Raw genomic sequence first — 57671 nt, 5'->3', positions numbered from 1 at the left:
AATGCCCTGACACCATCTTTTAAATCATTAATTTCTTTGTTGACGGAGATTTTTTTTTTATGCAGATGGATTTTATTTTTTAACGGGTGCTTTTTTAAGAATGCTCTCTTCAATTGCTTTGATCCTTTCTGCTGCATTTTTATTTTTAGGATTTAAAGCTAGCGACTTCTTATAATTCAGCAGTGCTTCTGCTTGGTGATCCGTTATTTCATCGGCTTCGGCCAAACTGTCGAAGGCATTTGCACTTCCCGGATATAAGGCTACATTCAATTTAAAGATAGAAAGTGCAGCTGGTAAATTCTTTTGGCTGATAAGCTGATATCCCCAGCCGTTAAGTTCAGCCTCACTTAACTGAAAGTTTGAATCTTTTTTCTTTAATTTTTTTACTACAGCCAGGCTTTTATCAAAGCCCTGCTTTAACAGTTCGGCTCTTAATTTTTTCAGGTTGGCAGGTAAACCAAAGCCATTGGCTTCATGCATATCCGGAATATAATAACCCGCAACTTCATCGATCAGCTGATCCGGGTTTCCCTGCATTAAATTGGTTAATAGCACAATGGAAAGATCATCCTTTAAATAAACAAACAAGGCAGATCTGCCTCCGCCTACGGGTCCGACTGCAGGGTGTTCTTCACGGGTAACCGTTGGCCAACCAAGCGCATAACCATTCGTTAAAAAATTGAATCCACCAATTTTCCCATTATTAAGTCTGGCAGGTGTCCACAACGTATCCACACTAGCAGGTTTCTTTAAAAGCTTTCCACCTTTTAAAGCGATAATCCAGTTGGCGAGGTCAGTTGCGGTAGACTGAATCCCGGCGGCAGTTCTGAAAAAGACTGGAAATTGCATATAAGCGTGGCCTGGTGTTTTGTTCCTGATGAAACGACTACCCATTTTTTTCGTCAGGGTATAAGCACCTGCATAGTTAGGAATCACATCATAAGAATCACCAAATCGGGTTAATTTCATTCCGGATACTTCAAATTGTCGTTCTTCAATGAATTTTGTGAAATGCATCCCGCTCAGTTTGGTGATAAGTTGTCCGAGCAATACATAACCCGTTTGGTTATAACTGAATTTTTCTCCGGGTTGAAATTCAATGGGCAGTGCTTTTACCTTTTGCATGGCTTCCTGTTCATCATTATGCCCCATCACCTGTTCATCGGCATCCATGATATCAGGAAGTCCGGATATATGACTCAAAACCTGTTGTATCGTAATCTTTCTCCAGGCATCGGGCAGGCTATCCAGATGGAGCGATAGAAGATCGGTAATTTTTAATTTTCCTTCTTCAGCAAGCTGCATAATGGCAATCCCGACAAAAGCTTTTGTAATAGAATTGATGGAAAATACCGTTTCGTTGGTTGCATTAATATTGTATTCCAGATTTGCCTTTCCGAAGGTGGTGTCTTTTACGATTTTACCACCACGGATAACTGCTATCTGTAATGCCGGAATGCGGCGTTGCTGCATTTTATTTTTCAAAAAAACATCGATACTGTCAGAAGCAGTTATTTGCTGCGCCTGGGTGGATATATTGATCGAACCTAGCAGTAAAAGGAAAATGGTGGCGAAAGAAATTAGTTTCATTTGAGAAGTTATAGTATGGTCATTATTAGAGTAGACGAAGTTTTATCTGATTGGTTACAGCGAAGTAAACTTTTTATACTTAGGAAAGCAGGCTGGAAACAATTTAGTGATGGATTTTACGGTCTGCCCTCCTTATTAGACACCAAAAACCCTCAAAAAAATGGATCCTGTAAAACAAATTTACAGGATCCATTTGAAGAGTTAGCTTTAAACAGGCAACATTTGAGTGCACTTTGAATAGTCGCCGGTAATTTTTGATTAAACGATCGATGACTATTGAGGATTTATCTATTTATCCCAAAAAATGCGTGTGTCCATATTATCTGGTCCACCATTATCTGCAACTGCTGCCTGGTAATTTGCTGCATTGGCAGAAAGCTCAAGCGTTGGATAAACAAACCGGCGAACAAAACCACCAGTTATATTTTGTCCCGGGATGGTATTGGGCGATAAAGCTGGGAAACCACTCCTCCTGAAGTTAGCAAATGCCTCGGTACCATTGCCCCAGGAAGCCACCCAGTATTGCGTATTAATCAGATTGAGTGCATTTGTCGTATTATAAGCATTAACAGAATGATTAATAAATGCATTTTGCGTAGCTAAAGGAATGATGGCTGCCGGGTTATAAGTTGTCCATTGGTCCATCGCCGCCCGTATACCATTAGCATAATAAACATCAGGTGTACTGCCACCAGTTATCCAGCCTCTAAAAGCGGCCTCTGCCAAAAGCAATTGTGTTTGGGCATGGGTGATGAAAAATTGCGGTGCGGTTAAACTACCAAAAATACTATAATTAACCTGTGAATAATTAAAACCCGAACCGTTAGCACCTCTAAATCCCGGGGCAGTTGGTAAAGTAGCGTTACTATATCCCACCGGAAGTCCGAACTGATTGGCGGATGTGGTATCTGGTACGCTTGTTGGTGCCGCTAAGGGGTTTGCGTATTTGCCGGATATAAATTTCAATCGCGGATCACCACTATTTTTTAGTTGATCTACAAAGGGAGCCGCTAAATAATACGTATTCGCTATCGCCGTAATCGTCTGGCTTACGGGATTCACGTAAGTGGTATTGTATTTCAGATAACAGTTGTCGGCATTTGATGTCATTACACCACCAGCTACGGCGGCTTGCACAATAGCTTGTGCTTTGGTAGGGTCAATTTTACTATACCTCATCCCTAATCGAAGTAATAAAGAATAACCCAATCTTTTCCATTGGGTGATATTGCCACCGTAAAACACATCAGCCTTTACGATATCCTTTGCCGGATCTAAAGCTGCCGTTGCCTCCGTAACTTCTTTAATCAGGTCGGTATAAATCGCTGCCTGATTGTCGTATTTAGGGGTAAGCACATTTGATAAATAGGCTTGTCCGGCTTCACTATAGGGTACGTTTCCGTAAGTGTCTACCAGCATCATAAATTGGTAGGCTTTCCAGATTCTGGCTTCGTTATATAAATTTGTTCTTGTAGCATTGCCTTTGAGTTGGCTTAAGATTTGAACCAGTAATTGAACAGGGCCTGAAGAGCTTGTTGCGCCACTGTTTGTCCCCGTATATTCAGCATTCCAATTTTGCGAAGTATAGGTTTGATTCAGCTGATTAAAATTAAATGCCGAAGTGACGCCCGAAAATGGATTTACAAATTGCTGCACAATGGTTGGCTCCGTTTCCATCGTGGCTCCGTGTGTTCCAAATTGTGCGCTGGTAAACAAGAATGCCGCGTCGAGCTCTGTCGGATTATTTGGATTAATATTCAATTTATCAAACCCTTTATTGCAACTGGAAATTACTGTAACCCAGATGGCGATGGCTATAATTCTGATTAAATTTTTCATATTCTATAAAGCGTTAGAATTTTACGTTTAAGTTAAATCCGTAAGTACGTGTTGTTGGTAGCGATGCCTGCTCATAACCTGTGAGGTTATCTCCGCTTGAGGCTATTGCTTCGGGATCAATGTTGGGCGTATATTTCTTAATGATCAATACATTACGGCATACGGCAGATAGCACTAAGCCTTTCACATATTTTTTATTGATAAATCTAGACAAATCGTATCCCAGCGAAAGGCTTCTTAGTTTAACAAAGCTCGAGTTGTAAATAAAGGGATCTAAAATATTCGTTGAACGATAATTTGCATAAAAATCCTCTGCATTTACAGCAGTGGTGTTTGGTAATCCGTCTGTAGCGTTTACGCCCGGAAAAATTACGCCACCGACACGTCCAGGTAAAGACTCTTTTGATAAACCTTCTCTTAATAAGTTTAAACTGGTGCTCGATAGTAATTTACCACCTGCTTTATAATCAATATGGGCAATAAAGGTAAAGCCTTTGTAATTCAACGTATTTAGCCACCCCCCTGTTGCTGTAGGAAGGCCACTTCCAAAATTAACTGGTGTAGCACTTGCCACGGGTTTGCCTCCCGATAATACGATATTTCCGGAAGCATCCCGCTTATAAGTTGAACCTACAATTTGGTTAAGGGGTAAACCTACCACATGGACAATAGAACCAAAAAACTCTGGACTGCCCACCACAAGTTGCGATTGGTTGTTCGCTAATGACAATACTTTTGAAGAATTGAAAGCAGAATTAAAAGCCGTTTTCCAGGTAAAGTTTTTATTTTGGACAGGTATTAATTCCAGGTTAAATTCTAATCCTTTATTGTCCAAACCACCCAAGTTAACCAGCGTGGTGCTGTATCCGCTTGCTGCAGACAGGCTTATTGGAACGGCTTGATTAGTCGTTTTCTTATCATAGGCAGCCACGTCCAGGTTTACCCTGTTGTTGAACATGTGCAACTCGATACCAATTTCTTTTTCATTTACGCCAAAAGGCTTAATCTGGGTATTTGGTGAAGCTGTTCCGTTAATACTTCCTAAAGGAAGCCCATTGAATGAATTCTGGGCAAGCAAAAATGTTAATGCATTATAGGCGCCAACACCCTGGGCACTTCCCGTTTCTGCAACAGCAACTCTAAGCTTTCCAAAATTTAACCATTTTGCTGTTGGAAGTAATTCAGAAAAAACGAAACTTCCGCTAATTGAAGGATAGAAATAATGATCTATATCTCTCGCCAGTACCGAATACCAGTCTGTACGGCCGGTAAGATTGAGGTATAATAAATTTTTGTAGGACAATTCTGCAGTACCATACAATGAATTTACGGTTTGTTTAGTCAAGTTGTAACTCGAATTTGCCGTAACACCGTTCCCAATGGTATATAAACCTCTGATGTAAAAGTTGGTTACCGCCTCGTTAAATGTAGACGTAATTAAGGGAAAGTTATTCCCACCTACCGTTGCATTAAATGAAAAATCTTTCCATTTATGTCCTCCCCCCAGCAAGAAGTCAAAATTATTTTGGCGTGTACTTGATGTACTTATCCCATAGCTACCATTATACAGTCCTGATGGTGCTGCAGATACAGCCAGCGTACCCGTCGGCGTATTTGATTCATAGGTAGAGTGCAACAGGTCCATGTTTGCCCTGCCCTGAAAATATAGCCAATCGAAAAACTGATAGCGTACCACGGCAGTACCCAACAAATGATCTTTTGTTTGTCTTTGAAATTGGTTCGCTAATATCCAGTATGGGTTGGTAACGGTAGCAAACCTTGAAGTAGGTGTTTCATTTCCGTTAGCATCTATAGCGCCTGCCTTGAGTACATCAAAAGAAATGGAGTTAGCCAGCCTGTAAATTGATGTAGGAATTGCATTTCCCTGTACGCCGACCAGTGGCGGATTGTTATTGAATTGGTGATCATAGTTAACGTAAAATTGTGCAGATAACTTATCGGTAAGTTTATAGTTAATGCCAACGTTAAAAATCTTCTTATGATAATCGTTGTTTGGTACTATGCCCTGGGCATCTTGATTAGAAAGTGACACCCGAAAACTTCCTTTGTCATTACCGCCGGAAATTGCCACTGTATTACTCCACGATGGTGCAAGTCTGAAGAACGTCTTTATCCGGTCTTTAACAGGCGCATAAGGACGCTGCACACCATCGAATTGGTAGGTAGGTACATTATCAAACGGCACACCGAAGCTCCAGGCGCCGGAACTCTGCGCAGTTCCTTGTGACGAGGGACGAATGTTATTTTCACCTTGCCCGTATTCATATTGAAAATCTGTATAATCCAGCGCCTGGTTTATCGTGAAATTAGAGTTGAACTCAACACCTATTCCACTATTTTTTGATCCCGACTTTGTTGTAATAATGATTGCGCCGTTCACTGCACGCGAACCGTACAATGCTGCAGCGGTAGATCCTTTTAAAACAGTCATCGATTCGATGTCGTCCTGATTGATACCTTGCATATTATCTCCCTGGTCCACATTTTGTGTATAACCATTACTGCTGCTTGCACCCTGCGACATTGGCAAGCCATTGATTACGATCAGTGGCGAATTGTCTGCGGTGAAAGAAGATTGTCCGCGCAAACGGATCTTGGTACTCCCGCCTGGCCCTGCGGCGGGTGGAGAAACGTCCAGTCCGGCGATTTGGCCCTCAAGCGAATTGGCTAGGTTAGTTGTACGGTTAGTTTGTAATGCCTCTACGTCGGCTTTTTGAGCTGAATACCCCAGGCTTTTGGCCTCCCTTTTTATGCCGAGTGCGGTTACAATAACCTCATTTAACGCATTTGTAATCGCTACCATAGACACATTAACTACGGTTTTTGTATTTACTGTTATTTCTATGGGCTTATAGCCAACTGATGTGAACACCAATACCGCGTTGTTATTGGCAACATTTAGGGTATAGCTGCCAGATGAATTGGTTACCACAGCATTCCGCGTTCCCTTTTCAACTATGCTTACGCCGGGCAAACCAATGCCCTGTTCATCGGTAACTTTACCTGTGATTCCTATAAAAGCTATTTTTAACTTTTTGGTTTTTGAAGGCGTACTAAAGACTACGGTTGTTAGCCCACCAGCTGATGCGCGCTCGGACTTGAAAAGAATGAATACCGTTAACACAGTACAAATAAATACTAGTGGAAGTATTTTTTTTTTCATAATTGTTGTTTGGTTAGAATTGTTATTTTTAATAAGCAGCTTAAATAACCGCAGAAGAGGGGTTGCTGTCAGTTCGGAACATACGCAGCGTTTAGCGACTTTGTATGTTGTTGAATGGTAAGTAAAATCTATCTCATGTGGTTATATTGCTTGGTTAGTTAATCAATCTCTGTTCTAATCATCTAAGGCAAAATGCTTAGGCTAAATAGTTCATTTGAAGAAAATAGTTGCGAAGAATAGGGGCATCACTTTCCTTTTATATTTGGTTTAGAAACAATTATGTTACTCAAGCAAATAAAGACAACTTTAATGAAAAGCAATTTCAGTATTACAGCAAAAAATTGTAACATATTAACATAGATATTTCTTTCTGATATTAGTTACCGCCTCATAAAGCGCCAAAACAGACCTGTCTATCAACCACTTATCGTATTACCTCATAATTGAATCGGTATAATACGAAAATAAAAAAGCTTGGCATGGTTAATATATCCACTTCAATAAGTGATTAGATGGATATTATATCACACATAATTTCTAATTTCATTTTCGTAATTAACCAATTATAAACATGAAAGCTACGTTAAAAAAGGCTACTCCAAACCCGGAGCATTCCTTTAATATCCATAAGGATATAGGACATGCGATATTAAGTGCCTGGCATTATCACCCTGAGTGTGAGTTATTAGTTGTTAAAAGAACCTACGGCACCTGCCTGATAGGCGACTACGTGGGTCCTTTTAAAAATGGTGACGTATTTTTATTTGGATCAAACCTGCCACATACTTTCCGGTGTGAACAAAAATATCTGGAAAGCGATATCGAAAAGGTTGGAGAAACCATCGTGATTCTTTTTGAAAACAACATCTGGGGTGATGCATTTTTAAATCTCCCCGAAATTAGCCCGATTGTTAAACTGCTCAACACAAGCAAACTGGGCTTGCGCTTAAAAGGAGTAACCAGACGAAAGGTTGGTAAAATAGCGGAGGAAATGCTCAACGAATCGCCTGCCCGTAAGTTGATCAATTTATTATCCGCTTTAGAAATAATAGCTGCTTCGAAAGAATATGAAATTATATCATCCAATGGCTTTAATCCAGAAGTGAATAGCGTTGATCAAAGCCGCATTAACGCGATATTCGAATACACATTTAATCATTACCACCAAAAAGTAGCATTAGAAGATGTGGCTGCATTAATTAACATGGGGAAGCACTCCTTTTGCAGGTACTTTAAATCCAAAACAAAGAAAACATATATCCAGTTTTTAATGGAAGTGAGAATTGGAAATGCATGCAGATTGCTGTTAGAAGAGGAATTTAACATGACTGAGGTAGGCTATGCCTGTGGCTACAACAATATCTCTCACTTCTATCATCAGTTTAAAGCGCTTACCAAAAAAAATCCAATGGACTACAGGTATAACTATCTTAAAACTGAAGAGAAGAAATTTATCTAGCAGCATTTTTGACTTGCTTTAATGGCCCGTTTATTTTAAGATATTGCCAGGTAATTTACCTGAGGTAGGCTCAAATCAAAAAGTATATTTGTTAGTAATGATCAAATCAGGCTACGCAAACCAGCAATTTTAGTATTGAAGCATTTTATTGTATTATATTAACATTATGCCGTAAATGTGCTTTAAAAGGATTTATTTGCCTTTCGATTTTACCGCCTGGATACGTAAATAAGTTCAAACTAATTTTCGGTCCAAAAAACTTAACCAAATAATTATGAGAATTTATAACACCTCTAGCGGGATTATTATCAACCATAATAACCAATATTTTTTAACGGAAGAGAAAAGCTGGGATAGGTTTGTGAACAGAAGCAATCTCTTTAAAGTGGTCAGCAGTGAATTGCAATACCTCCAACCTGACGAAGATTTACAAGCGCTCACTGATTCAGCTGTTTTAACACCCATCGGTAGCCAGGAAGTATGGGCATCCGGCGTAACTTATTTCCGTAGCAGGGAAGCCAGAATAGAGGAATCAAAAGAAGCAAAAGGCGGGGATTTTTATGCCAGGGTATATGATGCAGATCGACCGGAACTTTTTTTTAAGTCACCAGCTTACCGTACAGTGGGCTCTGGAGAAAACATACGGATCAGGACAGATTCTAAATGGAACGTACCTGAACCGGAACTGACCTTATTTATTTGCTCAGCAGGCACTATAGAAGGTTATACCATAGGCAATGATGTATCTTCGAGGGACATCGAAGGCGAAAATCCGCTTTATCTGCCGCAGGCAAAATCATATAACGGGGCTACCGCTTTAGGTCCCTGCCTTTTAGTAACAAACGGGCCAATAGATCCGGATACGAATATCAGCATCGAAATCTCAAGGGATTCTGCTGTTCTTTTTAAGGAGAAAATATCCATTAATCAAATGAAACGTAAGCACAAGGACTTAGTAGCTTATTTGTTTCGGGAATTGGATTTCCCTCATGGAACTTATTTAATGACAGGTACAGGAATCATCCCCGCCGATGATTTTACTTTACACAGCGGCGATATTGTAAAAATAACCATTCCGGAGATTGGTTCACTGATCAATACCGTTGCATGATAAACATTGGCAAACAAATGATAGGTTCCTAAACCTATGCCGGAGCGAGTGAAACGATTTTTCAATCAATACGTCCACTAGCGAGAAATCTAAATAAGGAAGTAAAAAATAGCGCAACATAGTATATTCTGGAATATGAAATCATATAGAAGTTCGACCTGGTTTGGCAAAAAAGATAAGATGGGCCTCATTTATCGCAGCTGGATGAAAAACCAGGGCATGCCCGAAGACATGTTTGATGGCAGACCGGTAATCGGGATTTGTAATACGTGGTCTGAACTTACACCCTGCAATGCCCACTTGCGTGATATTGCCGAAAGTGTTCGTCGCGGGGTATTAGAGGCTGGTGGCTTTCCGCTGGAATTTCCCATCATGTCATTGGGTGAAACGCTCATGAAACCCACCGCCATGTTGTTCCGTAACCTGGCCAGTATGGATGCAGAGGAATCAATAAGAGGCAACCCTATTGATGGTGTAGTGCTGCTTACGGGCTGCGATAAAACGACACCTTCTACCCTAATGGGAGCGGCAAGTGTAGATTTACCAACGATTGTGGTTCCCGGCGGCCCCATGTTAAACGGAAAATATCACGGACATGACATCGGCTCAGGAACAAGTGTCTGGAAGCTGACAGAGGAATTAAAGAAAGGCGAAATTACTTACGATGAATATGCTGAAGTAGAAAGTTGCATGTCCCGTAGTCCTGGCCATTGTATGACCATGGGAACGGCCTCCACGATGGCCTGCATGGTTGAAGCCTTAGGCATGAGCCTTTCGGGTGGTGCGGCTATACCTGCAGTTGATTCCCGGCGAAAAAGGCTTGCTCAGCTATCCGGAAGGAGAATAGTTGAAATGGTTAAAGAAGACTTGAAAATTTCTAAAATACTCACACGGGATGCTTTTGAAAATGCCATTAAGGTAAATGCAGCTGTGGGGGGGTCCTCAAACTTTATTATTCACCTCACCGCTATTGCAGGGCGTATGGGTGTAGCGCTGAACTTAGATGATTTTGATGATATTGGCAGTAAAATGCCGCTGCTCGTAAATCTGATGCCTTCAGGGAAATTTTTGATGGAGGATTTTTACTATGCTGGTGGTGTACCTGCTGTTATAAAACAAATGCAGTCTGTTTTAAAAATGGATACCCTAACGGTAAGCGGGAAAACGCATGCCGAGAACATTGCTGATAAAGGAATAAATTACAATAAGGAAGTGATTTATGAATTTGAGCAGCCGATCATTCAGGAAGCCGGAATTACCGTACTCAAAGGTAATCTTGCAGTTAACGGCGCGGTGATCAAGCCATCCGCAGCTACGCCAGCTTTGATGCAGCATCGAGGTCGGGCAGTTGTGTTTAAAGACATTGAGGATTACCATGCGAGAGTAGATGACCCTGATTTGGATATCGATGAAACTTGTGTAATGGTCTTGAAAACGGTCGGTCCGGTCGGCTATCCGGGTATGCCTGAGGTGGGTAACATGACATTACCAAAAAAGCTACTTGATAAAGGCGTAACAGATATGGTAAGGATATCGGATGGCAGGATGAGTGGTACGGCATATGGTACAGTTGTGCTGCATGTATCGCCTGAGTCTGCTATTGGTGGAAACTTAGCGCTTGTAGAAAACGGAGACATCATTGAGCTGGATGTAGCCAATAAACGTATCCACCTTGAAGTGAGTGATGAAGTGTTAGCCCTGAGGCGAAGCAATTGGGTACAGCCACCTTCTGATGCAACACGTGGCTATGTAAATTTATACGTCAAACATGTTCAGCAGGCAGATAAAGGTGCTGATCTGGACTTTTTAGTAGGCGGCTCAGGTTCAGCCGTAACCAGAGACTCCCATTAAAGCAGAAACATGGATGTACTCATTCTTTTTGGCTGTATAGCAATACTTGTACTATTAATTGCCTGGGCAAAGGTGAATACCTTTCTTGCATTTTTAATCGTATCGGTAATGGCAGCTTTATTATTGGGTATGCCCGCTTCCAGTATTCCACAAACTGTTAATAAAGGATTAGGAGAGACATTAGGATCGCTGGCAATCATCATCGTTTTGGGTGCCATGCTCGGAAAACTCGTTGCGTCCAGTGGTGCTGCTCAAAAAATAGCTTCGGTATTAAAAAAAACATTTGGCTATAAATACATCACCTGGGCCATGTCTTTAACCGGTTTTATAGTGGGCATTCCATTATTTTACAATGTTGGGTTTGTATTGCTTATTCCAATTATTTTTTCGGTAGCGTATAACTACAGGTTACCCCTGGTATATGTTGGCTTGCCAATGCTCGCATCGCTGTCCGTAATGCATGGTTTTTTACCACCTCATCCATCGCCCATGGCTTTAGTGACGCAATTTAATGCAGATTTGGTTAAAACCTTTGTTTATGGTTTAATCGTGGCCATACCTGCTATACTTATTGCAGGCCCTCTTTTCGCAAGAATATTAATAAATATGCAATCCAGCCCAACAGTTACCTTGCAGGCCGATGAACTGCCCGATAATGAATTGCCGGGGATAACAAATAGTGTGGTTTCCGCATTGTTGCCTGTACTGATCATTTTGGGTACCACGCTGATAACCAGGATATGTAGTGACCATATGGTTGTTGTAAATTTTGCCGGATTTATCGGTGATCCAACGATTGCCATGATATTAACCATTTGCATTGCAACTTTTACACTTGGGATCAGGTCAGGTAAAAAGCTGATTGACATTATGGTCATTTATGTTGATGCAACAAAAGATATCGCGATGATCCTTTTAATAATCGGTAGCGCAGGCATTTTGAAACAAGTATTTGTAGAAACCGGCGTGAGCAACAGCCTTGCTGCAATTTTGCAAGGGCTGACCTTACCACCTTTAGTATTGGCCTGGTTAATCACGGCTGTGCTAAGACTTTGCCTGGGTTCAGCTACCGTAGCCGGCCTCACCGCTGCCGGCATTGTGTTTCCGCTTATCGGGCCTCATGGTGCCGATCCAAATTTAATGGTGCTCGCGGTTGGCTCAGGAAGCCTGTTTTGTTCTCACGTAAATGACTCCTCTTTTTGGTTATTCAAAGAGTATTTAGGATTATCTATCAAACAAACGTTTTTGTCCTGGTCGCTGATGGAAACGCTGGTTTCAGTTATCGGACTTATTGGGATACTGATTTTGAACCAGGTACTGTTTAAATAGATAATGGCCATAACATTTAATAGATATCCCTCTGTGCGTTAGCATTAATCACAGCACCTCTATGGATATAAGCATAAATTGGGCCTATAAACCAAAATAAAAGCGGGTTGCAGCCCCTTTTCATTAGCTAATTCGTTGCCCTTCGTGAAAATCTATTGACAAACATTTCAACGCCACCAAGAATCATTCAAGACTTGGTACACTCAAAAGATTCCATGTCATCAATATCAGTTTTAGTTGCATGATTATATGTACAATTAAAAATTTGAGAATCTTTCCTCCTGAAAATTTTCGTTTCAATCTACGCTGCCTAAAATTGATTTTGAGAGAAAAAATGACGCTATGGCTTTTTTTACAATATTTAGAAACATTTTTCCTCGAAACAAAAAAAAGTTTCAGGAAAAAATGTTTCAGGATTTCGAAACAAATTTTCCCGAAACAAAAAAATGTTTCGAACTTTTTTGTTTAGAAAATGGTATGTCTTCAAGACATGTTTTAAGCAAAATGAGAGAATAGGGTAGCAACCTGGCCTGGAACAAATGACATTGTTCATTCTGAATCAGGTGTGTAATGAAACACGACGAATTAAAATAAAAAAGTAAACATGGCTGAAGAGCTTATTCTGGGCTTAGTTAAGCGGATGGAAGTCATTGAAAGCGAACTGCCAGAGATTTTAAGTTGTTTTTAGAACAAAATAAAGAGACCTTAGCTAACATCTCTGGCCAGATAGAAAATCCAGCAAGCGTTATGGCAACCAGAAGATCAGCCAACAGATCGATCAGGTTAAAGACCTCGTGGGCACCATGCCTATGGTCATCACCGTAAAAAACGAACATCACCACCATTTCGGGGCATGGTCAAAAACCTCATCATTGGTTTAGTAGCCTGTTTCCTAATCACAACCTCATTGACAGGAACAGCTTTGTACCTGAAATAAATTCACTAAATATAAGTGAACTTATTATATTTGCAATTATTATAAAATAACTATGTGGAAAAAATCTCATTCTATCGTAACCAAGGAAGTTACAAAAGAACAAATGTGGAAACTTTTTGCTGACGTGAACAATTGGCACATTTGGGATAACGGAATTGAATTTGCTAAAATGGAAGGCAAATTTGAAAAAGGAAACCATTTTATCTTGAGGCCAAAAGGCGGGCCGAGTGTAAAAGTAAAACTACTTGAAACCACGGAAAACAAGCATTTTCTTGATGTTACACATTTTCCGCTGGCCAAAATGTTTGATGACCACCTATTTGAAGAAACTGCAGATGGATTAAGAATAACCAATACAATAACGGTTAAAGGTTTTTTGGGCTTCCTTTGGATAAAAATAGTTGCTCAGAAAATTGTTGATGGATTGCCAAATGACATGCAAGATCAAATTAAAGCTGCTTCAAAATTATGAACACGACAAAATACTGGATAGCAGCCATTTCAAAAGAACACGCGCAAAGTGGTGTAAACGGTAACTTTATTCAAGTTTGTCATGGTAAGCAAACACCCCTAAAACAAATGAAAAAAGGTGATTATCTGATTATTTACTCTTCAAAAATTACAATGGAAGGAAATGAAAAGCTACAAGCTTTTACTGCTGTTGGACAAGTGGCTGATGATGAAATATATCAATTTCAAATGACGGAGAATTTTAAACCCTTCCGGCGAAATATTGAATTTCTAAAATCAGTGGAATGTTTGATTGCACCATTAATCAATGACCTTGAATTTATACTAAACAAAAAGAAATGGGGTTATCCTTTTCGCTTTGGCTTCCTCGAAATCAAAGAAAATGATTTCCATTTGATTACTTCTAAAATGCTACAACATGAACCCATCGGACAACACATTTAGTTTTGATAAACCAGAAGAAAGTACCGGCTTTTTGTTATGGCAGGTTACTAATTTATGGCAGCGAGAGATAAAAAAAGCACTGGTGCCATACGATATTACCCATTCGCAGTTTGTACTTATGGCCAGCATACATTGGCTAACTCTAGAAAAAAAGGAAGTGACGCAAATTATGTTATCCATGCATACTAAAATAGATCCTATGACTACCTCGACTGTACTGAGAACGTTGCTACAAAAGAATATGGTAAGTAGACAGGAACACCAGACTGATACAAGGGCAAAAACTGTATCATTGACAGAAAATGGAAAAAAGATAATTAAGGAAGCTGTTGTTACAGTTGAACAGTTTGATCATAATTTCTTTTCCGCCCTTGAAAAAAAATTGCAAGGATTTAATCAGAACCTATTGAAACTACTTACTGTAAAGTAAATAAAAAGGTCACCAGAGTCAGGATTTTGAATTATTAACTGTTTTTCTAGTCTCCGATTATAATCATCACAACACTACCTAAATTAGGATAAAAATAATTTGCCATTCAATAAATCATGAATGGCAAACTAAAACCGAGTTAAGAAGCTTTTAAAACATACGTGCTTAATGAAATGCAAGTTTCTGAAATCGATCTTTTGGACGAACAACAAAACCTCATGGAGATTTGCTTCGACATGAAGAAAATAACCTCGGTTGCTAGCCCAGCATATAAAGATGATACTAATAAATTTGCTAAAAAACAGGAACAGAACCAATATAATTTCAATCAGCTTTTTGAGCTATGACAAAAGGCGCTTCCTTTACTTTCAGTAAGGTTGTGCACACACTACAGTTATACATATGGAATGCGTAATGTAAAAGGCAAGCCAAGAAGATCGTATATGACGCCATGCGCCTTTAATAATGAAACACCAGAAATCTGTTTTCTATGGAAAGACATGGGTGATTATTATAAACTGGAACTTCGATTAATGCTTCAAGGAAAAATACATCCGCTACAATATTACTTCAATACCGCTTTCTTTGCTATGCTAAGCTATAGCCCGAGAAAATATGTGCTGTTGAACTCTCTTAATGATAGCCAACTGGTCAGTTATTTTCAGCAAAGCCAATTTCAGCTCTTAGTACTAAAGAAACACTATGAACGTGATTTTAAAGAATTTGTTGATCGGTTAAGGATGGGATATAGGTTTATTAATAAATAAAGATCAAGAAAAGATTAAAACTCGAAATCATTGCTCATATTCATAGGATTTAGAGGTATGGTTATTGTAGAAATAATTCTTTATTTTTGTGTTAACACCCAATATCATATCCATGCACATAGAGACACGTAAATTACATCTGATAGAAGAAATGCTCAAAGTAAAGAGTGAAGCTACTTTATCTGCTTTGGAGAAGCTATTAAAGAATACCAATAATAAAACAGTTAAGAAAACACCAAGCTTAAAAGATTTTTCTGGAATCTGGTCTAAGGACGAGGCGGAAGAAATGGAACGTATAATTTCAGAATCCTGTGAAACAATCCACCCAGATGACTGGAAGTAATCTATTAGACACCAATATCGTTATTGAGTTGTTTAAAGGCAATCCAACAATTACAGAGTTTCTTGAAACATTAGAGGAGGAAATAAACATTCCTTTTGCTGTATTAGGAGAACTATATCTGGGTGCTTACAGATCAGCTAACCCAAAAAAGCACATTAAACAGATCAACTCTTTTCTAGAAAGGTGTAATGTTCTTATTGCTGTATTAGGATAACTATATCTGGGTGCTTACAGATCAGCTAACCCAAAAAAGCACATTAAACAGATCAACTCTTTTCTAGAAAGGTGTAATGTTCTTATTGCTGATGATGAAACAGCAAATCACTATGCCTTAATCAAAACTGCCTTGTTGCAAAAAGGTAAGCCAATACCGGAGAATGACATGTGGATAGCCGCTGTATCAAAGCAATTTGACCTAACGTTACACACCAAGGATAAGCATTTTAAGGAAATAGACGACCTCAATTTACAGAACTGGTAATTACTGAATATCCGCTTTTAGCTCTTCCTTTAGCAAATTTAAGTATGTTGAATTTCGCACTTCAGCACCCTTGCTATAATTAATCTGCTAAAAACATCTTCCTTTGAATAAAAATTACCATAAGATGGCTTCAAGGCATTAATAGCTGTGTTCATATTCGTCAACGGATTTCCTTTTATATATTTGTATTTCACTTTCTGTTTATCTGCACCGTATACCATTACAGGCATAATAATGATAATTTTTTGATCAGATTTATTGAAAAGTTCAATAAAGTTAGTCTTTTTTAATTCAGGATATTTTGGAAAAAGTTTATAAGCAAGTGAATCAGCCGCTCTGTTTTTTGTTACAAGTGTTTCACTACCTTTTCTAATCACTTCTATCCTAAAATTTGTAGCATAAATAGTTACGCTGTCATTTAATAATCTTGAACACAAATTATCGCTTTGTGTAAAAATTTTATTGAAACTTTTCTCAAAAGAGATAATTTTTTGGGGCTGAGGTCTTTATGCTCTCTTTTTTTGTTTGTGAAATCGCCATATCTGTATATAGTAAACTTATAGACAGAAGAATGATAAGAAAATTAAGACCTGTTTTCATAATATTTTTTAAGGACATTTTGTGCCCGGTATCCAGGTTTAGTGGTATCTCTTTCCTGGTCATTGATTTTAGATTCTTCAGGTAGATTTTTAATTATTCCTGTCTTAGCAAGTATCCACGCACAATCTTTATTAAAATTTAGATTAAATTATCAAAAAAAGGGACATGTTTTTTGCAAAAAAAATACATGAACTTTGTGCTAAAAATTTCTCTTAATCCGCTAAGACCATATTAATATAACTTTAAAGTGGTTGAATATTTAGTGCTCTAAAATTATAAAAATGCCTAGTTTTCATCCCCCATACATACTATTCAATAGCAAGGGGTAATGTTGCTACTTTTATCCATTTATTGTTTTCATATTTATAGAAAGCTATTATCCTATTTGCAATTACTCCTTCTCCAAGTGCATTTGAAAAAAAGTCATAATAAATAGCACAAGCCCTATTTTCTGCTTCGTTTAAAATGAATGGAGTAAATCCCATGCGTAATCCAGAATGCTCTGAAAGATTAACGCCTTTACTTTTTAATTTTTTTTTAACCTCTAGTTTATCAAAACGCTGGTGTTGAAGATTTTTAGGTCTTATTAGATAGCTTTTAACAAATAGCCATTCTGTACTATCTGAAAGTTGGTTTAATCCCCCATCCCTAAGAAAACTTGGTAAGTATTGCATTCCCTCATTAGAAAAGCGAGGAATGCAGATTGTTAAACCATTCTTTTCGACATTATCTTTTCTATTTGCTAAGTTATAAAGTACTTCAGTAAATAAAGAAGTAACCTTTACAGGAATTGCATTTTGTCTGGATACTTCTTGTTGAGCTTTGCAGCCGTAATTAATAAAAAAAATAAAATACAAAATTAGAGATTTCATTAGCATCCTTTTTTATTTGTTCCTGATTGATTATTTGCTTCACGAGCGCCATTAGCTTTTGCTCTAGCAGCATTCGGGGCTTTGATTTTACTTTGAGACATTGACAAATTTCTCCATATTATATCTTTGCAATAAGTTGCGAGGTCAATGCTCGAATCGGGTGAACTAAGAATACCACGTTCGATCGCATACGCCTGTAGGAGGGAACCCATTGAATTCACATAAGTAGAAGCCATTTGTTCATGCTGGGCAACATCATATTGTTCAGTAATAGGATAACTCTGATCATCATAAAGGTATTGATTCATATCTTGAAAAAAGAATTTTTCACTACCTGTGGTATGTTTGATTCCATATATGAAATATGAGTGCATGAGCTCGTGTATCATTGTTGCAGCGACCCCCAAGTCTGTAGCATCATTTAAAACATTAGAATTTAAGGTAATATTACCAGTTATAGGGCTAGTTGAGCCATTCGTGATTGTCAAAACATCATTACCGGAGGCGTCAATACCAGTAGTGTTTGGTATTACGGCCTCAGAAATTGTTATATTATAACTACTACTTGCATATAATTGGCCAATTGCAACCGAAGACACAACATTAGTCATTCCTGCAATATCTCCAATACAACTGAACATATTACTAGCCTTACTTTCTATCATAGAAGAGATATTTTTAACACAATCCCTAGCATTATTAGCTATAGTTACCTTTTTACCTGTCCCTGAACCACCGCCCCCACCAGGACCATCTCCTCGTGGTGGTAAACCTCCACCGCCACTACCTCCACCTCCAGTGCCACCACCGCCTCCACCTCCACCGCCTTGACAAGTGGTAACTGTGTGGGTTTCACACACCATATAACCCTCAACGCCAACACATTGTGTAACGCCTATAGTCTTGCAATCAAAATATCCTTCAGTAGTCGCTGCTCCATTAGAAATCGTTTTGTTTGACTGAGCGACTTCTTGTCCTTTAGAAACTTGTATAAAGCTTGAAAAAGGAGAATACCAATTTTCCAGGAGGAGTAGTCCACTAAATTTTTGTGTAATATTCCATCCGCTTGAATCGTCTGGAATCATACTAACCATTTCAGTTAGCTTTGGTGTAAACCCATTTCCATAATCAATCATTCGAAGAAATAAATTGTCGGTAAGACGAGTTCCCGCTAAATCTCCTTTCGCTACATTTAAGGTAACAGGTATTTTTACAGGTATGAATACAAAAACAGTGTCTCCACTAATTTTTGTATATGCCTTGCTCCATAAAAGCGTACGATGATTAAGTAAACTGTCTGATAACAAAGATTTTCCGGTAAGTTGAACCCGATTGTCTACTGATTGGTTTATAAACGCATCTTTAGCTCGAACGATAGCCGCTGTAGAGGTTTCACTAAGTTCTTTTTGAAGGTTTTCATAGTCGGTACTAGTGTCTTTTTTACATGAATAAATAGTAACGGCTACGAACATTATGAATAATAGTAAGTAGACTTTGGCTCGTAAAAGGTTTCTCATATGGGAAGTAATTTTCTTGCAACTTAAGAATAAAATTTAAAAGATAATACATTCATATGTGATAATTATACTACATTAATGTAATAGATATTGAAATGCTGGATTTTTCGGAACAAAGCATACAGAGAAATGGTAAGTATGATATCGAGTGGATAAACCAGATTAGATTGACCCCGTCCCACTAGAAATGAACTTGTTGCAATTTATTGCTTGTCTTTATGATAGTATTTTGGCGAAAAGGGGTTAAATGAATTGGTTTTTTCAGCTATATTATTAATCAAAAACCATAAATAGAATTTACTTGAATAATGCCTGTAAACTGGCCGCCCCGCATTTGCGGCCTGCGGAACGGCCTCCGCTCTTGGCTGTTGCTGTTCCCGCTTTTGGCATATACGGAGAAGACAGTAACAGAAAACTACAGTTCGTCGGGTTTGAACCCAATTCGTGTCCTTTTCGGCGCTGGCTGTTCTTGCTTCTCCAACAGTTCGTCTAGGTAGCGAAAACTATTCCCATGTTTTTGTCTTGGTTATCCAATTTCCCTTTAATCTTTTCGATTTCAAGCCTGATCTCTCGCATTCTGGTAAAAATGCGGATAATCTGGATGTTTACCTCAATAGCCCTTGTACTGTTTAGCATGCTGGAAAGCATTGCCACACCCTGTTCGGTAAAGGCCATGATATTATATTTCGAGTGCGCCCCATGTCTTAAGGTGCCAAATTGGCTCCTTAAGATTTTCTGTTCCTCCATATTTAACTCAAACAGGAAATCTTCGGGAAAACGTTCTGCATTCCTTTTTACCTGCCGCTTTAGCTGTTTGGTTTCCACTCCGTATAACTCCGCCAGATCGGAATCCAGCATCACTTTATGTCCTCTTATCATGTAAATCTAGTTCATAACCAGTTCATCAGAAATTTTGATCTTTGTTTCCATCTTATTATCGAGTATTTAAAACAGTCGGCAGATGAGCTGCCGACCGGATCGGATTAAATTGAAGCGAATATTTGTCTTAAAGGTGCCATGTCGCTGCTTACCTTTTCATCCAGCATTTTTGCATAGAGTTGGGTGGTGCGTATATTGGTATGCCCCATCATTTTAGATACGCTTTCAATAGTTACACCGTTCAGCAGGGTAACAGTAGTGGCAAAAGTGCGCTTGGCAATCCGGTTGCCCAATGTTTTGACGATGCCCGACAGGGCGGCAATCTCCACCAGATACTCGTTCATTTTTTGATTGCTGGAAATCGGCAGCGCCCTGTTCTGATTGACACAGAAAGGGTGATCTTTATACCTTTCCAGAATATCAGCGGCTATTGGGATAAGCGGGACTGCTACAGGCGTACCTGTTTTTTTGCGATAGCTGAACAGCCACTTTTCCCCGTCAATTCCTATACGTATGTCAGTTTGTTTGAGTTTTTGTATATCGGCATAGGACAGCCCCGTATAACAGCTAAACAGGAAGAAGTCCCGAACTTGCGTAAGCCTTGAAGTGCTGTATTTTTTGCCCGCAATGTTTTGCAGTTCATCCGCAGTAAGGTATTCCCTTTGTACGAGTTTTGATTTCAGCTTATAACCAAAGAAGGGATCAGTGATGATCCATTTGTTTCTAAGACATATACGGACAATCTTTCCCAGATTTTTAAGGTGCTTACTGGCGGTATTGGTATCATTATCCTTTGAGGTGTGCAGATAGAAATCAAAACCGTCAATAAACTCATGGTCTATATGGCGGATGTTGAGGTCACTTGTTTGATATTTGAATAAAATATATTCTTTAACGTGCTTTTCCAGTACCTTAAATCGCCTCAAAGTGCCTTCCGCATAATCTTCCTTTTCTACATGTGCAGCCATGTTTGTATTATGGATTTTAATGGCCTCCATAATGGTATGTGTTTTTTCTGCCTTGCCCAGATACTTGCATTTGACGCCTTCAGCGGATATCTCTGCATCTTCTACGCATAAGGCAGTATGGGCAGCAGTAACGCCCGCTTTCATTTTGTCGAGATAGGAATTTAAAGTTTTGGCATCTTCTTTTGTGCCGATCATGTGACCCGCTTTGGTATTCCACAATTCCGGCTCACATTTTCTACTGGCGGACATTTCCACAGGTTTTCCGTCAACGGTAATCCTTAGATAAACAGGAACAGCACCTTTAAGATAGTTTTTTGGTTTCTTCAGGTAGAAGAGTAGACTGAAATTAGTTTTCATAATCGACTGATTTAAAGTTAACAAAGTTAGCCTTGCAGTCTAATCGTATCAAGTCGTTCAATGATTGAACTTTCTGTAAGTCAGCAACTTACATCATTTCCAGTGAGTATGCCAATCTGTAAAACTACTCACCGAATCACTCACTTTTTTTATGCGATTTATTGCATATTTTGGTGTTTCCGGTAAAACAAAAAAAGCTTGCAATCATTTGATTTGCAAGCTTTTACGTAGTTTTGATACTATTTTCTGTGATCCCGCTGGGATTTACACCTAGTGTAAAAATCAACGTTTGCAATATTTTAGAGTGGTTTTGAAATTCGAACTCCCCGAATAACGCACCTTTTTTTTAATAGAGAATAGCTGCAAATGCTATTAAATAAATATAAGGTTTTTTCTTGAATAATCAAATGTTAAGTATTCCACAACGAAGGAATATCCAATCGACACATAGGATTTCTATATCGTATATCTCGATAGAAGCACTGTTATTTTATTTTTGCTCTATTTCAATTTAATTTTTTTCGCAACAGGGTCGTATTCGTAATTCACAATATTTTCATTTAAAATCAATTGAATTGTTTCTTCTATTACGTCAAATGGAACTACAAACCATTCCCTAGGATTCAGCCTTTGACCTTTTTCATTAAACAAGTCAATGTCTAAACAGGCATTTGCGAAAAATCTATGTAGAAGACTTTCTAATTTGTCGGCATTTCTGTTGTACACTTTATATGTCGCAACTTTTTGAACGTCTGCAAATAAATATGTCGCTTCGTATCGAGCATTTTTTATTCTTTCATCTACTGAACTACTTGCAAATCCAACTTTATGCAAGTCTTTAATATTCACTATTTGCGAGTTGGTTGATTTCGATTTCAATACATAAATCCAACCTGAATGAATATCTTCTTGCTTTACAACTCCCGTATTGACAAACAAGTCTTGTTCAATTTTTTCATAAGTATTAGTAATAAGTTTTCCATTTTTTTGGATTTGTTTACCTAACGAACGATAAAACATATTACTGTAAGTCCCATTTTCAAAAATTGTTCTTGTGCGTCCTTCAGTTCGCACTCTGTTTCCTGAAACTAATTCTTTTTCTGCTGTCTTCAAATTCGCAGACTCCAAGTACAGAAGGATTCCATCCATTAAATAAAAGTCTCCTACGTGTAGGTTTTTTTCAATATTTGTAAAGGGCAAAATTTTTCTTCTTCCCTCTTTAATTTCTTTATGAACTTTTTGAAACATTGCTTCATATTTCTCAAACTCTTTTTCTTTAATAGGCTTCCTTTGTGCAACAAAATCAGCATCCGCTCTATCTTCTGGTTTTGGCGTATGTGTGAATTTAAAAATATCTAAATCTTTATCCGAATCTAACAAGCCCAACTCATCCTCTTCATTAAAAATATCTTCAATTGTTTGCCTTTCCATTTCAACATAGCCTAACAGGTTATACCTGTCAAAAGGTTTTAAGATTTTCTTTTGCGCTTCGTTTTCTCTAAAGTTTTTCAATTTTGCCAACAAGCCATATTCAGACATACTTGATTTATTTGGTTCTCTTTGGTTCTTATCAAAAAAGGCATTTATTTCTCCAAAGGAATCAATTAGTCTTTCTTCATCTGTTTTTACAGCCGAGGTTTTGAGTTTTGAATCTAATAATCCAAAGTCGTCATCATCAAAAATATCTTCTATTGTTAGTTTTTTCTTAGCCATTTGCAAGTGCTTTTTTTCGTTTCAGCTCTCTTAAAAACACTAATGCTTCTGCCATTCTTTTTTCTTTATGGTCAAATGCTTGAATGTTGGGCTGTTCTCCATTGTTGTTTTTTACCCATTCTTTGATTTTTGGCCATAACAAAATCGCTTCATCGTCGGTCATTTCAAACTTGGTAGATTGAATATGCTCGTCAATTAGTTTTAAAACTTGTGTTGTTACCGATTTTGATAATATCTCAAATGCTTTTTGAAAAGGATTTATTTGGTCTATCAAGTCTATATGAATATCATCGATATTTACAAAACTACCTGCCATTCTAATAAATTTCTTATCGCCTTGTTCCTCAATAGTGCTGTTTTTTAATACTGAATCAACCACTACATATTGCCTCACTGCTTCAACATCTTCATCACTTAAATCAGGATAGATTTCTCGTATGATTTTTGGAATTAGAACAGTATTAATAACTTCAGGCTCAACATTACCTGGCATTGCTTTAAGCATTTGAGGGTTTTGCAATAACTTTGCCTTCAAATCATTTATGTCCGTATCAATGATGTCTTTGGCTCGTTGAGAAGTTGGAAGTTTAAATCCTCTTATTTTAATGGTGGTTTCATCATCCGTATCGTCTTCATCATCTTCATCCTTTTTTAGATTAAATTTGAAGTTTGGTGCTAATACTTGTTCCATTAGCAAAGATGCGGTAATGGCTTTTAACATATTGTTTACCGAAAGTTTGACATCATCATCTTGTGCGTCAGGTTGAGCAATAAGATTGGTAAATTGAGCGTGAGATTTGTTGTTACTATCTCTCGTAGCTCTACCAATAATCTGAATAATTTCTGTAAGTGAGCCTCTATAACCTATGGTTAAAGCGTGTTGGCAATAAGGCCAATCAAAGCCTTCTTTTGCCATTCCTAAAGCAATAACAATATCAATATCATCAGTCGATTTTACTTCACGTAAATATCCACTTATTTTATCCCTTGATTTTGGATTGTCTTGAACTAAGTCTGCAACTTTTAAAATATTGCCTGTTTTGTGACTTTTTATGTGTATAACTCCCGTGATTTCGTCTTGATATTCTATTGTTCCCAAAACATCAATAATGTGGTCAACTTCATCGTGTTTAAGCTTTGAAGATTCAGCAGAGTTTACACTTGGTATATGAATAATTGTTTTTTGATTCTCATCTAATATTTCTGCTAAAGCAGAAATTCCTGTTTCAGGATTTTTTTTAAAATACCTGCCTGTATAAAAGTGATAGCCAATACCTAATGATTTTAAAAACTCATAACCGTTTAATTGTTGGTAGTAAGTGTAGGTTACTTTCGTAAATTTTGCTTCATCTTCTGGCATTAAAACTGGTACACTATCGCCTCTAAAGTATGAGCCTGTCATAGCCACTATATGAGCACTTGAATTTGCCATAATGCTTTTTAACACTTGCCCTAAAATGTTGTCGCCTTCGGCCGATACGTGATGAAATTCATCAATAGTGACCAAAGTATCATCTAATTTTTTTACGTCTAAACCATCGAAGGCAAAACGCAACGTAGCGTGTGTGCAAATCAATATTTGTTCTTCAGAATCTAAAAAGTTTAAGAAAGCTGTTACTTTACTTTTTTCTTCTCCTGGTGTACAGAGATTGTATTTTGGATTTGGATTCCAATCGGAAAAAAAGCCGTATTTTTTTAGTTCTGTTGTGCCAAAAGATGCTCCAATAGACTTTTCTGGAACTGCAACAATTACTTTTTTTATGCCCTGATGTTGCAATTTATCTAAAGCAATAAACATTAAAGCCCTCGATTTACCTGATGCTGGAGGTGCTTTTAGTAATAAATATTGTGCAGTTCTACCTTCATACGCTTTCTCCTGCATCTCTCGCATACCAAACGCATTGGTACTTTTACTTTTTCCTGTTTGGTCGTATGTTACGTGTACTAAATTTGGCATTGGTTATTTCTTTATTTTTTTGATAATCGTCAATATTTGTTTGAGAAAGTCTTTTTCGGCTTTTTAAAACTCATTTTTACTTGTTGTTGTTTTTCTGAATTCACTTCACTATCTTTTTTCTTGATTGCTTTTGCTTCGCAAAAAGCGTATCCTTTTGCAACATTTCTTCATATTGCTTAAACAAATACTCCAAACGCTCGGTATCATTTTTAAAAGGTTGCAAACGGTAACATTGTTCTATAGCAGTATCTAATTCTTGATGTGCTTGTAGCAAACCTTTGGGCATTGTGGTTGGATTATACAATTGTGCCATTGTTTTGCTTGGATGTTTGGCTCGTTCATCTAAAATAGCAAAAACATATAAGTTTAAATTTTCCTTTTGTTTGTTTGTGATGTCTGGAAACGGAAAGGTGTTGTAGCATATTGAAGAGGAGAATATATAATCTGTTTTGAATCTTCCTCCAACTGCTTTTACCCAAACTAGCATCATTGTTGATGAAATTACACCAAACATATAAGGATCAAAATCATACACAGCTTGAGCTGTATTTGAAACTATATGATTTTTATCAAGAATTCCACACGGAATATAACTTCTTCTTACTGAAGTAATTGTTGGGACAATGATTGCTTCTTTTTCAAAATAACGTACTTCACCAAATTTATGTGGAGATGAAGCTAACTTTTTGGTCGCTGACTTTGTGCTATTTAATCGCATTATGGTAACACCATCAAATCTTCTTTTAATTTCATCACAAGAAAAAATATTTTCTAAGTCATTATCATTTACCCATAAACAGTATTTACTATCCCCATCAATAAACTCTTTTGTTCCAACAAATGGTTTGATAATTTCCTTTGAGCTTGAACAATTTTCAATCAAATCATCTTTCTCTTTTTGAGACAACAAGAGATTCCCACCATCTGTTGGCTGACTACCTTTCATCATAATTGGAAGTGATGAAATTGGTTTACTTCTTTTTGTTACAATAATATTTTTGGCGTCAGTCAAATAAGGATTTATATTTTTTACACTTTGCTTTAGATTTTGATTGTAAAGGAATTTCTCTGTAACGTCAATATTTCTAACTCCAATTATTACCACTGCGACTCCTGCGTTTCCTTTGGCGTTGTTGGTCCACTTAAAAGATTGGTGTGCAAAGTCAATTTCTTGTCCTTTACTTAAAACTAATGGCCACAATAAGGCTACTTGTTCCCCTTGCGTTATAGAATTGGTCGTTACAAAAGCATATTTAGCTTTTGTATTCTGGATGTAATTGGTTCCCTTATAAAACCAACACGCTATGTAATCAAGTTTTTTATAGTTATTTACTCGTGAAAAGACGACTTTCATATCCTCCTTTTGGGTTTTGTCTTGTCGGCTATAACCCAAATAAGGCGGATTTCCAATCACATACACTTCGTCTGTTGATGAAATTGGGCATACTTCATTCCAATCTCTTCTCGTAGCATTACCCTGTTTTATTTGCCCTGCTTCTTTTAATGGTAATATAGGTTTCGATTTTCCGTAATCAAACAATCGTTCTTCAAACACTTTGTTCATTTGGTGTTCTGCCAACCAAAGGGAGAGTATTGCCATTTCATGGGCAAAATCATCTATTTCAATACCATAAAATTGTGAAAGCTGTATTTCAGTCCATTTTATAGTAGGACTTTGTCTTTCTAAATCCGTAATTTTTTCTAAAATCTTGATTTCTAAAAGGCGTATTTCCTTGTAGGTAATAATTAAGAAATTTCCACTTCCACAAGCGGGGTCAAAGAATTTAATTTTAGAAATTCTTTTTATGAGGGCTCTTAACTGGCTTATTGTAGAAGCATTTTCATAGGCTTCATATAATTCATCAAGAAATAGAGGTTTTATCAGTTTTTTGATGTTTTCTACAGAAGTGTAGTGCATTCCTAAATCACTACGATACTCCGGAATTACCACCGCTTGTATCATTGACCCAAAAATATCTGGGTTAATGTCTTTCCAATTTAGTTCGCCAAGTTCAATTAATGTCTTTCTTGCTTTGAAATTAAATAGTGGTGCATTTATTTTTTGACCAAATAAACCACCGTTTACATATTCAAACTTTCTAAGGTATTCTGGAAGATGCCCAGCATTTTCAGTATTCAAACGGTCAAACAAATCATCTAAAAATAAATTTGTGTCTAATCCATCTTGAGTGGTGTGTTGAACAAGGGTATTTGTAAAAATGCTTTCATCTTTAAAAATCTCGGTATCTTCTGCAAAAAAACAAAATAACAAACGAGATAAGAAAATATTAAGGTAGTGGATGCTTTCTTTTGAGTTGTAAATAGTTGGGTTTTCATCAATCAACAAATCATACAAAGAAGCCATTTTATAGGAAGCATTTCTATCGGCTTCATTGTTGTTGCCAGAATTGTAAACTTCGCTACCAGCAAGGGGCAAAAAGAAATCGTGATAATTGGGTAGCTCTTTTAATTTAATGTCTAAATTCTTACCTAATTTCAGGTCTTTAGCAACTATTTGTTTATTGTCGGTAAGAATTGCAAATCTTGGCTGTTGCTTTAAAACCCGCTCTTCTTTTGTAATGGAATCAATACTGCTCAACAGTTTGTCAGTGACTTCAACCTTAAAGAATATTTTCTTTTTATATAATATTTCTCCGTCAACCTTGGATAAATTGTAATCTCCTTTTTTTAGTCGTGTTACAGACGTTTTAGAAATGCCGTATGCTACCAATAAATCAAATACAAATTCATCTTTTGAGAAGTTGTCAATCAGGTTCTGAACGTTATGCTTTATTTCGGTTGATTTCATTAGTTGTTTTGTTCAGGTTTGTTGGAAACTAGCAATTCTTTCACGTCTATGTCCAAAATATCCGCTATTTCCATCAAAGTTTCTAATCGTGGTTGTTGTCTGTTTTGAGCATAAGCGTTTACCATATTGTAGCTTTTTCCGAGTTTTTCAGCCAACCAAGTTTGCTTAATTCCTTTTTGTTCCAACACTTCCTTAATTCTGTTCATTGTGATTCGGTTTTGTCCCTTTTGGAAGGACTCATTGAATATCTTCGCTTATTTCAAAAATTAATTTGTCTGGCGCCAAATTAGTAAAATTATTTAGTGGTATCTCAAAAAACTGTGTATATAATGTAGATATTCTGCTCAGGTGCGGTGGAATAGGACTTAACCTAGTGTTGGCTTTTACAGTGACGTAAAATGAGGCTTTTCTAGCTCTATTTTAATCTGTTCACAGATATAAATAGAGCCACATACGAGAAAATTGTAAAATTGAATTTTTCTATCTTGTGGAAGTAAAATTTAATAAAAAGCTTTTTAAACAAATCTACTATCCGATGAGTATCACCTTTTTTAGACCACGAGACCCTTTCGATTTTTCCAAGGACACCTTAGATATTGGCAACCCGATTAGCTGGAAACGGGCACACTTTAAAAAACACTTTTTCAAACGGGTATTTGCTATAAATGACACCCTCATAGATGAATTTTATCGGCGGCACCTGGCATATTATTTAGCAATGCATCCCCAAGGCAATGAAGAAATCTTTTTTAAATACCTATGGGAACTGATAGAAAGCCAGTTAAAAGTTCTGATGGGCAAAGATGTTTATGACAGCAATCATTTAAACAACGAAAGGCAAATCGAACGGCTTAAAAAATTCACAGCTGTATTGATTTTCCACGACAGATGGAACTTCCATAAATCCAACGAGGCTGTGGTAGCCAATCAGGAACTGGAAATCTATGCACTCAAACAGGACATAATCAGGCTAAAATCCGAACTAAAAAAAGCGACCACGCTGGAAAAAGATGGTTACATCAATATCAGGGCAGGCAGGGCACATACCTTCTACGACCTGATACACAAGTTGCAGGAGATTAAACTGCCCGATGGTCTGGAACTGTTATACCCCGCAGATCAGATCATTTGGCGAAGGATGATCTGTAAGTTCTTTCGTGAGGATCATAAGGAGATTAATTTTCATACCGTACACCGCTATTTCCCGGCCGATAAGAAAAACCTGGGCAACAAATACAAAGAGATTGACCAAAAGGATAAACTTCTGGACATCGTTCTCGCTAAAAAGCGCAGTTGATTAGGATGGTATGTCTATATTTTGCCCACTTTGCCACGACCAGTAACAATTTACCATTCAGTCGCTTAGTGTTATCTACCGCTTATCAAATCCCCCTCCAATTTAACCACGCAGATTTGCGTGGTCAATAATATCCAGTTCCATAGCATTCTTTTGTCCCAAAACAAAGGCTATGGAGATAATCAATGAACAAGCCCTTAGCCAGTGCATCCGGGATGCATTGCGGGCAGAACTACAAGAGCATTTCAAAACAGGCGTCTGTTCCAGACAGGAGCAGCAAGAACGCCTGTTGTCCAAACAGGAACTATCCGCCGAGCTTGGTGTATCACTGGTCACCCTAACAGACTGGATGAAAAAGGGGCTGCCCTTTTTGCGCCTGCACAGGCGTGTGTATTTCAAAAAAAGCGAAGTGCTTAAAATCATGCAACAAGACATTACAGATTAATTTAAGGAGGGAATTATTATGCACATGGAGATCATCACTAAGGAAGATTTAAAACAATTAAAAAACGAGATGCTGGCCGAGATCAGGCAGCTCATTAAGCCGGAGGACAGGCAAAGTAAACAATGGCTGAAAAGCGCCGAAGTGCGCAAGCTGCTGAACATCTCACCGGGAACGCTGCAAAACTTGCGCATCAACGGTACGCTGCGATTTACAAAAATTGGAGGGATGATGTACTATAAACTGGAAGATATCAAGAGGCTATTAGAGGGAGGTAGCCAATGACAGAAACAGGCATCCATAACAAGACGGCGGACTATAGTAAACTGGTCAGGCGCATGGGTGCAGACGGCCGGATACTGGCTACCCATGTCAGCCTGTTTACCGCACTTTTTGTCTGCTGGCAGCATGGAGGTTTTGTCAACCCCTTTTCCGTTACCCGCAAAAAGCTCATGACCTATAGCCGGATCGCATCGGTTGCCACATACCACAAATGCATCAAAGAATTAGATGCATTTGGGTACATCCGCTACCAGCCATCCTACCACCCGATCAGGGGCAGCCTGGTCTACTGGCCGCCCGGTTGATCCGGGCAGCCGAACAATGAAAAGGAGCAGGGAAATACCGGCGAAGTTTTGAGCCCTGACGCTCCTTAACAGGAGCCATCCGGGCATAGAAACCGTTAAGGTTTGCCGAAGCCTTTAGCACGTCAAACTTATGCGCTTTGTAGGGAGCGAGTTAATGTTTTTGCTATACAAAAACCCGGATTCACCCTAAAGGGATGCCCCGGACTCGCTCCCGTTGGTCGGTTAAAAAAAGGAATTAAGAAAGGATCTACTGAAGATTTGGAAAGGAACACAGCGCATGAAAACAGCGACAACTGGTAGTGAAATAAAGAAAAAAAGAGTACCCGGCAGACCAAAAAAAACGATCAGCCGTAGTGATCTGCTGATGATCCGGTTAACTCCGATGGAAAAACAACTGATCGCCCAGCGTGCGAAAAATGCCGGGCTGAAACCAAGCGAATGGTTCCGCAGGGCGGCCAAGGGTGCCAGGGTTTTTCCCCGTTTCACCCCCGAGGAAAGCGGTTGGTTCAGGATGCTATCAGGGATGGCCAATAACCTCAACCAGTTGACCCACATCGCCCACGTGGAAGGCTTGCCTACGCTGGCTTTAAAATGCCAGGCACTGGTCAGGCAAATAGAAGAATTGTTAACCAAGATCAGCAGCCATGATGGGTAAGCCGATTACAGGAAGAAGCTTTGGGGGCTGTGTCCGTTACGTCGTGGATAAGCCCGAAGCGAAGGTCCTTTTTGCCGAGGGTGTAAGGATGCAGAACGCCACCACGCTGACCAATGATTTTAACCTGCAACGCAAAATGAGGCCTGAGCTGGGCAAGGCGGTCGGGCATCTGGTATTAAGTTGGAGCAAGGAAGACCTGCCCAAACTGACCGATTCGGTTATGCTGGAACATGCCAAAGAGTATATGCAGAAGATGGGTATCCGGGATACACAGTATGTGGTGGTACGTCATCACGATAAATTGCACCCGCATCTGCACGTGGTCTATAACCGGGTGGACAACAAGGGGGCGACGATCACCGATAAGAACAATTACGCACGTAATATCAAAGCCTGCAAAGAGATCACGATGAAATACGGCTACCATTGGGGAAAGGGCAAAGAACAGGTCAACAGGCAGGCTTTAAATGGCAGGGAAAAGATAAGGTATGAACTATATGATGCGATAAAAGCCGCTATGAAAACGTCCAAGAACTGGAAAGAGTTGGAAGCGAAGCTGACCGTACGGGGTATTGGTATCGCCTATAAGTTCAAAAACGGCACCAAAGAAGTGCAGGGCATTTCCTTTGAAAAGGGCGGGCTGAAAATGAAGGGCTCCGCAATTGATAGGAGTTTAAGCTTTTCCCGTATGGATGCACAGTTGAACCGCAACCAGCAGGTACAGGATTACCATGCCGCAAGGGAGGCACATCAGCCCTCACTGGCGCAGCAGTTGAGAGAGATCATCCGGCAGGACATTCATGCCGAGCATGGGCATAGTCCGAATGCATCTGGTGTAGTTGAAAAACTGCTGAATATCCTGCTTAGCCCGGAGTTTGTGCCATCGGCACCAGACCCGGTCGGAGATGCAGAAATAGCCCGCAGGAAACGAAAGAAACACGAGGCAGAGCAATCACAGGGAGTAAGCAGATAAATAAACAAACTATTCACCAGCAAAATTCAATGTTATGGAACAGGACGAATTAGAAGAAAAAGTAACAATGGCCGAAGAGCTTATTCTGGGCTTAGTTAAGCGAATGGAAGTCATCGAAAGCGAACTGCCAGAATTTTTAAAGTCGTTTTTAGAACAGTATAAAGAGACTTTAGCTAACATCTCTGGCCAGATAGAAAAATCCAACAAGCGTTATGACGATCAGAAAATCAACCAGCAGATCGATCAGGTTAAAGACCTCGTGGGTACCATGCCTAAGGTCATCACCGTAAAAAACGAACATCACCACCATTTCGGGGCATGGTCAAAAAACCTCATCATTGGTATTGCAGCCTGTTTCCTAATTACAGCCTCATCTGTCGGAACAGCTTTGTACCTGAACCACCGTAATAACCGGCTTAATAGTGAAGCTTATAACTATTGGTTGGTTAGGGCGATGTATCCTGTAGTTTCCAAGACAATCGAAAAAAAATTACGGGATGACCCCAATGGCTTTATAGAGAAAGCAGAAAAAGAAATGGCCAAACAAAATTCTATTATGGCTGCTAAAGACAATGACGACCGGGCGAAGAAGAAAAGGCAATCATTAAAATAGAACTTAGAAAAGTTTTACTTTAACAATCTTGTATAATTTTTTTATCTATTGGTAATTATTAAATTGCACCATATTTATTATTTTATATGAAAGCATTAAGTTCATCTGTTGTCATTCATGTCACTGACCTCGACAAAGCCCTTAATTACTATACAAATATTCTGGGGTTCAGCTATGATTTTAAATTTGGAGATTATATAGGATTAGTTTATGACAATATTTGCGTTCACTTAAGTGGGCCATCAAATCCTGGGCGTAAAAAAGTACCAGGCAATGCTCATTTTTGTATAGATTGTGATGAAATTGATATTTACTATGCCCTTATCACTGCACGTGGCGCATTAATAGATACTGTTTTAGAAGACCGCCCATATGGAATGCGCGATTGCGCTGTTAACGACCCCGACGGTAATACAATAGTTTTTGGCAAAGCACTTTCTGGAAATATATAGTAACGGTCTTTTTCCTAATCACAGCCTCATCTTTCGGAACAGCTCTGTATCTAAACCACGAAAACAGCCGCATTACGGCCAATGAGTTCAAATATCGTGCGATCAGGCAGACGGCTCCCACTTCGGGGCATTGGGCAGATACGACCTACATCCGTAATCCTAAGACAATGGAAGAGAATACCATTAAGCTGGAAGCCGAGGCGTTGGAAAAAGCCTATGCGGAAGAAGTTGCCAGACAAACGGCTGAAGAGGCGAAGCAAGCCAGGAAGCGGCTGCATTCGCTGAAAAACAAAGAGTGAGTTTGTTTATGTGAAATGATAAATATAAGAGGTGCGACTAAATGCAATCTAGGTGACAATATGAAATAATTTGCCATTCAATAAATAATGAATGGCAAATCTGAGGGGCGATCATTTCAAACCCATTGCTTTTTTTTTTTGATAGTAGAACTGGATAACTATCCAAATAATTTGAGCAGGTAATCTGTAATCTTTCAAAGCAATTTTAGTAAGCCTACATCGGTAGGGATCAGTTCACCCGCAAGCTTCCTTTGTTCTCCAATGGAGCCTGTTTATGTTGTGCCACAATCAAATATGATAGATTCTCCGGTAGGTAAGAAGAAAAAAGGTATAGATCGTTCGTCTATATTTTTGCCAATTGTTCCATTGCGTTTTTTTCTTTTGTTGAAAGTTGTTTTAAAATGTCTGTCACTTGTTCAATGTATTTTCTGTCTTTGGTTTTGCTGACTTGTAAAAAGAGATTTGAAATTTCTGTCCATAAGCTAGCAATTTCAACAAATTCTTCATGTGCCTCTTTTAAAGTATCAAGTTTTAAGATGTTGTAACTTTCGTTCAGAAAGTCCCTGTATAAATTTCTGAATAAAGCTCCACCTGTCCCTGCTCTTTCCATAAGCATTGCACTTGCTTTAAATTCACTTTCAATGTCTTTACTTGTATCAAACCAATTTTGTATTTCTTTGCTTGTTTTTAGAATTCCTTTATAACCAATATTGGTGATTGGTGGATTTACATAATCTGTCGCATTGTTACGAATGGCGATGAGAATAGCACTTTTCAGGTTATATTTTTTATCTGTCTTGCTTAAAGTGTAATGCAAGTTTCTTGAAGACATTGGTCCTTTTTCGTTTCGTGCGAGTGCTAAACTTCTTAAACTTGTTTTTACTTGCCCGCCCTGTTGTTTCGTGTCTACCAAAAATGCAGTTTCCTTATCATACCCATAAATTGCTGCATAATGGCCTGCAAAATGAAATGGGTTCGAGAAATATTCTAAATGATAACAATCCAATTTAAGTCCTACAACGATTCCATTATCAAGAAGTTGCTTTACATCTTCCCAAGCCTTGAGCATTGAAGAAGTTTCTTTAATTGTTAATTCAAGGCTTAAATTCTTAGCAAGGTTTTGTGTTAATAAATCAGTTTTAATTCGCCCACCAATGAAAGGAAAATTCATTGATTTCATATTCCAAAAAATAAAACCAAGTCCTTGCCCAAGTCCAAAAAGCATTGGTTCAGAAAGTTCAATATCAAGGTGTCTTAGCAAAGTTCCTGTAGTAGTTGTTTCGCAATGTTGTCCATCAAATGGTTTTAAATTTTCTATTTTCATTTTTTGTAATGACGTTATTTTTAAACTAAAAACCGATATTCAAATTCATCTTCTATAAGTTCTATTATTTTACAATATAAAACTTCCAGGAAGCTTTATTGCATTGTTCAGTTGTAATCTTTCTATATTTTGTAAGCCCCATCTTAGTAAGCCAAAATTTGGTAGCAAGTTTTTATCCCTGCTGGGATACTAAAGCTAGAAATTTGGTCAGAGCAAAAGCAATGATTAGACAGAATACCTAATCTTCAAGCATGAACCTATTAAGGGTAGATAGAGCTAATCTATTCAATTGACATCTCTTAAATTATGCAACCAAATGTGATTCTTAACTATTCCCTCAATTATTGGAGAACTCAAATCAGAAGTCCTAAAATAGAGTGGTCAACAATCAACATGCATTCTCCACATCTTTAAACTCTCCATAAACTCATTTCATTAATCAAATTTATTTTTCAGTTTTTGGTTATGAGTTTTCAATAATTTAAAGGATAAATAACAGCTTGCAAAAAGGTAACGAACAAAAATAGATTACAATCTATGTCTTAACTACGCAGCTAGTAGTTCAATTACTTATTTTTTATTTTAAAAGTTCATTTTTTTCACGCTCACTTGCAAGTAGGCGCTCATAAAGCTCAACGACTTTGTCCAAAGGATTGAAGGTGCAGTGTTGTCGGAAATCACCAGTACTGCTGTCATGAAAATTGTTAAAATAATTGAATATTGATTCCTCACTAAAATTCTTTATTCCTTCAACAGTAACACCCAAAACAGTAGCGATTTTTTCCAAAGTCGACTCTTCTACTTCTTCGCTCTGCTCTATCTTAGAAATGGTCTGCTGGCTTACGCCAAGTTCAATAGCAAGAAAATCTTGTTTTATACCACGTATTTCCCTGATACGGCTGATCTTTCTGCCGATATGCACTTTGTTAGATTTTGTAGGCGTTTCCATAAAGCAAATATAATAAATTCCTAAGATAGTAATGAACCAATCTATTGTAGTAAGATACCAGCTTTATTGGTAGGTTACGGAATTGCCGTACCGCATTTTTGATCTTAGAAATCAAAAATGTCACGATTATGGAAACACAATTCTCGCAATCTGGTCAGTTCCAGAAAGAAAACTTTTCGGCCTTTATCAAAGAGCTGGTTCAAAAATTCAAGCCCGAGCAAATCTATAGCTTTGGAAAAAACATCGATTTTAAAATCAATGACGGGTGCTTTATAGAGAACCACAGTACAGAAAACTATCATTATTTTTTGTTGATGGTCACCGAAAGCGTTACCAGAATTGAACACGAAGTACAAGACTTTGCCAATAATAAATACCCTTTCGGCAAGATCACCATATTGGCTCATGGGAAAGAAACCATTGCAGCCGCAATACAGGCAAATAACAGGTTCTTCATCACCGTTTACAATGAGGGTAAAATTCTCTATAGTCGGGATGGTATGGTACAACCTTTCCAAGCTACAAGTTTGATACCTACACAGGGAGCAGTAAAAGCCCAAAAACATTACAACCACCGCTTTCCATTGGCAACAGGTTTTTTAGCAAGTGCAAAAGAATGCCTGACAAAACAACATTACAATCTAAGTGCATTTATGGCGCATCAGGTCGTAGAACAATGCTGTATTGTTTTGATTAGGGTTCATCTGGCTTACCGTTCCGATATACACAACCTATATAGACAGTTTCGGTTGTGCGATAGCTTTTCTCCGGCACCATCAAGGCTATTTTTATCGGGCAGTGAAGAGGACAAACGGCTTTTTGATATCATGGTGAAAAGCTATTCTGCTGCACGTTACAAGGATGACTTTAAGGTTGAACAAGCCGATGCTGAGCAAATATTTACGCGTGTTTCCACCTTTCTAAAGCTTACTGAAATGATGTGCGGTGACAAGATAAAATCCCTTGCAACAGTAGCAGAATCTTATATGCAATTAAAAAAAGAAAGTGAGGTGGATTATGCCGGATAAAACTATTGTATCAATGAACTTCTTTCATTTGCCCTTTACGCCAAATACAAGAATACTTACAGAAAATACACTGAACCAATATTCCGAGATCAGAAAACCCAAAAGAGATTATTTTCCCATTAAAATCAGAAGAATATCTTTCAGTAATGAACTGCTTGTAATAGGTGTAATTCTGGATAAAGAGCCCGAAGAAATGGTTTACATTAAGGTCACCACGTCCGAACTGCTAGTGAGTTGCAGCGTTGATACCCATGAAAACTATTTGAGCCGATACGCTTATTTTTCGCTTCACGAACTGATGTACTATCACACTGAATACGATTTCGAGGGCTATTATTGGCCAGAATTCTTTGATCAGGAAACAGGGGTATCTAAATATCTGATGATCCATAAGTCAAAGGACAATTTACATGTGTCGTCAAAAGTGAGGTATAAAGGCCTATATAAACCTGGAAAACAACTTCCTGTAGTATCTGTAAAGAGAGCGGAGCTACGGAAAGCAGTTAATTCAATTCAAGAACAGCCACCTGAAGAAACCTATACGGTACTGGGTTTCTGTTTGGCAGATAACAACAATGAAAGGTACCGAACAAACCATTATCCTTTTCTAATTCCTTGTATAGGCAAATTGAACAAAGGCAAAACGGGAGTCAGGAACTTTACAACTTACGTGCTTAATGAAATGCAACTATCTGAAATTGACCTTACGGATGAACAGCAAAGCCTCATTGAGATTTGCTTCGACATGAAAAAGATAGCCTTAGTTGCTAACCCGGAATATAAAGAAGACGCTAATAGGCTAGCTGAAAAACGGAAACGGAACCAATATAATTTTAATCAGCTTTTTGAACTATGGCAAAAGGCACTTCCGTTACTTTCAGGAAGGCTGTACACACACTACAGTTATACGTATGGAATGCGTAATGTAAAGGGCAAACCGATAAGATCGTATATGACGCCATGCGCCTTTAATAATGAAACACCAGAAATCTGTTTTCTATGGAAAGACATGGGCGATTATTATAAACTGGAACTTCGACTAATGCTTCAAGGAAAAATACATCCGCTACAATATTACTTCAATACCGCTTTCTTTGCTATGCTGAGCTACAGCCCGAGAAAATATGTGCTGTTGAACTCTGTTGTAGATAGCAAACTGGTCAGTTATTTTCAGCAAAGCCAATTTCAGCTCTTAGTACTAAAGAAACACTATGAGGGTGATTTTAAAGATTTTGTAGATCAATTAAGAAGGGTATATAGCTTCATCAATAAATAGAATGTTATGGAAGAAATTTTAAAGGCTTTAAATTATCAACCTGTTGATATTTCCGATGAAGATCTTGATAATCCTGTGCCGTCAATTACTTATTTTTTCGTGAACCATCCGATTCACGAGTCCCGTACTAAGCTTTGGGAGCTATACGAGGGATGGATTCATTTCGCTGCTGAATCGCCAGATGGGGAAGAATTGACAGATATGCTGTTTTTTTATAATCAATTGGTGGAATTGCTGAACTTATGCTATGTATTTACTCAAAAAATTGAACAGGATAAATAGTTTTATATTAAAAATTTAATTTTTCACAACTTAAGTATGGATTGATTAGTAACTGTAATAAATTTGAAATAAATATTTTAAAGGAGATCAAAAGAAAGAGATATAGGGTACCGCACAATCGGTTTTGCTACTATCATTACTATAAATAATGGCATTGTAGACACAAGGCCAAGTTGAGCAAAAAGGAAAGATTTAACTAGTTTTAAAATATTAAACGAAATTACACCAATTACTTTGAAGAGTTTATTTTGCATATTCATAAATATATGAGAGTTCTAGTAACAGGTTCCTCTGGAAAATTAGGTAGCGTTACCGTCAAACTTTTAACCAATTGTGGTCACACAGTGATAGGATTAGACATATCTGATAGTGAAACAACTAATTTAATAGCTGATGTAAAGGATAAGCACAGAATGCTGATGATCACGCAAGGTTTCGATGCTATAATACATACCGCTGCTTTGCACGGAAGGCATATGGACTTAAACTATCCCAAGGAAGAGTTTATCGATACTAACATAAAAGGCACGTTGAACCTGTTGAACGCTTGCGTGGCTAATGGAATAGGTAAATTCTTGTTTACGAGTACTACCTCTATCTATGGAAAATCATTGGATAATGATAAACAAGCTGTTTGGGTAGATGAAGAGCTACCTATACGGCCCCGCGATATTTATGACATTACCAAGCAAACATGTGAGGAACTTTGTCGGGAATTCTTTGAAAAAGAGAAAATACAGGCGACTGTATTTAGGGTCGGCCGTTTTCTACCTGAACCAGATCACCTGAAGCTAAACCATAGGCTTTATCGGGGACTCGACGAGCAAGATGGGGCTGAAGCATTAAAATTAGCACTGGAGCATAATTTTGAGCAGTTTGAAATATTCAACATTTCGAGTGGTTCACCATTTCAGAAAGAAGACCTGTTCGAGTTAAAGCAAAATGCGTCAAGTGTGATAAGAAAATATTACCCAGAGGCAGTCAGATTATACCAAGATAATAAATGGGAGCTTCCGGAACACATTGATCGGGTATATAGTTCAGATAAAGCTATGCGAATGCTTGGCTATCATCCGAAATTCACTTTTGAATATCTTTTGAAGAAACAAGTGAGCCATTAGCTTCAATCCAGTGATTTCGCAATCCAATGTTTATACTTGCCCTTTGATCATCGAAAACAGCTGTTTTTTAAAGATTTAAGGATGGGCGGGCAAAAATTGAGCAGGAAAACTAGGTTAAAATCTATGTAAAGACCTTAATATATCTTATTTTCCACTCAGTTCCGCACGTACTTTTTTGACGTATGCCAAATCCACTTCTGCAACCTCGGCAGCCTGTTCATCTGTAAGTCCCAGTTTAACAATAAGGTTTTCAACCACTGCATGGCTTTTCTTTTCTTCACCCTTGCGGTAAAGGAAATCGTTTTCTTCCTTGAAAAATTTAGTCACTGTTTCCATAGCTTTTTCAAATTGTTGTTCAACATTGCTGCGTAACTGCACAAAGATACGCAATTGTTTAAAATATCTGCTTTCGGCAAAATCGCCTTTTGTGATTGACTGTATACCATCTATAATAGACTTAACCGCTTTGTAACTATCTTCTTTACCAAAGTTACCTAATATTCCTAACATCTTTACTTCCGGATTGTTGGATCTGAGGAATAATTTGTAGCTGGCTTCTGAGATGCGGATCAGCATAAAATCAAATTTAAGATGTTCAGTTTCTAATGAAGTCGGCATAATAGGACTGGTATCTTTTAAAAACACTACGTATTGTTTTATAGGTAACTGGTACCGGCGCATCAGCATGATGTTATATTCTGCCATGCGGTAGACCATTTCCTTTTCATCTTCTACTTGAAATTCGACCTGCAACACATAGGTGTTTCCATCAGTATCGGTTACTTTTTTCAGCGCATCCGGTTTCCTTTCTTTGGTATGCTGTACATCATCAGGCAGTTCTTCACTAAGGAGGATATTAAGACCAAGTACATCCCTGATAATTACCGGAAGGGTAACTTCAAGGTTTTCCTTAATGATCTTATCATATTGGCTTGCTTGTTTCCTGTTGTAATTTTGATTTGGCATTTGTTAAAATTAATTAATTTCAATTGTACGGTACACATAAATATATCCCCACGCTCGGTGCGGCCTGCGAAACCCTGTCGCTCAAATATCCGCCCGCTGTTCTCGCTTTTGGCCTCTACGGAGTGGTGGTCGTCAGTTCCCTGCCATTTCGGGTATTCTGGTGCAACTTCGAACGGCACTCCCTTGCTTTACATTCATATATAGGTGAGGGATGCACATCCAAACAGAATTTTTTGGGTGTGCAATATTAAACTATACAATAGCAAACATTTCCCTTAATGGTGCCATATCACTGGCAACTTTTTCATCGAGTATTTTAGCGTAAAGTTGGGTGGTACGGAGGTTGGTATGACCAAGCATTTTTGAAACGCTCTCAATAGGCACTCCATTCATTAGCGTAATGGTTGTAGCAAACGTTCGTTTGGCAATCCGGTTGCCTAATGTTTTGTCTATGCCGGCGAGAGAAGCAATTTCCACCAAATACTCGTTCATTTTTTGGTTGCTTGAAACCGGTAGGGCTTTGCCCTGATTAATACATACGGGATGATCCTTGTACCTGTTCAGAATTTCTTTGGCAACAGGAAGCAAGGGAATAGCCGCCCTGGTATTTGTCTTTTGCCTATAGGTCACGATCCATTGTTCTCCATCTGTACCAATGCCAATATCAGATGGCTTGAGCTTTTGTACATCTGCATACGATAGACCTGTATAACAACTGAACAGGAAAAAGTCCCGCACCTGTGAAAGTCTCACGGTAGTAAATTCTTTCTCCACTATTTTTTGCAGTTCTGTTGCTGTAAGGTAATTGCGGTGTACTTCTTTGGATTTTAGCTTATAGCCAAAGAAAGGGTCTGCGCTGATCCATTTGTTTGATAGGCAGATGCGGACAATCTTACCTAAATTTTTAAGGTGCTTAATGGCGGTATTATTTGTATTGGCTTTTTCAGTACGCAAGTAAAAATCAAAAGCACTGATAAATCCATGGTCTATGCTTTTAATATTGATGTCGTTTTTGTGGTAACGAAAAGACATGAAATCCAGTACATGCCTTTCAAGTACTTCGAATCTTTTGAGTGTTCCTGGCGCATAGTCCTTACCAACAAGTGCTTTCATGTTTGTGTTGTGGGTTTTAATTGCCTCCACTATAGTGTGTGCTTTTTCTTCTTTGCCTAAGAATTTGTATTTAATGCCTTCGGCGGTTATTTCGGCTCCGTCCACACTTAGCTGGCTATGAGCTACATAAACTTCGGCTTTAATATTTTCCAGATAGGCATTCAAAGTTTTAACATCTTCCTTCGTGCCAATAACTTTTCCGGCTTTTGCATTCCATCGCTCTGGCTCGCAATTTCTGCTTGTTGACATCTCCGCACGAACTCCGTCCACCGTAATTCTTAAAAAGATAAAGTAAACAGCCCCTTTTGTGTAGTTTTTTGGCCTTTTCAAAAAGAAAAGCACGCTAAAATTAGTTTTCATAACGATAACATTAAGGTTAAACAAAAATAGCTTTGCAGTTCCATTCACACAAGATGTTCATCTATTAAATAGGTTGATTATCAACGTGTTAATACAAATTAGGGGAGTTTGATATTATAAAGAACGACGCACCGAATGACGCACATTTTATATGCGATTTCGTGCATATTTTGGTAAAACCCGTAAAAGCAAAAACCCTGCAAACATTTGATTTGCAGGGTTTTAGTTCTCTTTGATATTGTTTCTTGTGATCCCGCTGGGATTCGAACCCAGGACCACTACATTAAAAGTGTAATGCTCTACCAGCTGAGCTACGGAATCATTATTGAGGTCGCAAAGATAGAAATTTTTTATAATAAACAATAAGCATTTAAACAAACTCACCTTATCATATCTGAAACCACTGATTCACAGTAAAATATTTTTAATCTATAAATTTTGAATTTGTCTCTGATGAAAAATCGTCAGCCAAATCTGTCATGTAAATGCTTTTTCAACCGTTGAAAACTTTTGATAGATAACCTCATTAAATTATAGATATTTGCCGAAATATTCTCTGAGCCTGGTTTAAATCGATAAAGCAAGATTCAGAAAACAGCAGCATATTCGAGATCAACAGATGATCATGAACAGATTTAGCAATGAACAGGAACTTCATGTGATATGAACTTAGCCCCTATTTGTTATCAATATTGTTCAATTATTTTATTCGAAACATGCTCCGGCAATTTTAAATTCAGTTTTACATGAGTAACTTTTTATACGGAATTGATTTTGGCACAACCAATTCAGCCCTATCCATTTACGACGAACAGAAAAAGGAAATTATTGATACGATTTCTATTCCCTCTCTCATTTATTTTACCGAGACAAAAAGTTTTGTTAATGGTGAAAGTCATATTGTCGGTGAAAAAGCAATTGACGCATACTTAAATGACGGTATGAAAGGGCGATTCATTAAATCCATTAAACAAATTTTGTCAAGAAGTACCTTTACCGAAACCCGGATCCACAATAAACGCTATACCGCATCAGATTTAGTCACCCTGATTCTTAAAGATTTAAAGGCAAAAGCAGATCAAATCATAGGTGAAGAATGCAATAAGGCTGTAATTGGAAGACCGGTATTTTTCGATGATGACAACACTTCTAAAGATACCTTGGCACAAACCCGATTAAAAAAGGCAGCTGAAATGGCTGGCTTTACGGAGGTGCGTTTTCAGTTTGAGCCTATTGGTGCAGCTTTCGCTTATGAAAAAACCATCAAGGAAAAAGAAAGGGTGCTGGTAGCCGATTTAGGTGGCGGTACTACTGATTTCACCTATTTAATCCTTGACCCTGAAAAAGTTGGGAGCACCGACCGTAAAAATGATATGATTGCTTCAGGTGGAATTTATATTGGTGGTGATAGCCTGGATTCTGCCTTTATGTGGGATCGTGGAACACCTTACTTCGGCAAAAATACCATGTATGAAGCTACGCCGGGGAAAAAGTTAAACGTACCGAAATCGCTTTTCGCCAATATCTGTACCTGGGATAAAATGAATTTCTTTAATGGCCTGAAAATCCAGAAAGAAATGGAGGATTACTACTATTATTCCGGCAATGATCCGAAGTTTAGAAACCTGATTACCCTGGTCGATCAAAATTTAGGCTATTCTGTTTTCAGGGCCATTGAAAAAACAAAGATTGAACTTTCCGATCAGGCACAATCTGATTTCCGGTATTCCAACATGGGGATTGAAATAGATGAAAGCATTTCTATAGCTCAATATAATGGTATTATAGAAAAGGATGTCAATAAAATTGAAGCCTATCTCAATCAATTTATGGAACTCCACAAAATTAAACCAGAAGATATCGATTGTTTATTCTTAACCGGTGGAACATCAATGGTGGCTGCCATTCAGCAACTGTTCAAAACCAAGTTCCCGCATATTCCACTTAACTCCGGTGATAATTTTAAAAGTGTTGCCAAAGGTTTAGCGTATAGCGGCTACCTTTTTGAAAATTAAACGATTAATCCCCTCAACCGACTTTCCCCTAACCCCTACATTGACCCTCCTTCAATTAATCGCGATTCATCAATAATCGTTTGCGCAAATGAGCTTCCGGCAATACAACGCATCATTCTACTCAAGGCAAGTTTCCCCAACTTAAAGCCGCTGGTTTCTGCGTAAGTAATCTCCGGGTAGAACAATTTCGGAATCATGCCATCACTGATACAAATAATCCCTATATCCTGTGGAAACTTAAAGCCCTTCCGCTGTACAGCCTTCATTACGCCAGCAAGGATTTCATCACTCATACAGAATATGGCAAGGTACTTCCCTTTAAAATCAGCAAGTGCAGTTAAAACGATCTGTTCTGCCTCATCAGCACTGCAGGCATTCACGGTTTGCAGTTGAATCCCTTGATTACCTTCAGCCAGTACCTGATTAAAGGTATGATAGCGAACTTGGGTGATCGACATATTTTGATCGCCAAAAATACCCAATACATCCTTAATACCTTTTTTCAAAATTGCTGAAGCGGCCAGTGATGCCGCATGCTCATCGGCTACGCAAATTTTATTACACAGTTCATAAGCGGGTACCTTATCAAAAAAAATAACCGGAATACCGTATTCATCCATTTTTAAAAACGGCGCAATATCTTTAGTTTCTGTCGTGATGGATATAAATACACCAGATACCCGCTTAAGCCTGCAACTTTTTAAAATCTCCAGTTCAATTTGCGGATCATTAGAAGAACGGTAGATAAATACGGAATATCCATACCGCCGGGCATCCTCCTCAATGGAACTAATGAAAGAGTGATAAAAGAAATTGGATAAACTAGGCACTACAATCGCAAATTCTTTATTGTTATGCGTGCGAAGATTCACCGCATATGGGTTGGGATCATATTCTATCAGGACTGCCAGCTCATTTATCTTTCGCTTGGTTTCAGCAGAAATGTCTGGATGATCTTTCAATGCCCGGGAAACAGTTGATATACTCACGTTTAATTGCTCGGCAATTTTCTTCAAAGTTGGGTTCGGTCTCATCTTCATACTTGGTTGATCAAATATAAGTTTTCCACAACAAACATTTGCGGAAATGTTATCGCAAACGTTTGCGGTAATTATTAGATTCAATTTGATGGTTTTAAATTGAATTAAACCTATCTTCATATTATAAACAAGTGGCAATGTAGCGGTAACCCGCCTTTTGCTACGCACAACTAACCAAATAATAATGACTGATACTGTAGTGATACGAGTATAGTGTAAAAAGATATTATGAGATTTCTCCATCTGCGAATGATAATCTGCTTGCTTATAATCTGTGTTGGAAAAACCCATGCACAGAAAAAAAACATAAGGCAACCCAAATGGTGGAAAGAAGCTGTTGTTTATCAGATTTACCCAAGAAGTTTTAAGGATAGTGATGGCGATGGAATTGGAGACTTAAAAGGGATTATCTCCAAGTTAGATTACCTGAAAAGCCTGGGCATCGATGCCGTATGGCTAAATCCGATCTTTTCTTCGCCTAATGATGATAACGGATACGACATTAGTGATTACCGCAGTATCATGAAAGAGTTTGGCACGATGAAAGATTTCGATGCTTTACTGAAAGGCCTTCACCAGCGAAATATTAAATTGGTACTGGATATGGTATTAAACCACAGCAGTGATGAGCATGAGTGGTTTAAACAGGCCAAACAATCTCGTACCAACCCCTACCATAATTATTACCATTGGTGGCCTGAAGAAAAAGGAAAGCCTACCCCACGTTACAGCTTCTTTGACGTTAATAATGATGCCTGGAAATACGATGCAATTACAAAATCCTATTACCTCCACTATTTTTCGCAAAAGCAACCCGATTTAAACTGGGAGAATGAAAAGCTTCGTAATGAAATATATAATATGATGAAATTCTGGTTGGATAAAGGCATAGATGGTTTGCGGATGGATGCTTTTCAATATGTTTCAAAAGATACCACCTGGAAAAAATACCCGGAAGGTTACGAGAAAAATATCATTAATTATTACGGAATGGGTCCGAATCTGCACCATTACCTCAAAGAAATGAACAAAGAAGTCATGAGCAAATACAACGTCATGACGGTTGCTGAAGGTGCCGGAAGCACATTGGAAGATGCACATGCTTTGGTTGATGAAGATAGACATGAATTAAATATGGCCTATCATTTTGAAATCATGGACATCGGGAACGATCCCAAAGGTTACCTGCTCACCGATTTAAAGAAAGCCTTTACCAAATGGGAAACATCATTTGCCGATAAAGGCTGGCTGGCTGTTTTTCTGGCGAATCATGATGTACCCAGAATGGTAAGTAAATATGGCAATGATAGCCCTGAATTTAGACAAGCTTCTTCAAAATTATTAACCACACTGATCATGACCATGCGGGGAACGCCATTTTATTTTAATGGAGATGAATTGGGCATGTCGAACATTAAGTTTGATCAGATTGAAGACTACCGCGATATCGCCACCATTAATGCCCATAAAAATGCGGTTTTAAAAAAGAAAAACCTCAAAACCTTCATGGCTAAGCAGCAATTCATATCTCGCGACAATACCAGAACGCCTTTTCAATGGGATAACACCGCAAATGCAGGTTTCAGTAGCGGAACACCGTGGATCAAAGTGAATCCAAATTATAAATCCGTTAATGCATTTGCGGAGGAGAAAGATCCAAACAGTGTACTCACCTATTTTAAAAGGATTGTTGCATTCAGAAAAGAAACACCAACCTTAATGTATGGCAATTATCAGGCATATGACCTCGAAAATCCGGATGTATACTGCTACACCAGAACAGATGAAAAAGAAAGCCTGCTGGTGTTGTTAAATTTTTCTTCAAAGGAAATTAACTATCATATTGATCAGAAAATTAATACCACCGCAGCAGCACCGGCCATTAATAATTATACAGAATCTCCTTCCAAAAAAAATAATAACATCAAACTGATGCCATGGCAGGCAGTGGTTTATAAACTGAACAAGCATTAACATGATCGTTGCACAACCAGAAAAAGGAGAGAAAATCTCTAACGCGGTTAAACTTAATTTCGGTTCCATCATCGCCATGAACATGGGCTTTTTTGGCATCCAATACAGCTTTGGCTTGCAGCAAACCAATATGACTCCCATTTATTCTTATCTGGGCGCCCATGCAGATCAATTGCCTCTGCTTAATTTAGCCGGACCAATGACGGGCCTGATTATTCAGCCGGTTATTGGTGCCATGAGCGATAAAACCACGAGCAGGTTCGGCAGAAGACGTCCGTATTTTTTAATTGGTGCCATCATTTGCAGCATCTGCCTATTTGCCATGCCTTACAGCAGTTCCATCTGGATGGCTGCCGGCATTTTATGGATTCTGGATGCCGGAAACAACATCACCATGGAGCCATACCGGGCTTTTGTAAGTGATAAATTACCTACTGAGCAGCATGCCCTGGGTTTTCTAACCCAGAGTTTTTTCACTGGTTTAGGCATTACCCTGGCCAACCTTACACCGGGCATCCTTATCGCCGCTGGTTTAATCAGCATTCATGCCAGAAGTGGAAATAATATACCATACACCACTTATGCAGCTTTCTTTATCGGCGGTGTGGTATCTATCGGATCCATTATGTACAGTTGCTTTAGCACTAAAGAAACGTCTTTAACTCAGGAAGAAATTCAGGACATCAAATCAGCTTCAGGAGGCATCGGAAGCATTTTGAAAGACATCAACGAAGCATTTAAAACCATGCCGCTGACCATGAAAAAGCTGGGCATTGTTTACCTGTTTAACTGGTACGCCATGTTTATATACTGGCAATTTATTACGCTTTGCCTCGCTAAAACCATTTATAACACCAGCGAGGCCGCATCAGCAGGTTTTGCATCGGCACAGTTACTCACCGGAACTGTAAATGGTGGCTATAACGTAGTTACTTTTTTAGTCGCGTTTCCACTAGCCTTTTTTGCCCGGAAAATCACGGCAAGGCGGGTTCATTTGTTAAGTTTAATCTTTGGTGGCATCTGCCTGATCTCCCTACCGGCGATACACGACGCAAAACTTTTATTTATCCCGATTATGGGTTTGGGTGTGGCCTGGGCCAGTATGATGGGTACGCCTTATGCCATGCTTGCCGGGAGTATTCCCAAAGAAAAAACAGGCATTTTTATCGGCATCTTAAATATGTTCATCGTCATGCCAATGCTCCTGGAAACCATCACTTTTAAATATGTATACAAATATTTGTTAGGTCATCACCCTGAAAATGCGATCATCTTTGCTGGCGTACTCATTACCATTGCCGGTGGTTTTGTTTTATTAATCAGGCGCAAAGATCTTCAAGTTTAAACTCATGGTAAACGAAAAATCATATCAGCAAGCGCTGAACCTTTTACACGAAGCCTCAACACCATTCGGATTTGTAGCCGCCGTAAATGAATACGACAATTACAAACGCGTTTGGACCAGAGATGGTGTCATTACCAGCATTGCCGCGCTGTTAAGTGGCGATGAGCAATTAATTAAAACAGCTCAATCAACCATCGATACCCTCTTTAACAAACAGCACGCAAGTGGTTTTATGCCTTCGAATGTTTCGCCAGCAGATGGTGCAGCCAGTTACGGCGGTACATCGGGCAGAGCCGATAATCCTTCCTGGGCTGTCATTGGCTTATGTACATACACCATTTTAACCGAAGATTATAGTCTATGGAAAAAATATCAGCAACAAGTGGAGAAATGCCTTGCGGTGATGGAAACCTGGGAATTTAACGGGAAACACCTGATTTATGTGCCGCAAAGCGGCGATTGGGCTGATGAATATATTCAACATGGCTACATGCTTTTTGATCAGCTGCTTCGTGTTTGGGCTTTGAGACTGACTTTCAGGCTAACAAAAAAAGCGGTTTATTCAAAAAAAGCACAAAACATTACCGCTGCTATTATCGATAATTACTGGAAAACCGAACAACCAAAAAATGCCTATGCGCCTAATCTGCTACATCAGTTAACAGATGCTTCAGGCGATTTCTGGCTGATGGGCTTTAACCCGGCAAGGATTTACGCCTATTTCGACCTTCAGGCAAATGCCTTTTCTTTGTTACTGGGTATTGGAAATGACCAGCAGAACAATATTTTGTTGAAATATCTAAAAGATAATTATGCAGAAAATCAATCGCTGATTCCATCATTCGCACCAACGATAGAAGTACACGATGCCGATATGAATGAATTGAAAAATAACTATGCTTATTCCTTCAGAAACCTGCCCAATTATTTCCACAATGGTGGTTTGTGGCCGGTATGGAATGGCTGGATGGCAGCAGCATTACATCTAAATGGGGAAACAGATATGGCACTTCATTTAACCATGAATATTCACGCGGCTAATCAAAATGAAAACAGCTTTAATGAATGTCTGCACGGCTTAGCCAAAACACCTTGCGGTGTAGAAAAGTGCACATGGAGCGCCGCTGGTGCCATCATTGCTGAACAAGCCTTGACTCATCCGGAATTTAAAAACTTATTTAAAGCGTAGTGCGCAAGCAAATGGAATCTATCAATAACATTTCACAAAAAAAGGCACTGGTTATTGGTGAATTACTGGCTGATATCATTTCTGAGGAAAATATCCCCTCCCTGGCCTCACCGTCGGCATTTAAAATTAGCCAGGGCGGAAGTGCGGCTAACTTTTGCTGCAACCTGAAATGGCTGGGCATACCTGCTGATTTGGTGGCCACCGTTGGCCATGACAACCTGGGCCTTTTCTTAAAGGATGAGCTTGAAACCGCAGGGCTTTCCAATCGATATGTACTGCGCTCGCCCAAACACCAAACTACGATCGTGTTGGTTGGAAAAAATCCGGAAACACCAGATTTTATAGCTTACCGCAGTGCAGATGCTTACATTACAAAAATTGAAGATCAACTGATCGAATCTGCAGATCTGCTGCATACCACTGCTTTTTCACTGAGCCTCTCCCCCGCACGTGAGACCATTCTGGCTGCTTTTTCAAAAGCAAATCTACTTCACAAAGAAGTTTCCATCGACTGGAATTTCGCACCTTCCGTCTGGGGTGAAAATGATGGCCAGGCAGTTTTCGAGAAAATTTGCCAGTTAAATCCCTTGCTGAAGATCAGTGTGGATGACCTCGAGCGCTTCAGGGGAAAATCATTAAGCATGGAAGAATCCAGGGAATGGTTAGATCAGCTAGATATAAAACTGATCTGCCTCACCTGCGGTAAAGATGGTGTATGGTACAAGGAACAAAGTGGGCAATGGCAATATCAGCCAGCACTTCCGGCAGCCGCCATAAAGGGGGTTACAGGCGCCGGAGATGCATTCTGGTCGGGATTTATTGCCGCCTACCTTCAGCATAAACCGCTGGAAAAATGCATCAGTTATGCGTTGGAAATCGCCAGAAAGAAAATAGAAACACCCGAACCTTTATATAAATAACAACTAACTTAAATTCAATATGAACCCATTTAAACCTGCACCACCTTAACCGCTAAGTGCGCTATTTTAAAATATATTTTTCTAACCATTAATTAAAATAACTATGAACCTTACTTTACTTAGCAATTGGTCTGTTTTCCACAATAAACAGAAATTGCATTTTTTAGGGAAACTGACAACCATTATCTTGCTAATGATTTCGCTCAGTGTTACCGCCTTTGCCCAGACTGTGGTAAAAGGAATTATCTACGACAATGACAAACTTCCGTTAGTTGGTGCGACCATTCAGGTAGCCGGCACAAACGTGAAAGCACAAACAGATGCAGAAGGAAAATACCAGATTGCTGTACCTTCAGCAACTTCAAAATTAATTGTGAGTTTTGTAGGCTTTGAATCGCAAACCGTTAATGTAAACAATCAAACCCTGGTAAACGTTACGCTCGCTTCGCTTAATAATCTGGATGCAGTTGTGGTAGTGGGTTATGCCTCGGTTAAGAAAAGCGATCTTACCGGAGCCGCTGCCACTGTTTCAGCAAAGGATTTTAATAAAGGTCCGCTTAATGCGCCAGATCAGTTGATTCAGGGGAAAGTTGCCGGTGTGCAAATGATTAACAACAGCGGTCAGCCAGGCGGTGCCTCTACTGTTCGTATCAGGGGAAATTCGGCCATTACAGGATCCGGACAACCTTTATATGTTGTAGATGGTGTGGCATTAGACGGACGTTCGGCCAGGCCTTCTGCCAGCGCAGGTATTGGTACTGCTCCTGCCGGAAACCCACTCAACTTTATTAATCCGGCAGATATAGAATCCATGGAAATCTTAAAAGACGCATCGGCTACAGCCATTTATGGTTCAAGAGCGGCCTATGGCGTGGTGTTGATTACCACTAAACGCGGAAAATCTGGTGATACTAAAATAGACATCAATGCTTCTGCAGGCGTAGGTAACATCGCCCGCAAAGTTGATGTTTTAACAGGGGATGAATATCGTGCCGCACTCAAAAAATATGGTTTAACCAGCGGTGATTTTGGCACCAGTGTGAATGCTTTAGACGAGGTTTTACGAACAGCATACAACCAAAACTATTCAGTAGGCATTAGTGGCGGTACAAATGGTAATACATTCAGGGCTTCCTTGGGTTACCAGAATCAACAGGGAATTATTAAAGGTTCAGATTTTAAAAAATACAGTGCTGGTTTTAATGGAAACTTTAAGTTTTTGGAAAGCAAAAAGCTTGGTCTTGATGTAAACATGATCAGCAATCAGTATCTGGAAAATATTGCACCCATTACCACTGATGCCGGATTTACCGGAAGTTTGATCAGCCAGGCTTTATCCTGGAACCCGACGCAATCTTTCTATAATCCGGATGGAAGCTTATTCATTGATTATGGTTCTACAACGATCAATCCATTAGCTGCCCTGGCTGCAAACAGCGACAAAGCTAAAGTATCTACCATTTTAGGAAGCGTTTCGCCTTATTATAAAATTACGCCCTGGTTAGAATACAGAATGCTAGCCAGTGTAAACTACAGCACAGGGATCAGAAGAGCATCAACCAGAAGTACTTTAAACCTGCAGGGTATTCAGCCTTCGGGAGACTTTTTAGGTGGTTATGCCAGCTACTCCAATACAGAATTGGTTACGCAGCAGTTCACCAACACCTTAAATTTTAACAAAGAAATTGTTTCTAAACTGAATTTAAATGCTGTTATCGGTTATGAATATTCAAATTTCATAAATAAAAGTGCTGTCAATACGGCAACCGGTTTCGGAAATCTACCGCTTGACTACACTGATGCTTTTGAGGCTACGCTTAAGGCAAACAGAACTTTTGTAACCAGTTATGATCCAACAACTGAATTGCAATCATACTTTGCCAGGGCTATCTTTAACTATGACAATAAATACATATTAACAGCAACAGTCAGAGCAGATGGTTCAACAAAGTTTGGTACAAATAATAAATATGGTTATTTCCCATCATTTGCTGCAGCCTGGAATATTAAACAGGAAAGTTTTCTTGCCAGTGTAGCCTGGCTGGATGTATTGAAAATCAGGGCAAGTTATGGGATCACAGGTAACCAGGATTTCCCTTCGGGCTCATCTCAGCAACGTTTTGTATACAGAACACCTAGCAAGGCTGGAGACCCTATTCCGCAGGTGGGTATAAATAACCAAAATGATAACTTAAAATGGCAGGAAGATAAACAAACCAACGCCGGTATAGATTTTGGCTTATTCGGAAATAAACTGACAGGATCTATCGATTATTTTAATAAAACCACAAAAGATTTATTATATCCGCAAACTGCATTTGCTCCGGCTGAACAAGGTAATGTAATTACATGGAAAAACTTAAGTGGTGAGATTATCAATAAAGGCATAGAGATGAGTTTAAATGCCAATATTATTGAAAAAGATAATTTATCATGGTCTTTAGGCGGTAATTTAACCTACATTAAAAACAGAGTCGAAAACCTGAGCGACCTGATTAAAACAGGTGCTTTAAGCGGTCAGGGATTAAGTGATGTAACCACAGAAGTGATTCAAAATGGCCTACCCTTATTTGCCATGGTTACCAGACAATACAATGGTTTAGATGCCAATGGATTTTCTTTGTATACCGATGATGGATTTACGAAATACTATGTAGGCAATCCTAATCCAAAGTTTATCATGGGTTTAAGCACAAATTTAAGGTATAAAAAATTATCTTTTAGTGCTAACTTTAATGGTTCATTCGGACAAAGTATTTACAATAATACAGCAAACTCCGTTTTAGCAATTTCCAACCTGGGTTCCAGAAATGTTTCTTCAGGCATTCTTGCTTTACCTGTACAGGAATCTCTTGCAAACCCAATTGCAGCATCTTCCAGGTACATCGAAAAAGGTGATTATGTAAAACTAGCCAATGCAACCTTAAACTATAACATCGGCAATATCGGAAAAGCGATCAAATCATTAAATGTTTATATCAACGGTCAGAATCTTTTCGTCATTACGAACTATACCGGTTTTGATCCGGAAGTAAATGTAAACAAAAGTGTGAATGGTGTTCCTTCTGCCGGTATAGATTATACCGCATATCCAACAGCAAGAACATTCAATTTTGGTGTTAATTTTTCTCTTTAATCCTTCAATAGTAATCAAATGAAAAATAAATATATCATTGCTTGTATAGCAGCAACTTTAGCGCTATCCGGCTGTACCAAATTAGATGAAAATTTAAATGGGCAGGTAAATTCAGGTACACTTTCTCAGGGGAACGTACCAGGATTAATTTCTGCCGCTTATATTGCCATGAGAGGTCCCTATCAAGCCCCATGGAACTGGTCTGCTTTGCAGGAAGTAACCTCTGATGAGGCAATTGTTCCAACAAGAGCAGGAGACTGGGATGATAATGGTGCATGGAGAGCACTCCATTTACACAAGTGGGCTGCAGATGATGCCAGAATATCGGGCGTATTCAGAGATCTAAATAGCATAAGTTATGCGGCTACTACGGTTTTAAGATTCAGTCCAACGCCGGCACAAGCAGCTGAAGCTCGTTTTCTGAGGGCTTTTGCGCAATTTTCAATATTAGATGGCTGGGGCCAGGTGCCTTACCGGGAAACTGGTGAAGGTGTAATACTGCCTTCCAAGGTTAGAAATGCAGCTGATGAAATTGCTTATTTAATCAGTGAGTTAACTGCCATTATTCCAGACTTGCCAAATGGTCCAGCAAACTTGGCAAATAAGAATGCTGCAAAAACCCTGCTGATGAAAGTCTATCTGAATAAAGGTGCATTCTTAAACCGTACCGCACCTACATTTGATGCTGCTGATATGGCCAAGGTGATTTCATTAGCTGATGAAATTGCAACAGGAGGATATGTATTATCTGCGAACTATTTCGACAACTTTGCGCCTTCTAATAATGTTCTTTCAAAAGAAAACATTTTTACTGCAGAAAATACTGCAGGAAATGACGGAAGTGATTTAGATGGACAATGGAAGTGTACGCTTCACTATAACCAAAATCCGAATGGCTATAATGGATTTGCAACCTTATCCAATTTTTACGGCAAATTCGAGGCTACCGATCAAAGAAGAGGGGGTACATATACAGGTCAAACCAATATTTCAGGAATCAGAGTAGGCTTTTTAGTTGGTCAGCAATTTGACCAAACCGGTGCGGCTTTAAAAGACAGAAAAGGAAATCCATTGGCCTTTACTCCGGAGGTAAGCATCATTGAAAGAGATCCAAATCACCTGGAAGTAGCCGGAATACGGGTAATTAAATATCCAATTGATTACCAAAATGCCGGCTCCAGAAAACCTGATAACGATTGGGTATATTACCGCTATTCTGATGTTTTGTTGATGAAAGCAGAGGCTTTACTCAGAACTTCGCAAGCGGGCGCAGCCCTGACGATTGTCAATTCCATCAGAACAGTTAGGGGCGCATCAACATTAGGTACCTTAACGCTGGATAATTTGTTAGATGAACGAGGCCGTGAATTGTATTGGGAAAGTTTCAGAAGACAAGACTTAATTCGTTTTGGTAAATTCCTTGCCGCCTGGCAGGAAAAAGCAGCCAGCGAGGCAAAATATCTTTTATTCCCTATTCCTGATAATCAACTGGGCAATCCAAACCTGATCCAGAATCCGGGATATTAATTTTTTTAAAAAACCTTCACTTGCGAAGTCTTAAAAGCCGTAACCCGGCAAGACTTCGCAAGTTTTCATCCGTTAAAATCGAAACGGTACCTGTTAATTTTTATCGTCCAATCAATTGCTCAGGTAGGAGAACCAATCTTCATATGTAATTTTTGCATTACATTTAATTGCAGCATAATGATTTAAAAAAAAGCGTAATTCTGATATTTAACCGCTAAATCAAGCTAAAAACTGATTTAAGCCATCATTTTCATCCACAAATCCATCAAATTAGGCTTAAGTTTTATAATCCTGACAATAAAAAAACAAAATCCTATTAAATCTATAAAACCAAGCGTTAAGATTTGTTGTTCCCTACATATCCGTTAACCAAATTATAGACCTATGGAAACTCAAAATATTTCGACTACAGCTCGTAAAGAGTTAATCGACATTTCTGACGAACAAGATCGCAATTACTGGGCAGCAAGACTCGGCGTAAGCAGCGAAAAATTAAAATCAACAATTAGAGCGATCCATAGTATGGAGTTTTCTAAATTAAATGATTTTTTAAGATTGGAAAAAATTAAATCTGCCAGCACTTATCAACGTTTCGTTAATTCTTAAAATAAAGGTGATGTTAGTAGAAAAGAATAGTGCGAAAAGGGAAGACAAAATGACTAAACCTGCCATTACAGATGCCAATCACCTGATTGATTTACCTGTTCAGGAAAAATTCTTTAGCAAGAAAATGGGTGGTGATGCCGTAAATCATCCAAAAGCGACCATTAAGCTATTGACCATTCCTTATCCAAAAAACGGATTGGCCAATTTACTTTAATCTTAAGTAAAAGGGAGATTAAAAAATCTCCTTTTTTACTCCTCTGATTTTAAAACCAGTATAGATCTTCCGCCAACAGCAAGCACTTCAGCGGCTTCATGTAAGGATAAGTCATCCTTTGATATTTCTCCCGTGCCGGTATCTAAAACCTTTCGCCATTTTTTAGCGTAATCTTCGCTGGGTAATTGATATTGAAGGCCCTCGTAATGAGCATTAAATATAATAAAGAAATGATTGTCCAGGATGTCTTCGCCCATTGGTCCTTTACTCTGAATGCCCTCGCCATGAAAATATATCCCGATAGACCTTGCGAAATCACTTTCCCAGTTATAGCCTTTCATTGGATTGCCATCAGGTGTAAACCAGGCAATGTCTTTTACCCCATCATCGCCAACTTCCTGTCCGTTAAACCATTTTCTTCTTCTTAGACTCGGATGATTTAAGCGTAACTCAATCATTTGTTGTGTAAAATATAACAATGATTCATCTACGGCATTCCAATTTAACCAGGACAGTTCATTATCCTGGCAATAGGTATTATTATTGCCAAGTTGTGTTTTCCCCATTTCATCTCCGGAAACCAGCATCGGGATACCCTGAGATAAAAATAAGGTAGCCAGGAAATTTCTTTTTTGTTGTTGACGAAGCTGCACGATATGCTGGTCATCGGTTTCACCTTCTGCACCACAATTCCAGGATCTGTTGTGGTCTTCTCCATCCGAATTATGATCTAAATTTGCCTCATTGTGTTTTTCGTTATAGGAAACCAGGTCATGAAGCGAAAATCCATCGTGGGCAGTAATGAAATTTATACTTGCCGTAGGCCTTCTGTAATCTTCCTGGTATAAATCCGGGCTCCCTAAAAATCGTTGTGCAAATTCACCGAGCATATTTGGGTTTCCGCGCCAGTAATCGCGCATCGTATCGCGGTACATGCCATTCCATTCAGCCCAGCCCGGAGGAAATTTACCTACCTGATAACCACCATCACCTACATCCCAGGGTTCAGCAATTAATTTCACCTGCGAAATCACAGGATCCTGATGTATAATATCAAAAAAGGCACTTAGCCTGTTTACTTCATGCAGTTCTCTGGCCAGCGTAGAAGCCAGATCAAAGCGAAAACCATCTACGTGCATCTCCTGAATCCAGTAACGCAAACTGTCCATAATAAAGCGAAGCACATTGGGTAACATGGAGTTTAAGGTATTTCCGGTTCCGGTATAATCAGTATAATATCGCCTGTTTTCTTCCAGGCGATAATAGGCACCGTTATCAATTCCTTTAAAGGATAAAGTCGGCCCAAGTTCATTGCCTTCGCCGGTATGGTTATAAACCACATCTAAAATCACTTCAATTCCTTCGGCATGGAGTGCTTTAACCATATCTTTAAATTCGTCTACCTGTCCGCCTCTTACATCGGATGAGGCATAGCGAGAATCGGGTGCAAAGAACCCAATGGTATTGTATCCCCAGTAATTGGTCAATCCTTTTTCCTGCAGATGATGATCTGATATAAACTGGTGAACAGGCATCAGCTCCACTGCGGTAACGCCCAGCTTCTTCAGGTAATCAATGGCCACCGGATGTGCCAATCCGGCATAAGTTCCACGGATATTTTCAGGAATTTCAGGATGCGTTTTGGTAAAGCCTTTAACATGCATTTCATAAATCACCGTTTCGTGATAATCGGTTTTGGGATGCACATCTCCGGTCCAGTCGTAGGCCGGGTTGATCACCACCGATTTAGGAATAAAGGCGGTATTATCACTTCCGCTAAAGCTCAGGTCCATCAGCGGATCACCCAGGTTATAGCCAAACAGTGAATTATCCCACCTGATGTTTCCGGCAATCGCTTTGGCATAAGGATCTAACAATACTTTGTTCGGGTTAAACCGGCACCCGTTTTCAGGCTCATAAGGGCCATGTACACGATAGCCATAAAGCTGGCCGGGTTTAATATCGGGAATATAAGCGTGCCATATTTCGTGAGATCTCTCCAGAATAGTTATCCGGTCTGTTTCTGTATCTGCGTGTTCATGATCGTAAAAACAGAGTTC

At 38.8% G+C, this 57671-nt stretch carries 50 protein-coding genes, 1 tRNA gene and 1 pseudogene (2 of these 52 cut by a window edge); 32 read left to right on the top strand and 20 right to left on the bottom strand.

The features are described from left to right. A protein-coding gene (locus OQ267_RS15720) for a sensor histidine kinase (protein WP_265836774.1) crosses the window boundary here: on the top strand, positions 1–10 show its 3' end. 1127 nt of this gene lie to the left of the window's left edge; 10 of the gene's 1137 nt are visible here — the last part of the coding sequence; its start codon lies off the left edge, out of view; the stop codon is at positions 8–10. A gap of 62 nt (positions 11–72) precedes the next feature. On the opposite strand, the gene OQ267_RS15715 is transcribed toward OQ267_RS15720, so the two are convergent. The 3 genes from OQ267_RS15715 to OQ267_RS15705 form a co-directional block, all read right to left on the bottom strand. Beyond that, positions 73–1590: a serine hydrolase domain-containing protein gene (locus OQ267_RS15715; RefSeq protein ID WP_265836773.1), complete on the bottom strand. Its 1518-nt coding sequence runs from the start codon at positions 1588–1590 to the stop codon at positions 73–75. 288 nt (positions 1591–1878) lie between these two features. Continuing rightward, complete coding sequence (locus OQ267_RS15710; RefSeq protein ID WP_265836772.1) at positions 1879–3429, bottom strand: SusD/RagB family nutrient-binding outer membrane lipoprotein; 1551 nt, start codon at positions 3427–3429, stop codon at positions 1879–1881. A 13-nt stretch (positions 3430–3442) separates the two neighbouring features. Then, positions 3443–6613, bottom strand: coding sequence for a SusC/RagA family TonB-linked outer membrane protein (locus tag OQ267_RS15705; RefSeq protein WP_265836771.1), 3171 nt, complete (start codon positions 6611–6613; stop codon positions 3443–3445). A gap of 571 nt (positions 6614–7184) precedes the next feature. Between OQ267_RS15705 and OQ267_RS15700 the strand changes: the two genes are divergently transcribed. From OQ267_RS15700 to OQ267_RS22580, 10 genes and pseudogenes are all read left to right on the top strand, one after another. After that, complete coding sequence (locus OQ267_RS15700; protein WP_088301521.1) at positions 7185–8072, top strand: AraC family transcriptional regulator; 888 nt, start codon at positions 7185–7187, stop codon at positions 8070–8072. Between the two features lie 274 nt (positions 8073–8346). Continuing rightward, the gene (locus OQ267_RS15695; RefSeq protein WP_265836769.1) at positions 8347–9183 is read left to right on the top strand and encodes a fumarylacetoacetate hydrolase family protein; all 837 of its coding nucleotides are present in this window, start codon (positions 8347–8349) and stop codon (positions 9181–9183) included. 135 nt (positions 9184–9318) lie between these two features. Further along, the gene (locus OQ267_RS15690) at positions 9319–11034 is read left to right on the top strand and encodes an IlvD/Edd family dehydratase (RefSeq protein ID WP_265836767.1); all 1716 of its coding nucleotides are present in this window, start codon (positions 9319–9321) and stop codon (positions 11032–11034) included. Positions 11035–11043: 9 nt separating this feature from the next. Next, complete coding sequence (locus OQ267_RS15685; protein ID WP_265836765.1) at positions 11044–12363, top strand: gluconate:H+ symporter; 1320 nt, start codon at positions 11044–11046, stop codon at positions 12361–12363. Between the two features lie 989 nt (positions 12364–13352). Further along, positions 13353–13772 (top strand): SRPBCC family protein, encoded by a 420-nt coding sequence (locus OQ267_RS15680; protein WP_265836763.1) that lies wholly within the window; start codon positions 13353–13355, stop codon positions 13770–13772. Continuing rightward, the gene (locus OQ267_RS15675; RefSeq protein ID WP_265836762.1) at positions 13769–14215 is read left to right on the top strand and encodes an EVE domain-containing protein; all 447 of its coding nucleotides are present in this window, start codon (positions 13769–13771) and stop codon (positions 14213–14215) included. Before OQ267_RS15680 ends, OQ267_RS15675 begins: the two co-directional genes overlap by 4 nt. Then, a complete protein-coding gene (locus OQ267_RS15670) occupies positions 14190–14645 on the top strand; it encodes a MarR family winged helix-turn-helix transcriptional regulator (protein WP_265836760.1) in 456 nt (151 codons plus the stop codon). The genes OQ267_RS15675 and OQ267_RS15670 overlap by 26 nt, the downstream gene beginning before the upstream one ends. 407 nt (positions 14646–15052) lie before the next feature. After that, positions 15053–15412, top strand: a complete 360-nt coding sequence (locus OQ267_RS15665; RefSeq protein ID WP_265818226.1) for a hypothetical protein — start codon at positions 15053–15055, stop codon at positions 15410–15412. A gap of 112 nt (positions 15413–15524) precedes the next feature. Next, a complete protein-coding gene (locus OQ267_RS15660) occupies positions 15525–15755 on the top strand; it encodes a hypothetical protein (protein ID WP_265818227.1) in 231 nt (76 codons plus the stop codon). Continuing rightward, a pseudogene (locus tag OQ267_RS22580) lies at positions 15742–16236 on the top strand (type II toxin-antitoxin system VapC family toxin). The gene OQ267_RS15660 and the pseudogene OQ267_RS22580 overlap by 14 nt, the downstream one beginning before the upstream one ends. A 38-nt stretch (positions 16237–16274) precedes the next feature. On the opposite strand, the gene OQ267_RS15645 reads toward OQ267_RS22580, so the two are convergent. From OQ267_RS15645 to OQ267_RS15605, 9 genes are all read right to left on the bottom strand, one after another. Then, positions 16275–16673, bottom strand: a complete 399-nt coding sequence (locus tag OQ267_RS15645; RefSeq protein ID WP_265818229.1) for a hypothetical protein — start codon at positions 16671–16673, stop codon at positions 16275–16277. A gap of 471 nt (positions 16674–17144) precedes the next feature. After that, on the bottom strand, positions 17145–17708 hold the full coding sequence (locus OQ267_RS15640; RefSeq protein WP_265818230.1) for a hypothetical protein: 564 nt from the start codon (positions 17706–17708) through the stop codon (positions 17145–17147). Continuing rightward, on the bottom strand, positions 17708–19180 hold the full coding sequence (locus OQ267_RS15635; protein ID WP_265818231.1) for a hypothetical protein: 1473 nt from the start codon (positions 19178–19180) through the stop codon (positions 17708–17710). Before OQ267_RS15635 ends, OQ267_RS15640 begins: the two co-directional genes overlap by 1 nt. Positions 19181–19714: 534 nt before the next feature. Then, positions 19715–20104: an ORF6N domain-containing protein gene (locus OQ267_RS15630; RefSeq protein ID WP_265818232.1), complete on the bottom strand. Its 390-nt coding sequence runs from the start codon at positions 20102–20104 to the stop codon at positions 19715–19717. A 104-nt stretch (positions 20105–20208) separates the two neighbouring features. Continuing rightward, entirely contained in the window at positions 20209–21429 is a 1221-nt protein-coding gene (locus OQ267_RS15625; protein WP_265818233.1) for a site-specific integrase, read from the bottom strand. 501 nt (positions 21430–21930) lie between these two features. After that, positions 21931–23142: a GIY-YIG nuclease family protein gene (locus OQ267_RS15620; RefSeq protein ID WP_265836756.1), complete on the bottom strand. Its 1212-nt coding sequence runs from the start codon at positions 23140–23142 to the stop codon at positions 21931–21933. Next, positions 23135–25099: a DEAD/DEAH box helicase gene (locus OQ267_RS15615; RefSeq protein WP_265836754.1), complete on the bottom strand. Its 1965-nt coding sequence runs from the start codon at positions 25097–25099 to the stop codon at positions 23135–23137. The genes OQ267_RS15620 and OQ267_RS15615 overlap by 8 nt, the downstream gene beginning before the upstream one ends. A gap of 100 nt (positions 25100–25199) precedes the next feature. After that, positions 25200–27908 (bottom strand): class I SAM-dependent DNA methyltransferase, encoded by a 2709-nt coding sequence (locus tag OQ267_RS15610; protein ID WP_265836752.1) that lies wholly within the window; start codon positions 27906–27908, stop codon positions 25200–25202. After that, positions 27908–28114: a helix-turn-helix domain-containing protein gene (locus tag OQ267_RS15605; RefSeq protein WP_059333863.1), complete on the bottom strand. Its 207-nt coding sequence runs from the start codon at positions 28112–28114 to the stop codon at positions 27908–27910. The genes OQ267_RS15610 and OQ267_RS15605 overlap by 1 nt, the downstream gene beginning before the upstream one ends. A gap of 329 nt (positions 28115–28443) precedes the next feature. Here OQ267_RS15605 and OQ267_RS15600 point away from each other — a divergent pair, with 329 nt between their 5' ends. The 3 genes from OQ267_RS15600 to OQ267_RS15590 all read left to right on the top strand — a co-directional run bounded on the left by OQ267_RS15600 (position 28444) and on the right by OQ267_RS15590 (position 29932). Further along, positions 28444–29205 (top strand): hypothetical protein, encoded by a 762-nt coding sequence (locus OQ267_RS15600; protein ID WP_265836748.1) that lies wholly within the window; start codon positions 28444–28446, stop codon positions 29203–29205. A 172-nt stretch (positions 29206–29377) separates the two neighbouring features. Further along, entirely contained in the window at positions 29378–29650 is a 273-nt protein-coding gene (locus OQ267_RS15595; protein ID WP_265836746.1) for a helix-turn-helix transcriptional regulator, read from the top strand. Between the two features lie 18 nt (positions 29651–29668). Further along, positions 29669–29932, top strand: a complete 264-nt coding sequence (locus OQ267_RS15590) for a helix-turn-helix domain-containing protein (RefSeq protein WP_265836744.1) — start codon at positions 29669–29671, stop codon at positions 29930–29932. A 221-nt stretch (positions 29933–30153) separates the two neighbouring features. On the opposite strand, the gene OQ267_RS15585 is transcribed toward OQ267_RS15590, so the two are convergent. Next, the gene (locus tag OQ267_RS15585) at positions 30154–30321 is read right to left on the bottom strand and encodes a hypothetical protein (RefSeq protein ID WP_265836743.1); all 168 of its coding nucleotides are present in this window, start codon (positions 30319–30321) and stop codon (positions 30154–30156) included. Positions 30322–30511: 190 nt separating this feature from the next. On the opposite strand from OQ267_RS15585, the gene OQ267_RS15580 reads away from it, so the two are divergent. From OQ267_RS15580 to OQ267_RS15560, 5 genes are all read left to right on the top strand, one after another. Next, positions 30512–30889 (top strand): plasmid mobilization protein, encoded by a 378-nt coding sequence (locus OQ267_RS15580; RefSeq protein WP_265836742.1) that lies wholly within the window; start codon positions 30512–30514, stop codon positions 30887–30889. Beyond that, on the top strand, positions 30879–31862 hold the full coding sequence (locus tag OQ267_RS15575; RefSeq protein ID WP_265836740.1) for a relaxase/mobilization nuclease domain-containing protein: 984 nt from the start codon (positions 30879–30881) through the stop codon (positions 31860–31862). The genes OQ267_RS15580 and OQ267_RS15575 overlap by 11 nt, the downstream gene beginning before the upstream one ends. A 34-nt stretch (positions 31863–31896) precedes the next feature. Continuing rightward, a complete protein-coding gene (locus tag OQ267_RS15570) occupies positions 31897–32475 on the top strand; it encodes a hypothetical protein (RefSeq protein ID WP_265836739.1) in 579 nt (192 codons plus the stop codon). An 86-nt stretch (positions 32476–32561) separates the two neighbouring features. Next, positions 32562–32927: a glyoxalase superfamily protein gene (locus OQ267_RS15565; RefSeq protein ID WP_265818347.1), complete on the top strand. Its 366-nt coding sequence runs from the start codon at positions 32562–32564 to the stop codon at positions 32925–32927. Between the two features lie 167 nt (positions 32928–33094). After that, a complete protein-coding gene (locus tag OQ267_RS15560) occupies positions 33095–33226 on the top strand; it encodes a hypothetical protein (protein WP_265818346.1) in 132 nt (43 codons plus the stop codon). Positions 33227–33569: 343 nt separating this feature from the next. On the opposite strand, the gene OQ267_RS15555 is transcribed toward OQ267_RS15560, so the two are convergent. Both OQ267_RS15555 and OQ267_RS15550 read right to left on the bottom strand, forming a co-directional pair. Next, positions 33570–34550 (bottom strand): BtrH N-terminal domain-containing protein, encoded by a 981-nt coding sequence (locus OQ267_RS15555; protein WP_265818345.1) that lies wholly within the window; start codon positions 34548–34550, stop codon positions 33570–33572. 577 nt (positions 34551–35127) lie between these two features. Beyond that, entirely contained in the window at positions 35128–35499 is a 372-nt protein-coding gene (locus OQ267_RS15550) for a helix-turn-helix domain-containing protein (RefSeq protein ID WP_265818344.1), read from the bottom strand. A gap of 128 nt (positions 35500–35627) precedes the next feature. Between OQ267_RS15550 and OQ267_RS15545 the strand changes: the two genes are divergently transcribed. The 4 genes from OQ267_RS15545 to OQ267_RS15530 all read left to right on the top strand — a co-directional run bounded on the left by OQ267_RS15545 (position 35628) and on the right by OQ267_RS15530 (position 39206). Then, positions 35628–36527: a HEPN domain-containing protein gene (locus OQ267_RS15545; RefSeq protein ID WP_265818343.1), complete on the top strand. Its 900-nt coding sequence runs from the start codon at positions 35628–35630 to the stop codon at positions 36525–36527. Positions 36528–36540: 13 nt separating this feature from the next. Next, positions 36541–37803 (top strand): hypothetical protein, encoded by a 1263-nt coding sequence (locus tag OQ267_RS15540; protein WP_265836737.1) that lies wholly within the window; start codon positions 36541–36543, stop codon positions 37801–37803. Positions 37804–37809: 6 nt separating this feature from the next. Continuing rightward, entirely contained in the window at positions 37810–38085 is a 276-nt protein-coding gene (locus tag OQ267_RS15535; RefSeq protein WP_265836736.1) for a hypothetical protein, read from the top strand. A 266-nt stretch (positions 38086–38351) separates the two neighbouring features. Further along, complete coding sequence (locus tag OQ267_RS15530) at positions 38352–39206, top strand: NAD-dependent epimerase/dehydratase family protein (protein ID WP_265836735.1); 855 nt, start codon at positions 38352–38354, stop codon at positions 39204–39206. 144 nt (positions 39207–39350) lie between these two features. Here OQ267_RS15530 and OQ267_RS15525 read toward each other — a convergent pair whose 3' ends face one another. The 3 genes from OQ267_RS15525 to OQ267_RS15515 form a co-directional block, all read right to left on the bottom strand. Next, entirely contained in the window at positions 39351–40172 is an 822-nt protein-coding gene (locus OQ267_RS15525; protein ID WP_265836733.1) for a hypothetical protein, read from the bottom strand. A gap of 252 nt (positions 40173–40424) precedes the next feature. Then, positions 40425–41645, bottom strand: a complete 1221-nt coding sequence (locus OQ267_RS15520) for a site-specific integrase (protein WP_265836731.1) — start codon at positions 41643–41645, stop codon at positions 40425–40427. A gap of 248 nt (positions 41646–41893) precedes the next feature. Next, positions 41894–41966: transfer RNA gene (locus OQ267_RS15515), tRNA-Lys, on the bottom strand. Positions 41967–42391: 425 nt separating this feature from the next. On the opposite strand from OQ267_RS15515, the gene OQ267_RS15510 reads away from it, so the two are divergent. Further along, positions 42392–43660 carry an Hsp70 family protein gene (locus OQ267_RS15510; RefSeq protein WP_265836729.1) on the top strand — a complete coding sequence of 423 codons (1269 nt, stop codon included), beginning with the start codon at positions 42392–42394 and terminating at the stop codon, positions 43658–43660. 35 nt (positions 43661–43695) lie between these two features. Here OQ267_RS15510 and OQ267_RS15505 read toward each other — a convergent pair whose 3' ends face one another. Next, complete coding sequence (locus OQ267_RS15505) at positions 43696–44700, bottom strand: LacI family DNA-binding transcriptional regulator (RefSeq protein WP_265836727.1); 1005 nt, start codon at positions 44698–44700, stop codon at positions 43696–43698. Between the two features lie 261 nt (positions 44701–44961). Between OQ267_RS15505 and OQ267_RS15500 the strand changes: the two genes are divergently transcribed. The 8 genes from OQ267_RS15500 (at position 44962) to OQ267_RS15465 (ending at position 55611) form a co-directional block, all read left to right on the top strand. Beyond that, positions 44962–46674: a glycoside hydrolase family 13 protein gene (locus OQ267_RS15500; protein ID WP_265836725.1), complete on the top strand. Its 1713-nt coding sequence runs from the start codon at positions 44962–44964 to the stop codon at positions 46672–46674. A gap of 1 nt (position 46675) precedes the next feature. Continuing rightward, on the top strand, positions 46676–48019 hold the full coding sequence (locus tag OQ267_RS15495) for an MFS transporter (protein ID WP_265836723.1): 1344 nt from the start codon (positions 46676–46678) through the stop codon (positions 48017–48019). A gap of 4 nt (positions 48020–48023) precedes the next feature. Further along, positions 48024–49208, top strand: coding sequence for a glycoside hydrolase 100 family protein (locus OQ267_RS15490; protein ID WP_265836719.1), 1185 nt, complete (start codon positions 48024–48026; stop codon positions 49206–49208). An 11-nt stretch (positions 49209–49219) separates the two neighbouring features. Beyond that, complete coding sequence (locus OQ267_RS15485) at positions 49220–50128, top strand: carbohydrate kinase family protein (RefSeq protein ID WP_265836718.1); 909 nt, start codon at positions 49220–49222, stop codon at positions 50126–50128. Positions 50129–50231: 103 nt separating this feature from the next. After that, positions 50232–53264 carry a SusC/RagA family TonB-linked outer membrane protein gene (locus OQ267_RS15480; RefSeq protein WP_265836717.1) on the top strand — a complete coding sequence of 1011 codons (3033 nt, stop codon included), beginning with the start codon at positions 50232–50234 and terminating at the stop codon, positions 53262–53264. Between the two features lie 18 nt (positions 53265–53282). After that, a complete protein-coding gene (locus OQ267_RS15475; protein ID WP_088301537.1) occupies positions 53283–54791 on the top strand; it encodes a RagB/SusD family nutrient uptake outer membrane protein in 1509 nt (502 codons plus the stop codon). Between the two features lie 384 nt (positions 54792–55175). After that, positions 55176–55397 (top strand): DUF3606 domain-containing protein, encoded by a 222-nt coding sequence (locus OQ267_RS15470; protein WP_088301538.1) that lies wholly within the window; start codon positions 55176–55178, stop codon positions 55395–55397. 10 nt (positions 55398–55407) lie between these two features. Continuing rightward, entirely contained in the window at positions 55408–55611 is a 204-nt protein-coding gene (locus OQ267_RS15465; protein ID WP_265836715.1) for a hypothetical protein, read from the top strand. A gap of 35 nt (positions 55612–55646) precedes the next feature. Here OQ267_RS15465 and glgX read toward each other — a convergent pair whose 3' ends face one another. Further along, positions 55647–57671, bottom strand: partial view of a glycogen debranching protein GlgX gene (gene glgX / locus OQ267_RS15460; RefSeq protein WP_265836713.1) — the 3' portion only. It continues 105 nt past the right edge of the window; the window shows 2025 of its 2130 coding nt (coding positions 106–2130); its start codon lies off the right edge, out of view — the gene reads right to left on this strand; its stop codon occupies positions 55647–55649.

Source organism: Pedobacter sp. MR22-3, from assembly GCF_026240075.1.
In the GTDB taxonomy this organism is placed as follows: domain Bacteria; phylum Bacteroidota; class Bacteroidia; order Sphingobacteriales; family Sphingobacteriaceae; genus Pedobacter.
This window is presented reverse-complemented; position numbering and strand designations above follow the sequence as displayed.

Coding starts and splice junctions, on each gene's coding strand:
- OQ267_RS15715 (WP_265836773.1), bottom strand. CDS start 1,590: ATGAAACTAATTTCTTTCGCCACCATTTTCCTTTTACTGCTAGGTTCG.
- OQ267_RS15710 (WP_265836772.1), bottom strand. CDS start 3,429: ATGAAAAATTTAATCAGAATTATAGCCATCGCCATCTGGGTTACAGTA.
- OQ267_RS15705 (WP_265836771.1), bottom strand. CDS start 6,613: ATGAAAAAAAAAATACTTCCACTAGTATTTATTTGTACTGTGTTAACG.
- OQ267_RS15700 (WP_088301521.1), top strand. CDS start 7,185: ATGAAAGCTACGTTAAAAAAGGCTACTCCAAACCCGGAGCATTCCTTT.
- OQ267_RS15695 (WP_265836769.1), top strand. CDS start 8,347: ATGAGAATTTATAACACCTCTAGCGGGATTATTATCAACCATAATAAC.
- OQ267_RS15690 (WP_265836767.1), top strand. CDS start 9,319: ATGAAATCATATAGAAGTTCGACCTGGTTTGGCAAAAAAGATAAGATG.
- OQ267_RS15685 (WP_265836765.1), top strand. CDS start 11,044: ATGGATGTACTCATTCTTTTTGGCTGTATAGCAATACTTGTACTATTA.
- OQ267_RS15680 (WP_265836763.1), top strand. CDS start 13,353: ATGTGGAAAAAATCTCATTCTATCGTAACCAAGGAAGTTACAAAAGAA.
- OQ267_RS15675 (WP_265836762.1), top strand. CDS start 13,769: ATGAACACGACAAAATACTGGATAGCAGCCATTTCAAAAGAACACGCG.
- OQ267_RS15670 (WP_265836760.1), top strand. CDS start 14,190: ATGAACCCATCGGACAACACATTTAGTTTTGATAAACCAGAAGAAAGT.
- OQ267_RS15665 (WP_265818226.1), top strand. CDS start 15,053: ATGCGTAATGTAAAAGGCAAGCCAAGAAGATCGTATATGACGCCATGC.
- OQ267_RS15660 (WP_265818227.1), top strand. CDS start 15,525: ATGCACATAGAGACACGTAAATTACATCTGATAGAAGAAATGCTCAAA.
- OQ267_RS15640 (WP_265818230.1), bottom strand. CDS start 17,708: ATGAAATCTCTAATTTTGTATTTTATTTTTTTTATTAATTACGGCTGC.
- OQ267_RS15635 (WP_265818231.1), bottom strand. CDS start 19,180: ATGTTCGTAGCCGTTACTATTTATTCATGTAAAAAAGACACTAGTACC.
- OQ267_RS15630 (WP_265818232.1), bottom strand. CDS start 20,104: ATGATAAGAGGACATAAAGTGATGCTGGATTCCGATCTGGCGGAGTTA.
- OQ267_RS15625 (WP_265818233.1), bottom strand. CDS start 21,429: ATGAAAACTAATTTCAGTCTACTCTTCTACCTGAAGAAACCAAAAAAC.
- OQ267_RS15620 (WP_265836756.1), bottom strand. CDS start 23,142: ATGGCTAAGAAAAAACTAACAATAGAAGATATTTTTGATGATGACGAC.
- OQ267_RS15615 (WP_265836754.1), bottom strand. CDS start 25,099: ATGCCAAATTTAGTACACGTAACATACGACCAAACAGGAAAAAGTAAA.
- OQ267_RS15610 (WP_265836752.1), bottom strand. CDS start 27,908: ATGAAATCAACCGAAATAAAGCATAACGTTCAGAACCTGATTGACAAC.
- OQ267_RS15605 (WP_059333863.1), bottom strand. CDS start 28,114: ATGAACAGAATTAAGGAAGTGTTGGAACAAAAAGGAATTAAGCAAACT.
- OQ267_RS15600 (WP_265836748.1), top strand. CDS start 28,444: ATGAGTATCACCTTTTTTAGACCACGAGACCCTTTCGATTTTTCCAAG.
- OQ267_RS15595 (WP_265836746.1), top strand. CDS start 29,378: ATGGAGATAATCAATGAACAAGCCCTTAGCCAGTGCATCCGGGATGCA.
- OQ267_RS15590 (WP_265836744.1), top strand. CDS start 29,669: ATGCACATGGAGATCATCACTAAGGAAGATTTAAAACAATTAAAAAAC.
- OQ267_RS15585 (WP_265836743.1), bottom strand. CDS start 30,321: ATGCCCGGATGGCTCCTGTTAAGGAGCGTCAGGGCTCAAAACTTCGCC.
- OQ267_RS15580 (WP_265836742.1), top strand. CDS start 30,512: ATGAAAACAGCGACAACTGGTAGTGAAATAAAGAAAAAAAGAGTACCC.
- OQ267_RS15575 (WP_265836740.1), top strand. CDS start 30,879: ATGATGGGTAAGCCGATTACAGGAAGAAGCTTTGGGGGCTGTGTCCGT.
- OQ267_RS15570 (WP_265836739.1), top strand. CDS start 31,897: ATGGAACAGGACGAATTAGAAGAAAAAGTAACAATGGCCGAAGAGCTT.
- OQ267_RS15565 (WP_265818347.1), top strand. CDS start 32,562: ATGAAAGCATTAAGTTCATCTGTTGTCATTCATGTCACTGACCTCGAC.
- OQ267_RS15560 (WP_265818346.1), top strand. CDS start 33,095: ATGGAAGAGAATACCATTAAGCTGGAAGCCGAGGCGTTGGAAAAAGCC.
- OQ267_RS15555 (WP_265818345.1), bottom strand. CDS start 34,550: ATGAAAATAGAAAATTTAAAACCATTTGATGGACAACATTGCGAAACA.
- OQ267_RS15550 (WP_265818344.1), bottom strand. CDS start 35,499: ATGGAAACGCCTACAAAATCTAACAAAGTGCATATCGGCAGAAAGATC.
- OQ267_RS15545 (WP_265818343.1), top strand. CDS start 35,628: ATGGAAACACAATTCTCGCAATCTGGTCAGTTCCAGAAAGAAAACTTT.
- OQ267_RS15540 (WP_265836737.1), top strand. CDS start 36,541: ATGAACTTCTTTCATTTGCCCTTTACGCCAAATACAAGAATACTTACA.
- OQ267_RS15535 (WP_265836736.1), top strand. CDS start 37,810: ATGGAAGAAATTTTAAAGGCTTTAAATTATCAACCTGTTGATATTTCC.
- OQ267_RS15530 (WP_265836735.1), top strand. CDS start 38,352: ATGAGAGTTCTAGTAACAGGTTCCTCTGGAAAATTAGGTAGCGTTACC.
- OQ267_RS15525 (WP_265836733.1), bottom strand. CDS start 40,172: ATGCCAAATCAAAATTACAACAGGAAACAAGCAAGCCAATATGATAAG.
- OQ267_RS15520 (WP_265836731.1), bottom strand. CDS start 41,645: ATGAAAACTAATTTTAGCGTGCTTTTCTTTTTGAAAAGGCCAAAAAAC.
- OQ267_RS15510 (WP_265836729.1), top strand. CDS start 42,392: ATGAGTAACTTTTTATACGGAATTGATTTTGGCACAACCAATTCAGCC.
- OQ267_RS15505 (WP_265836727.1), bottom strand. CDS start 44,700: ATGAAGATGAGACCGAACCCAACTTTGAAGAAAATTGCCGAGCAATTA.
- OQ267_RS15495 (WP_265836723.1), top strand. CDS start 46,676: ATGATCGTTGCACAACCAGAAAAAGGAGAGAAAATCTCTAACGCGGTT.
- OQ267_RS15490 (WP_265836719.1), top strand. CDS start 48,024: ATGGTAAACGAAAAATCATATCAGCAAGCGCTGAACCTTTTACACGAA.
- OQ267_RS15485 (WP_265836718.1), top strand. CDS start 49,220: ATGGAATCTATCAATAACATTTCACAAAAAAAGGCACTGGTTATTGGT.
- OQ267_RS15480 (WP_265836717.1), top strand. CDS start 50,232: ATGAACCTTACTTTACTTAGCAATTGGTCTGTTTTCCACAATAAACAG.
- OQ267_RS15475 (WP_088301537.1), top strand. CDS start 53,283: ATGAAAAATAAATATATCATTGCTTGTATAGCAGCAACTTTAGCGCTA.
- OQ267_RS15470 (WP_088301538.1), top strand. CDS start 55,176: ATGGAAACTCAAAATATTTCGACTACAGCTCGTAAAGAGTTAATCGAC.
- OQ267_RS15465 (WP_265836715.1), top strand. CDS start 55,408: ATGTTAGTAGAAAAGAATAGTGCGAAAAGGGAAGACAAAATGACTAAA.